The sequence below is a fragment of the Halocatena halophila genome, from assembly GCA_027563145.1.
Taxonomy (GTDB): domain Archaea; phylum Halobacteriota; class Halobacteria; order Halobacteriales; family Haloarculaceae; genus Halocatena; species Halocatena halophila.
On sequence record CP071306.1, the window covers coordinates 2,598,314 to 2,655,984 of the forward strand.

The 57,671-nt window shown below is 55.8% G+C and carries 52 protein-coding genes, 1 pseudogene and 1 CRISPR repeat array (1 of these 54 cut by a window edge); of the genes and pseudogenes, 34 read left to right on the plus strand and 19 right to left on the minus strand.

All coding sequences use genetic code 11. The features are described from left to right. The first annotated feature begins 317 nt into the window (after positions 1 to 317). The 5 genes from cas6 to JXQ78_RS13830 all read left to right on the plus strand — a co-directional run bounded on the left by cas6 (position 318) and on the right by JXQ78_RS13830 (position 8,122). Positions 318 to 1,133, plus strand: a complete 816-nt coding sequence (gene cas6 / locus JXQ78_RS13810) for a CRISPR-associated endoribonuclease Cas6 (protein ID WP_330631350.1) — start codon at positions 318 to 320, stop codon at positions 1,131 to 1,133. Next, positions 1,133 to 3,319 carry a type I-B CRISPR-associated protein Cas8b/Csh1 gene (cas8b, locus tag JXQ78_RS13815; RefSeq protein WP_330631351.1) on the plus strand — a complete coding sequence of 729 codons (2,187 nt, stop codon included), beginning with the start codon at positions 1,133 to 1,135 and terminating at the stop codon, positions 3,317 to 3,319. Before cas6 ends, cas8b begins: the two co-directional genes overlap by 1 nt. 5 nt (positions 3,320 to 3,324) lie before the next feature. Continuing rightward, positions 3,325 to 4,407 carry a type I-B CRISPR-associated protein Cas7/Csh2 gene (gene cas7b, locus JXQ78_RS13820; RefSeq protein WP_330631352.1) on the plus strand — a complete coding sequence of 361 codons (1,083 nt, stop codon included), beginning with the start codon at positions 3,325 to 3,327 and terminating at the stop codon, positions 4,405 to 4,407. 3 nt (positions 4,408 to 4,410) lie between these two features. After that, positions 4,411 to 5,241 carry a type I-B CRISPR-associated protein Cas5b gene (gene cas5b / locus JXQ78_RS13825; RefSeq protein ID WP_330631353.1) on the plus strand — a complete coding sequence of 277 codons (831 nt, stop codon included), beginning with the start codon at positions 4,411 to 4,413 and terminating at the stop codon, positions 5,239 to 5,241. 88 nt (positions 5,242 to 5,329) lie between these two features. Beyond that, positions 5,330 to 8,122, plus strand: a complete 2,793-nt coding sequence (locus JXQ78_RS13830) for a CRISPR-associated endonuclease Cas3'' (protein WP_330632835.1) — start codon at positions 5,330 to 5,332, stop codon at positions 8,120 to 8,122. A 189-nt stretch (positions 8,123 to 8,311) separates the two neighbouring features. Beyond that, positions 8,312 to 9,922: direct repeats of the CRISPR family, unit length 30 nt; unit sequence GTTACAGCAGTACCCTAGTTGGGTTGAAGC. Between the two features lie 227 nt (positions 9,923 to 10,149). On the opposite strand, the gene JXQ78_RS13835 is transcribed toward JXQ78_RS13830, so the two are convergent. The 6 genes and pseudogenes from JXQ78_RS13835 to JXQ78_RS13860 all read right to left on the minus strand — a co-directional run bounded on the left by JXQ78_RS13835 (position 10,150) and on the right by JXQ78_RS13860 (position 14,894). Further along, a complete protein-coding gene (locus JXQ78_RS13835) occupies positions 10,150 to 10,674 on the minus strand; it encodes a hypothetical protein (RefSeq protein ID WP_330631354.1) in 525 nt (174 codons plus the stop codon). Between the two features lie 579 nt (positions 10,675 to 11,253). Beyond that, entirely contained in the window at positions 11,254 to 12,102 is an 849-nt protein-coding gene (locus JXQ78_RS13840; protein WP_330631355.1) for a hypothetical protein, read from the minus strand. Between the two features lie 262 nt (positions 12,103 to 12,364). Further along, positions 12,365 to 12,948: pseudogene (locus JXQ78_RS13845) on the minus strand (DUF7437 domain-containing protein). Between the two features lie 159 nt (positions 12,949 to 13,107). Then, the gene (locus JXQ78_RS13850; RefSeq protein ID WP_330631356.1) at positions 13,108 to 13,290 is read right to left on the minus strand and encodes a hypothetical protein; all 183 of its coding nucleotides are present in this window, start codon (positions 13,288 to 13,290) and stop codon (positions 13,108 to 13,110) included. A gap of 540 nt (positions 13,291 to 13,830) precedes the next feature. Continuing rightward, entirely contained in the window at positions 13,831 to 14,289 is a 459-nt protein-coding gene (locus JXQ78_RS13855; RefSeq protein WP_330631357.1) for a hypothetical protein, read from the minus strand. Between the two features lie 74 nt (positions 14,290 to 14,363). After that, positions 14,364 to 14,894 (minus strand): NUDIX hydrolase, encoded by a 531-nt coding sequence (locus tag JXQ78_RS13860; protein WP_330631358.1) that lies wholly within the window; start codon positions 14,892 to 14,894, stop codon positions 14,364 to 14,366. A gap of 163 nt (positions 14,895 to 15,057) precedes the next feature. Between JXQ78_RS13860 and JXQ78_RS13865 the strand changes: the two genes are divergently transcribed. The 6 genes from JXQ78_RS13865 (at position 15,058) to idsA3 (ending at position 20,843) form a co-directional block, all read left to right on the plus strand. Beyond that, complete coding sequence (locus JXQ78_RS13865) at positions 15,058 to 15,927, plus strand: winged helix-turn-helix domain-containing protein (RefSeq protein WP_330631359.1); 870 nt, start codon at positions 15,058 to 15,060, stop codon at positions 15,925 to 15,927. 89 nt (positions 15,928 to 16,016) lie between these two features. Beyond that, on the plus strand, positions 16,017 to 17,273 hold the full coding sequence (locus tag JXQ78_RS13870) for an MFS transporter (protein WP_330631360.1): 1,257 nt from the start codon (positions 16,017 to 16,019) through the stop codon (positions 17,271 to 17,273). A gap of 197 nt (positions 17,274 to 17,470) precedes the next feature. Beyond that, complete coding sequence (locus JXQ78_RS13875) at positions 17,471 to 17,875, plus strand: hypothetical protein (RefSeq protein WP_330631361.1); 405 nt, start codon at positions 17,471 to 17,473, stop codon at positions 17,873 to 17,875. Between the two features lie 93 nt (positions 17,876 to 17,968). After that, a complete protein-coding gene (locus tag JXQ78_RS13880; RefSeq protein ID WP_330631362.1) occupies positions 17,969 to 18,184 on the plus strand; it encodes a hypothetical protein in 216 nt (71 codons plus the stop codon). Between the two features lie 259 nt (positions 18,185 to 18,443). Further along, the gene (locus JXQ78_RS13885; RefSeq protein WP_330631363.1) at positions 18,444 to 19,799 is read left to right on the plus strand and encodes a ribonuclease J; all 1,356 of its coding nucleotides are present in this window, start codon (positions 18,444 to 18,446) and stop codon (positions 19,797 to 19,799) included. A 9-nt stretch (positions 19,800 to 19,808) separates the two neighbouring features. After that, positions 19,809 to 20,843 (plus strand): geranylfarnesyl diphosphate synthase, encoded by a 1,035-nt coding sequence (gene idsA3 / locus JXQ78_RS13890; RefSeq protein WP_330631364.1) that lies wholly within the window; start codon positions 19,809 to 19,811, stop codon positions 20,841 to 20,843. Here idsA3 and JXQ78_RS13895 read toward each other — a convergent pair. After that, positions 20,837 to 21,229: a hypothetical protein gene (locus JXQ78_RS13895; RefSeq protein WP_330631365.1), complete on the minus strand. Its 393-nt coding sequence runs from the start codon at positions 21,227 to 21,229 to the stop codon at positions 20,837 to 20,839. The genes idsA3 and JXQ78_RS13895 overlap by 7 nt on opposite strands. Before the next feature lie 102 nt (positions 21,230 to 21,331). Between JXQ78_RS13895 and JXQ78_RS13900 the strand changes: the two genes are divergently transcribed. The 7 genes from JXQ78_RS13900 to JXQ78_RS13930 all read left to right on the plus strand — a co-directional run bounded on the left by JXQ78_RS13900 (position 21,332) and on the right by JXQ78_RS13930 (position 28,907). After that, positions 21,332 to 23,044 (plus strand): glutamate--tRNA ligase, encoded by a 1,713-nt coding sequence (locus JXQ78_RS13900; RefSeq protein WP_330631366.1) that lies wholly within the window; start codon positions 21,332 to 21,334, stop codon positions 23,042 to 23,044. Positions 23,045 to 23,126: 82 nt separating this feature from the next. Beyond that, positions 23,127 to 23,456, plus strand: a complete 330-nt coding sequence (locus tag JXQ78_RS13905; RefSeq protein WP_330631367.1) for a 4Fe-4S dicluster domain-containing protein — start codon at positions 23,127 to 23,129, stop codon at positions 23,454 to 23,456. 133 nt (positions 23,457 to 23,589) lie between these two features. Continuing rightward, positions 23,590 to 24,441 carry an electron transfer flavoprotein subunit beta/FixA family protein gene (locus JXQ78_RS13910; protein ID WP_330631368.1) on the plus strand — a complete coding sequence of 284 codons (852 nt, stop codon included), beginning with the start codon at positions 23,590 to 23,592 and terminating at the stop codon, positions 24,439 to 24,441. Between the two features lie 3 nt (positions 24,442 to 24,444). Then, positions 24,445 to 26,088 (plus strand): electron transfer flavoprotein subunit alpha/FixB family protein, encoded by a 1,644-nt coding sequence (locus JXQ78_RS13915; RefSeq protein ID WP_330631369.1) that lies wholly within the window; start codon positions 24,445 to 24,447, stop codon positions 26,086 to 26,088. Next, positions 26,081 to 27,748 carry an FAD-dependent monooxygenase gene (locus JXQ78_RS13920; RefSeq protein WP_330631370.1) on the plus strand — a complete coding sequence of 556 codons (1,668 nt, stop codon included), beginning with the start codon at positions 26,081 to 26,083 and terminating at the stop codon, positions 27,746 to 27,748. Before JXQ78_RS13915 ends, JXQ78_RS13920 begins: the two co-directional genes overlap by 8 nt. A gap of 9 nt (positions 27,749 to 27,757) precedes the next feature. Beyond that, positions 27,758 to 28,150 (plus strand): hypothetical protein, encoded by a 393-nt coding sequence (locus JXQ78_RS13925; protein ID WP_330631371.1) that lies wholly within the window; start codon positions 27,758 to 27,760, stop codon positions 28,148 to 28,150. 25 nt (positions 28,151 to 28,175) lie between these two features. Further along, positions 28,176 to 28,907, plus strand: coding sequence for a GNAT family N-acetyltransferase (locus JXQ78_RS13930; RefSeq protein WP_330631372.1), 732 nt, complete (start codon positions 28,176 to 28,178; stop codon positions 28,905 to 28,907). Here JXQ78_RS13930 and JXQ78_RS13935 read toward each other — a convergent pair. Further along, the gene (locus JXQ78_RS13935) at positions 28,904 to 29,065 is read right to left on the minus strand and encodes a hypothetical protein (RefSeq protein WP_330631373.1); all 162 of its coding nucleotides are present in this window, start codon (positions 29,063 to 29,065) and stop codon (positions 28,904 to 28,906) included. The genes JXQ78_RS13930 and JXQ78_RS13935 overlap by 4 nt on opposite strands. A gap of 14 nt (positions 29,066 to 29,079) precedes the next feature. On the opposite strand from JXQ78_RS13935, the gene JXQ78_RS13940 reads away from it, so the two are divergent. Both JXQ78_RS13940 and JXQ78_RS13945 read left to right on the plus strand, forming a co-directional pair. Next, entirely contained in the window at positions 29,080 to 29,241 is a 162-nt protein-coding gene (locus JXQ78_RS13940; RefSeq protein WP_330631374.1) for a hypothetical protein, read from the plus strand. 370 nt (positions 29,242 to 29,611) lie between these two features. After that, on the plus strand, positions 29,612 to 30,070 hold the full coding sequence (locus JXQ78_RS13945) for a hypothetical protein (protein WP_330631375.1): 459 nt from the start codon (positions 29,612 to 29,614) through the stop codon (positions 30,068 to 30,070). Positions 30,071 to 30,535: 465 nt separating this feature from the next. On the opposite strand, the gene JXQ78_RS13950 is transcribed toward JXQ78_RS13945, so the two are convergent. The 3 genes from JXQ78_RS13950 to tmcA form a co-directional block, all read right to left on the minus strand. Beyond that, a complete protein-coding gene (locus tag JXQ78_RS13950) occupies positions 30,536 to 31,435 on the minus strand; it encodes a DUF3267 domain-containing protein (RefSeq protein WP_330631376.1) in 900 nt (299 codons plus the stop codon). 175 nt (positions 31,436 to 31,610) lie between these two features. Beyond that, positions 31,611 to 32,090: a DUF456 domain-containing protein gene (locus tag JXQ78_RS13955; protein WP_330631377.1), complete on the minus strand. Its 480-nt coding sequence runs from the start codon at positions 32,088 to 32,090 to the stop codon at positions 31,611 to 31,613. Beyond that, positions 32,083 to 34,296, minus strand: a complete 2,214-nt coding sequence (gene tmcA, locus JXQ78_RS13960) for a tRNA(Met) cytidine acetyltransferase TmcA (RefSeq protein ID WP_330631378.1) — start codon at positions 34,294 to 34,296, stop codon at positions 32,083 to 32,085. The genes JXQ78_RS13955 and tmcA overlap by 8 nt, the downstream gene beginning before the upstream one ends. Before the next feature lie 283 nt (positions 34,297 to 34,579). Between tmcA and rpl7ae the strand changes: the two genes are divergently transcribed. The 4 genes from rpl7ae to ndk are packed head-to-tail and all read left to right on the plus strand — an operon-like array spanning position 34,580 to position 35,822. Beyond that, the gene (gene rpl7ae, locus JXQ78_RS13965; RefSeq protein WP_330631379.1) at positions 34,580 to 34,942 is read left to right on the plus strand and encodes a 50S ribosomal protein L7Ae; all 363 of its coding nucleotides are present in this window, start codon (positions 34,580 to 34,582) and stop codon (positions 34,940 to 34,942) included. Beyond that, positions 34,943 to 35,164 (plus strand): 30S ribosomal protein S28e, encoded by a 222-nt coding sequence (locus tag JXQ78_RS13970; RefSeq protein ID WP_330631380.1) that lies wholly within the window; start codon positions 34,943 to 34,945, stop codon positions 35,162 to 35,164. Between the two features lie 2 nt (positions 35,165 to 35,166). Further along, positions 35,167 to 35,358, plus strand: coding sequence for a 50S ribosomal protein L24e (locus JXQ78_RS13975; protein ID WP_330631381.1), 192 nt, complete (start codon positions 35,167 to 35,169; stop codon positions 35,356 to 35,358). Positions 35,359 to 35,360: 2 nt separating this feature from the next. Continuing rightward, complete coding sequence (gene ndk / locus JXQ78_RS13980) at positions 35,361 to 35,822, plus strand: nucleoside-diphosphate kinase (RefSeq protein WP_330631382.1); 462 nt, start codon at positions 35,361 to 35,363, stop codon at positions 35,820 to 35,822. Between the two features lie 21 nt (positions 35,823 to 35,843). On the opposite strand, the gene dps is transcribed toward ndk, so the two are convergent. The 3 genes from dps to JXQ78_RS13995 all read right to left on the minus strand — a co-directional run bounded on the left by dps (position 35,844) and on the right by JXQ78_RS13995 (position 38,675). Further along, positions 35,844 to 36,470 (minus strand): DNA protection during starvation protein, encoded by a 627-nt coding sequence (gene dps / locus JXQ78_RS13985; RefSeq protein WP_330631383.1) that lies wholly within the window; start codon positions 36,468 to 36,470, stop codon positions 35,844 to 35,846. A 150-nt stretch (positions 36,471 to 36,620) separates the two neighbouring features. After that, positions 36,621 to 37,892 (minus strand): GTPase HflX, encoded by a 1,272-nt coding sequence (gene hflX / locus JXQ78_RS13990; RefSeq protein ID WP_330631384.1) that lies wholly within the window; start codon positions 37,890 to 37,892, stop codon positions 36,621 to 36,623. A gap of 411 nt (positions 37,893 to 38,303) precedes the next feature. Further along, positions 38,304 to 38,675, minus strand: a complete 372-nt coding sequence (locus tag JXQ78_RS13995; RefSeq protein WP_330631385.1) for a winged helix-turn-helix transcriptional regulator — start codon at positions 38,673 to 38,675, stop codon at positions 38,304 to 38,306. A gap of 127 nt (positions 38,676 to 38,802) precedes the next feature. Between JXQ78_RS13995 and JXQ78_RS14000 the strand changes: the two genes are divergently transcribed. Then, entirely contained in the window at positions 38,803 to 39,780 is a 978-nt protein-coding gene (locus JXQ78_RS14000) for an aldo/keto reductase (RefSeq protein WP_330631386.1), read from the plus strand. Here JXQ78_RS14000 and JXQ78_RS14005 read toward each other — a convergent pair whose 3' ends face one another. Genes JXQ78_RS14005 through JXQ78_RS14020 form a run of 4 tightly spaced genes read right to left on the minus strand, consistent with a single transcriptional unit; the run spans position 39,781 to position 47,417 of the window. Further along, positions 39,781 to 41,778, minus strand: coding sequence for a SpoVR family protein (locus JXQ78_RS14005; RefSeq protein WP_330631387.1), 1,998 nt, complete (start codon positions 41,776 to 41,778; stop codon positions 39,781 to 39,783). Next, a complete protein-coding gene (locus JXQ78_RS14010; RefSeq protein WP_330631388.1) occupies positions 41,771 to 43,081 on the minus strand; it encodes a YeaH/YhbH family protein in 1,311 nt (436 codons plus the stop codon). The genes JXQ78_RS14005 and JXQ78_RS14010 overlap by 8 nt, the downstream gene beginning before the upstream one ends. Further along, the gene (locus JXQ78_RS14015; RefSeq protein WP_330631389.1) at positions 43,072 to 45,348 is read right to left on the minus strand and encodes a PrkA family serine protein kinase; all 2,277 of its coding nucleotides are present in this window, start codon (positions 45,346 to 45,348) and stop codon (positions 43,072 to 43,074) included. The genes JXQ78_RS14010 and JXQ78_RS14015 overlap by 10 nt, the downstream gene beginning before the upstream one ends. Continuing rightward, positions 45,345 to 47,417: a PrkA family serine protein kinase gene (locus JXQ78_RS14020; RefSeq protein ID WP_330631390.1), complete on the minus strand. Its 2,073-nt coding sequence runs from the start codon at positions 47,415 to 47,417 to the stop codon at positions 45,345 to 45,347. Before JXQ78_RS14020 ends, JXQ78_RS14015 begins: the two co-directional genes overlap by 4 nt. A gap of 382 nt (positions 47,418 to 47,799) precedes the next feature. Here JXQ78_RS14020 and JXQ78_RS14025 point away from each other — a divergent pair, with 382 nt between their 5' ends. The 5 genes from JXQ78_RS14025 to JXQ78_RS14045 all read left to right on the plus strand — a co-directional run bounded on the left by JXQ78_RS14025 (position 47,800) and on the right by JXQ78_RS14045 (position 51,090). Continuing rightward, on the plus strand, positions 47,800 to 48,186 hold the full coding sequence (locus tag JXQ78_RS14025; protein WP_330631391.1) for a DUF5820 family protein: 387 nt from the start codon (positions 47,800 to 47,802) through the stop codon (positions 48,184 to 48,186). Positions 48,187 to 48,303: 117 nt separating this feature from the next. After that, the gene (locus JXQ78_RS14030; protein ID WP_330631392.1) at positions 48,304 to 48,567 is read left to right on the plus strand and encodes a type II toxin-antitoxin system HicB family antitoxin; all 264 of its coding nucleotides are present in this window, start codon (positions 48,304 to 48,306) and stop codon (positions 48,565 to 48,567) included. A 6-nt stretch (positions 48,568 to 48,573) separates the two neighbouring features. Continuing rightward, positions 48,574 to 48,825, plus strand: a complete 252-nt coding sequence (locus JXQ78_RS14035; RefSeq protein WP_330631393.1) for a type II toxin-antitoxin system HicA family toxin — start codon at positions 48,574 to 48,576, stop codon at positions 48,823 to 48,825. Between the two features lie 366 nt (positions 48,826 to 49,191). Then, on the plus strand, positions 49,192 to 49,983 hold the full coding sequence (locus JXQ78_RS14040) for a hypothetical protein (protein WP_330631394.1): 792 nt from the start codon (positions 49,192 to 49,194) through the stop codon (positions 49,981 to 49,983). A 582-nt stretch (positions 49,984 to 50,565) separates the two neighbouring features. Continuing rightward, positions 50,566 to 51,090: a hypothetical protein gene (locus JXQ78_RS14045; protein WP_330631395.1), complete on the plus strand. Its 525-nt coding sequence runs from the start codon at positions 50,566 to 50,568 to the stop codon at positions 51,088 to 51,090. Positions 51,091 to 51,616: 526 nt separating this feature from the next. Here the strand turns inward: JXQ78_RS14045 and JXQ78_RS14050 are convergent. Then, complete coding sequence (locus tag JXQ78_RS14050) at positions 51,617 to 52,243, minus strand: hypothetical protein (RefSeq protein WP_330631396.1); 627 nt, start codon at positions 52,241 to 52,243, stop codon at positions 51,617 to 51,619. 557 nt (positions 52,244 to 52,800) lie between these two features. On the opposite strand from JXQ78_RS14050, the gene JXQ78_RS14055 reads away from it, so the two are divergent. From JXQ78_RS14055 to JXQ78_RS14070, 4 genes are all read left to right on the plus strand, one after another. After that, positions 52,801 to 54,009, plus strand: coding sequence for a PQQ-binding-like beta-propeller repeat protein (locus JXQ78_RS14055; protein WP_330631397.1), 1,209 nt, complete (start codon positions 52,801 to 52,803; stop codon positions 54,007 to 54,009). 340 nt (positions 54,010 to 54,349) lie between these two features. Continuing rightward, a complete protein-coding gene (locus JXQ78_RS14060; protein WP_330631398.1) occupies positions 54,350 to 55,195 on the plus strand; it encodes a helix-turn-helix transcriptional regulator in 846 nt (281 codons plus the stop codon). Positions 55,196 to 55,823: 628 nt separating this feature from the next. Beyond that, positions 55,824 to 56,702 carry a hypothetical protein gene (locus JXQ78_RS14065; protein WP_330631399.1) on the plus strand — a complete coding sequence of 293 codons (879 nt, stop codon included), beginning with the start codon at positions 55,824 to 55,826 and terminating at the stop codon, positions 56,700 to 56,702. A gap of 140 nt (positions 56,703 to 56,842) precedes the next feature. After that, positions 56,843 to 57,671, plus strand: the 5' portion of a protein-coding gene (locus tag JXQ78_RS14070) for a hypothetical protein (RefSeq protein ID WP_330631400.1). 809 nt of this gene lie beyond the right edge of the window; the window shows 829 of its 1,638 coding nt (coding positions 1-829); the start codon lies at positions 56,843 to 56,845; its stop codon lies beyond the right edge, outside the window.

Consider the following 57,671-nt stretch of genomic DNA (forward strand, 5'->3'; position numbering starts at 1 on the left):
TTTTAGTAATAATACTACGATATTGAGATATTAACCAACACTATATCCCATAATAAAGAATAATATAATATAAAACTATATTTATTATATGATATTTTTTATGAACCTAGGTTATAAGTTAGTATCGATATGGCGTTCTCAATGGCTATTTTGAGTGCAATTTTAGTTCTTATATAGTAGTAATGATTCGAATTCTTATTTGTATCCAAGATAGTTATATCTAAAGAGTTTATTTACTTGTCTTGAGTTCAGTATATATTGAAAGAAGTTAAAGCCCGATACGATGACCATTATTTTATGACGTGGAGTGATACAATGTGCGTCTTTTAATCAGCCTTCGCGCCCGCGCAGACGCCCGATACAATACAGCCTACCACCGTGGTCTTGCTGGTCGTGTCTGGCGAGCACTTGAGGATCCGGCATTCAGTGAGCTTCACGATTCAGGAGAGCCGTCCGGAATAGCGTTCAGCAACCCGTTCCCATTTGGTCCTATCACTGAGGGTGATGAGCTGAACGTGCTTGTAGCCTCTCCAGACGACGATATCCTCCGGGCTATCGGGGCGAATCTCATCGAAGATCGGGAGTTCAACATCAAAGAGATGCAGTTTACGGTGGAGGAGATCACCGGCGTTCATACCGATGTCGGCGAACCTGGAACGCAGGGGGTGCTCGAATCAGCAACCGGACTCGTTGTTCGGATACCACCATGGCGATTCGATGACTACGACATCGATGCGCCACCAAACAGTGCGGAGTTCTGGAAACCAGAACATACCCTCGAACCACTGAAACACCAGTTGGAGAACAATCTCGATCGAAAACACGGTCTGTTCTGTCCCGAGCACTTGCCAGGCCCAAGCGATGTTGATGGTGAACTGTTCGATGAGTACGAACTCATCAAAACGTATCCGCTCCCCGTCACTGTCACCGAGGGTGTTGAAGAGACGTACATCCTCAGCAAATTCCGCTTCGGATACACGGTCCGGGACGATGACCACCGCAGACATCTGAATCTGGCTCTGGATGCCGGGCTTGCCGAGCGAAACAGCCTGGGTTTCGGATTTGTAAACGTTCGCAAAGACGAACTCATCCCGCCTGGAGAAACTGCCCCAACTGCGAGAGGACAGTCCTAATGAGCGCGTTCGACGAGTCGACATTTGACCAACACCGTTCGTTTGATTCGGTAACATCGCTTCGGCGCATTCAAACACTGTATGGAATGATTGCCGAGGCAACACCCGATACAAGTCAGTCCGAAGAGGAAACACAGACCACAATCATCCCAGAGGACTACCAGCTCTACGTCACACCCAACGAATTGGACGACTTTGTCCAATCAGAGGATGAAGATAAACGACTCGCGACTGTTCACGTCGACGTAACTGGAGACACCCCGACACTGGAAACCGTCGATATACGCCCCCTCCGGAGAGAAATAGTTCCATACCTTGGGTTTTCCCGCTATCCATGGGGCCGTGCGATCGATCATAGCATCACTCGCAGGGGAGCAGGAGGTGGGTCTAATCGGAACACAGTGATGAACTACTGTGTCGATTGTCTCCGACGGTGGACGAATGCTGGTGGGAACGAGCCAGCAGTCGGACAAACTGCCGAGGAGCATCCAGACGGATGGATCATTCAGGCACTGCAGGAGCTCAGTACAACCGACACAATCGAAAATGAGATCGAATCCGAGATAACGTCACAGATGGCCAGCGGAGTTAGCCCTCGTGTAGTCGCCACTGTGGCTGTCAAACTTGACCCCGAAGCACTTGCTACGCCACCGACTGGCGAGGCTGAGGATGGTTACTACTACCCGGGACAAATCGACGTGTTCAACGCTGCAATGGTGGCACGGAAAAACGAAAAACTCGCAGAGAAAAATACGGACGTCCCATCACGCGGAGAAGGAACGTGTCTCGTAACGGGCGAGGAAGCGGAGGTCTTCGGTACAGCAGAAGATCCGCTTGCGCTGTTCACCATCCAGCACACCGAGAGATTTAACGAACTCAAACCAGAACACGCGTGGCGCTCACATCCGGTCTCTTCAAGTGCGGCGCTACTGATCCAATCGGGCGCATCGCTCATTGAGCAGTGTCGCAGAACACAGCGGGGGCGAAGCGTCTATACAATCCCGTACTACACGCGTATGGACCCTGTTCGAGCGAAGGATCTTGAGTACGCAATTCAAGAAACGCCGTCCGAATCGCAAGCCACCCTGTCACATTTACAGGAACTCCTCGAAGATAGCGAAGAAGGAACCGGAGAGCTCCGGTTTTACGTTATCTCGCTCCGGAACGATAACGGAGACATCAATGTCTTACACGAGCTTCCCGATGCAACCATTCAGCCCGCTAGAAACGTAGCAAACGCCCATTGCCAGGTCCTCAACAGCAGCTCCTTCGACGCGGCTGCCGGATTTGATGAACCGGATAACTGGGGTCCATACAGTCAGGGAACAGAGCTCGCAGACGCCGTCAAGTCGATCGTCTCTGGGCGGTACACCTTCGGGACGGTCGCGTTGACAAATGACGATAATCCTGCAATCGACGATAGCAGTGAATGGCTGACGTTTGCACTCCTTTCTGGAGAACCCATTCCCGCTGACCGACTACTGGATGAGTATATCAAACGCCTCGCCCAGGAGCGTCGGAAGGACGAGGAGGGACGACTGTCCGAAAACCACCTCAAAGCACAGTTCACACAGCTTCGAGCACTCGCAAGAACAGGCCGACTGACTGGCCGAGACGCATACCCAAAACTCATGGAATCAACAGAAGCAACGGCGAACAGTCCAGAAGAACCACCAGTAGAACACTTTCTAACTGCGGATGGAGAGCTACGACCCCTGGATGTGTTTCGAGAGTATCGACTCAATACATTCCTTGCCAACCGATCTGAGTTAGACGAACCCCAGCGACAAGCCGCGTTTCTCGTCGGTGTGCTGGTCGGACAGCTTGGTCAATACCAGAATTCCGAGCGAGGAATGGAGGGAACTATTCTCGCTCAGCATCCAGCTGAACGGATAACCGCCAAACGGATCAAACGGCTCGTTCCTGAACTCATCCACAAGCTCAGTGTCTACGCTTCAGATGACGCTCATCGGGGAACGGTACTGTTTCCCGAACTCGAAGATCTGCTCCCGAAAACAGTGGAAGAGGCAGATGGTATTGGCTGGACGCTTCCAACCGAAGATCTCCGGTTCCATTTCGCGCTCGGACAGCTCTACGGAAAACGAGCCACCAGCAGAGCATTCGACCTTCGGGAACAAATCGCCAGCAAAGCAGGAATCGACCTGGAATCAAACACAGACAATTGAAACTCATGACGACACCACACAACACCGTCCAGAACCGTTCTGAAATCGTCTTCCTGATTGACGCACAAGACTGCAATCCCAACGGAAACCCGCTCGGAGAGAACCGTCCACGGATTGATCCAGTTACGGAGCAGGCGGCCATCACTGACGTACGCCTCAAACGATACTTGCGGGATCAGCTCATTGATGACGGCCACGGCGTCTTTGTCCGCAAAACAGAGGAAGGTGTAAGCGGCAGTCGAGCAGCACTCGCGCTCGATGTGCTTGGAGATATCACGAGTGAGGAAGAACTTAACGACATCGACGACATCAGTGGTGCCTTTCTCGATAAGGCAACCGATGTTCGATATTTCGGGGCCACGCTGAGTTTTAACAAGGATCCGGAGAATGATCTCCATAAAAAGATAAAAGATCGATTCAACAGCGGTAACTACACGGGCCCTGTCCAGTTCAGTCCTGCCCGGTCACTCAACGCCGTGCAGATAAACGAGGAGACGAACTCACTCACCAGCGTCATCTCTACGAAACAGGACAAAGATGTTGGGGGATTCGATCTTGACGACCACCGTATCAAATACGGGCTCTTTCCGTTCCACGGGCTCGTAAACGAAAACGGAGCCACAGACACCGGGCTGACACAGGTAGACGTTGAGCGACTCGACACGCTCTGCTGGCGTTCGATCAAAAACCAGACGATCTCACGGAGCAAAGTCGGCCAGGAACCGCGCCTCTATCTACGAGTGGAATACAATCAGTCGGGCTATCACATCGGTGATCTCCAGAACGGATTCACCCTGGACCGAGAGGCCGCCGGAAAGGACGACCAACCGCTAGACGACGACGCAATCCGGAATGTCACCGATGTCTGTCTCGATGTGACATCGTGTGTGGATCGACTCACAGCCGCAGCCGATCGAATTGAGGCAGTCCATACAATCGGCAGCGAGTATCTCGATATCAGTTACGACGGCGATCGGGTTGGTACCGCTGCAGACCTTTCGACACTCCTCGAAGAGCGCAGCGTGTCTGTCCACCACATCGAGGTATTTGACGAATTCGAACGCACGCTTCCACCAGCGAGCGACTAACCGATGGCTGTAGCGATTAAAGGGGACGCACATCCCGCTGGGGACCCTCCAGTGATCACGGACGAGGGCATTCCGTCAAAATGTCTCTCGTTATCGGTGCGTGCCGACTGGGGACACTTTCGGCGCATTGATCGGACAGTCACAAAACAAACGTACCGAATCCCACCACGGACGACCATTGCGGGACTGTTGGCTGCTATCGTCGGCGTCGGCCGTGACGGATACTACGATGTGTTTGCCTCGGATTCGTCTGCGATTGCTATCGAAGCGTGCTCGGAGCTGCGGACCATGGCACTGCCATCACTCGGTCTCGGAACCAATCCAGACGAGACGTTCGACGATGCCGGCGGTACTGGACAGCGAACGGTGAAGGTCAGATTTCCGGACAGCACTGACAACCGCCAGCTCCACGGGTATCATTATCTCGTTAGTCCAGTCTACCGCATCGATGTGGCTGTCGAAGATCCGGCGTTCTACGGCACCTTACGACATCGGCTTCGCAACGGTTGTTCCCACTATACACCGACAATGGGGCTCTCCGAGCTGTTGGCCGCAGTCGACTGGCATGGCGAATACGAACCAGCTCGTATAGCGGGAAGTGAGACTGTCGCAATTGACTCCGTGCTCCCCGACGGTGTCGATGCGATCATTCCGACACCTGAAACTTCCTATGCCGTCGAACGGGTTCCGGGATTCATGACGACTGATTCTGGGGGTCGACATACTACGGGATTCATTGACTACGCTTTCGTTCCGAACGGGGACCCGCTCCAGGCGAGGACTTCTGCTATCACCCCAGTCCAGATTGATGGCCGAACGGTCGTGTTTCGGTGATAGAATGGACGATGCAATCATCTCACGACGGAATGAGGATGGGATGGATGAGTTGCTGATAGCCCACGGCAGCGACGTTGGGAGTCGAATGCCCAAACTCAGCAGCTGTAAGTCCGATAGTTCTGTGACTGGAACGGATATTTTTCGATGCGAAGGGTTTCTCCACGACATCGGAAAGGTGGCTCTAGATTTTCAACGCCATATCCGAGACGTATACGTAGAAAATAAGCAGATGACATACCATGCCCGATTGGGTGGCTTTGCCGTTTTTCATGCCCTGGATCGAATGGGCGCTTCCAGTGAGGAGTGTCTGATCGGGATGCTCGCTGTCTTCAAACACCATGGACGCCTCCCGAATGCGGCGGAGCGTCTTCTCACAATCGCCAAATCAGAGCGTGGTGATGGGAAAGGCTCTCGATACTCTGTTCCACAGATTGAAGATATCGATGCGTCCGAACCCAACAGGACGGTTGCTGACACGTTGCTCAGAAAGGCATCGCATGAAACAGCGTCATGGGAGTCGTTCAAGACTGCAATAGATGACGGATCGTTGTTCGAATCAATAATCGATTGTGTTGGCAAGCGGGGCCATAGAAACGGCACCGAAGAGCCAATCCCAGAAAAGTTGGATTCGCAGCTCTATGATCGAGTTCTCCACCACTGGAGTGTGCTCACACTCGCGGACAAAACCTGCGCTGGCGGAATCGAAAATGATGCTCTTCGACCATCACACCTTGAGCTGGATGGACTTGAGGACCATATTGATGAACTTCGGTCGGATAGCGATGAGCCACCGGAGCTCGCATCCAACACAACCCCATCATCGCTGGAACTAGATGTGACGGAGAAAGCATCGTTAAATCAGCTCCGGGAGGCTGTGCGCCGGCTGGTCAGAGACAATGCCGAGCAGTTTGTTGATAGCTCAGCGGATGTGGCAACTCTCACACTCCCCACAGGACTCGGGAAAACGTTCACTGGTATTACTGCTGCATACACCATTCGGGATGCGCTTAGCCACACAGAACTGGCAGCTGAGACACGACCACGAGTAGTGTACGCACTTCCGTACACCTCGATCATCGAACAAACACGGGAGATCTTCGAGGATTCGGCCATTCTTGACGCTGATCCATTGAGCCTTGCGTTCACTGTCCATCATTATCTCTCCGAAACGGTCTCATATCCTAAAATTGAGAACAAATTCGACGGTGATCAGGCTGCGGATGATCAGCTGTTTTTCGATCCAGCACTCCTTGGCGAAAGCTGGCGCTCGGGAACAACGCTCACAACGTTCGTCCAGCTCTTCGAAAGTCTTGTTTCTCCGACAAATGCAGGAGGTATGAAGCTACCGTCCCTGACAAATAGTATCATCATTCTCGATGAGCCACAGACGCTGCCAAAACCCTGGTGGGAGGCAATTCGTCGTCTCACAACGCTTCTAGTTGAGCAGTATAATGCGCATGTGATTTCGATGACTGCAACCCAGCCATCGCTGTTCACTGATGCACCAGCCCTCGAAAGTATCTCACTTTTGGGGCCGTCTGCTTCTGCAGAGCCCCAGCTCGTCGAAACCTGTTTCAGAGCCGTAGAGCGTGTGGAGTACTCGATTGACGCGTCTGTCCACAGTTTCAAAACCACAGCCGACGAGCTGCTCAGTGTTGAGACCGCAGCAGCACGGCTGTATGGGAGTGCTACGTCACCGATGGACAATCCGATCAGGGGAGCTGCCGACGGAACCTCTGTCCTCTCGGTGTGTAATACCGTCGCCTGCACCCAGCAACTAACTGAATCCGTCCAAGCGTGTGCAAACGCTGACGGGAGGGAAATTCAGCGAATCGGATCAGCGTATCGAGCGGCGCTCCACGAGTGCACACCGACCGTAACCGATGATCTATCGCCAGATCAACGTCCGGATCCGGAGGATGTAGCTGCAAAAACACTCGAACAGCTCGGTTTTCAGCGGGTTGATGACGGAGACGACTCCGTTTCGCTCTCAAAACAGCGCTGGGCCCCCAACTCATCGACAGGGACTGTTTTCCTTGGCACATTCACCTCACGACTACGACCACGGGATCGGCGTGCCTTCGTGGCTATTGCCTCGGTACTCGCTCGTGCTGGTGTTCCATTCGTTTTTGTCTCAACGCAGGCGGTCGAGGCCGGCGTTGATATCAGCTTCGCTCGGGTGTATCGTGATATTGCCCCGTTGGATAGCATCGTACAGGCGGCTGGGCGGTGTAATCGATCATTCGAATGGGGGCATAGCGCCGGCAAGGTCACTGTCTGGGCCCTCGGTGCGATCGAGGGGTCCAGTGTAATTCCAGCAACTGCAGTGTATAAACCAAAATCATTGCTCACCATGGTGGCGTCGATTCTCACAAACTGTAGTGATGATTGTGGGACGGGAACAGTTCCAGAATATGTTCTGACGCGGACTGCGATTCCAGAATTTTACAGCCAGCTGGATGTTGGAATGCTGGCAAACCGGGAGTTGGTCCAGTGGATTGAGCAGTGTCAAGCCGGGGACCTACAACGGGCGACACTGATCGATGACGATTATGAGCAGTACGATGTGATTGTAGCCGAGACTGCTGTTGAAAAAGCGCTGCTGCAAACTCTGATCGATTCGTTCGTGAATGATGCGGTCCCCTCGCGATTCGATCTCCTCAAATCGATGGCTGATCTCCGTGTTTCGCTCCCTGTTCGAGATATTGAAACCATTCGAAGTCAAGTGACTACACTCAATCGAGCGGGATTCACTGCGGATGGTATCTCGGTGCTTACCTGTTCAGCAGCCGGAGAGCAGGAGGTCTACGATGTCGCAGCGGGCGGGTTTATTGTTACCAAAGATGATGGGCTTGCTGGCCGATTTACCTTCAATTAAACCGATTTGAGCGTTTCGGGAGCTATCTCCCAGTAAATCGACTCGTACACGATTCCGAGATACTTGGCCGACTCTGTTAGGAGAGCGGATTCCGTCGACCCCCCGGGGGGTAACACAGAATTGCGGGTCGACGGAAACACTTGTTACAAATCACCCTCTAGGAGCCATATGGTCGGTGAATCGGCCATGGTTACAGCAGTACCCTAGTTGGGTTGAAGCATCAACGGCGCGCGTGTGGAGCCATACCTTGACCTGGTTACAGCAGTACCCTAGTTGGGTTGAAGCAAAGTTCGTCGTCGACCACGTCCACATCCCACGCTCGTTACAGCAGTACCCTAGTTGGGTTGAAGCGAGGACCATATGATCTCCGCGAGAGAAATTCAAAAGTTACAGCAGTACCCTAGTTGGGTTGAAGCTACTGCAAGTGGATAAAGAGGGGAGCTTCCGGCTGGAGTTACAGCAGTACCCTAGTTGGGTTGAAGCGTCGACCAAGAGTCTGACGGAAACCACCGCCGGGCGTTACAGCAGTACCCTAGTTGGGTTGAAGCTCATGGAAGCTCCTCATTCATCGTCATCACCTGCTAGTTACAGCAGTACCCTAGTTGGGTTGAAGCGAATTCGAGCGGCACATCACCCTCAGCCCACGACATGTTACAGCAGTACCCTAGTTGGGTTGAAGCAACCACAACCATCGCATCACGACTTCCTGCATGGCGTGTTACAGCAGTACCCTAGTTGGGTTGAAGCAAACAACGAGTTGCTGAAAGCAACTCGTTTGGCTGGTTACAGCAGTACCCTAGTTGGGTTGAAGCACGCCGATCAGGCGACGGCTGACGACTTCGTGGCTGGTTACAGCAGTACCCTAGTTGGGTTGAAGCGACGGCCACCTCGATCGCCTCGTGCAGTACGAGCAGTGTTACAGCAGTACCCTAGTTGGGTTGAAGCACAGTGTGTCCTTCGATGGTCAATCCGGGGACAGAGAGTTACAGCAGTACCCTAGTTGGGTTGAAGCAGGTATCGCTCTCGCGGCGCTTCGTCATCAAAGATTGTTACAGCAGTACCCTAGTTGGGTTGAAGCGATGAGCAAGGCACGCTGAAAATCGTCGGCAGCGAGTTACAGCAGTACCCTAGTTGGGTTGAAGCACATCTGGGAATCGGGATGTGAATCTGACAACGGACGGTTACAGCAGTACCCTAGTTGGGTTGAAGCTGCCTCTGAGTTCCGCTTTAGAAACTGTGACCTTTGGTTACAGCAGTACCCTAGTTGGGTTGAAGCACAACGCTCGTCGATCAGGGCTTCTCACCGAGTGTTACAGCAGTACCCTAGTTGGGTTGAAGCAATTACGATCGGGATTTCGTGGCGTACCAGAAACCACGTTACAGCAGTACCCTAGTTGGGTTGAAGCCTACCGACAGTAGTTCGATTATTGATTGGCTGGATCGTTACAGCAGTACCCTAGTTGGGTTGAAGCGGCATCAGCTGATGACTCAGATTCCGATCCCGAGCGTTACAGCAGTACCCTAGTTGGGTTGAAGCCGAAACAACGAGAATAAAGCCGAATCGTCCGACTTGGTTACAGCAGTACCCTAGTTGGGTTGAAGCGCCGTCTCTCCCGCTCTCGCAATAATTCTTGTTCTTGTTACAGCAGTACCCTAGTGGAGTTGAAGCCTCCGGCTGTCGAGTCATGATCTCCGGCGCTGCTGGTTACAGCAGTACCCTAGTAGAGTTGAAGTACGGCGCCACGGAAAGAACTCCAGCGTGAAGTGTTTGTTACAGCAATACCTTAGTTGGATTGAAGAAACTGCTACTGCATTTTGGGGATCCAGGCCATCCGATTACAGAAAGACACAAGTTGAGTTGAAGTGTCAACTCTGTCGTGAGTATCGATAATATGCCCTCTATTTTTCGATATTGGATTTGCTCCGCTCACCACGCATAGAAAAAACGTTGATGAAAAAGGCCGCTCGCTCCGCTCGCGGTGGGTGATTCTAGCCACACGTTGTTTCGAAAAATACCGTCGTAGAGGTTACTCGCAGTTCGCTGGAGAGACTAACAGCTGGAGGATTACGGGAAGTTCTTCAGTTGATCGGGCCTCACAGAACGGAACCACGGCTTCTAGCAAACAGCTCGCGGCAGACACAGCCTCATCTTGTGTCTGTGCGCGAGCCGGATCCTCCGGACGATCTGGAGAAAACGCCAACAGCGTAACGTCCCCCGATCGCTGTTCATGCGCACGCAACCGAGCATCATTGTCGAACCAGGCGGTGTAGATCGTCTCCCCCTGCGAGCGAAATCGTGTGATCCGATCGAGCGACGGCAACTCATCCGAACCACCGCCAGAGCGCTCGCTCAGATCAGCAATCGCCAGCACCTCCTCAACTTGACGACAGTGCGTACATTCCGTTGATTGACAGGGCCGACACCAGCAGTTCTCGGCGATATCCACGACGTGATGCAACTCAGCAGAGGAAAGCTCCTCGCGATCCTCGATCCCCTCCAGCGTGCTGACCTGACCATCTACCGTCCGAAAGCTGAACTGTGGGAGACTCACGAGCCAACCCTCCACGACGGACAGCCCGTAGCATGCGCCCGTGGACGAGCCACTGGTTGGCCACAGCGAGTACAGCGTGTGCTAGTCATTGACGATACGACAGGATTACAGTACCGCAGCGTTATTCCCTTCATGGGTTAACCTTTCCAGGGAATCCCAGCGTCGGGTGCTGCAACACCCGGCGCGCTTTGGTAAACGCGATCATGCCTCGGGCTGGTATTCCCAATTGGTTGTGCCAACCCACTAGGTTATAAACTTTCGTATGTGTTGGATTTCCACGGAGATATGTGATTTCCCTTGATCGTCTTTCTCAGCGTGTACTCGTACACTTCTGAACTTCCTGGTCCAGACAAACAATAATCCATTCTAATTAACAAACTAGACAGATTCACTCACACTCGTCGTGAGTGGGTGCTCGGCCAACCGTGACGAACGCGCTTCGCGCACCCAAATTTCACAAAACTAACCTTGAAACGATAGGAACTCTCCTCACACCTGCTGCTACTACCAAACCGACCGTCATTCGTGCGAAGGTGTGTTCCCTGTATAGATTCCTATCGGAGAGCGCTTGCTCACACCTTAGCTGCCCTTCCTAGGAGTCACGCTCACAACGTTCGTGAGGACGCGATCGACGGCCTCAGTAGTGAACTGTTCAACCGACTGGAGGCGTCTAGCGAGCCAGTCGTCGAAAATCACCGCTTTGCCCTTGCCCGTGTGCACCACCTCCGTTCGCTCACCACCCAGCCGATCAAGGAACGCCATCACTCGGGCAACCGTCTGGTCGTGCGCCGAACCGTACTCCCGTTTGAGTTGGTCTTTGATCGTCGTCGAATCCAGCCGCATTCCTTTCGGCACTGTAGTGGACAATTCACCGATCTCCATGGCAATCGACCGAGCTCGTCGCTGGTTGGCCGTTAGTTTCGCCTTATGAATAATCTCCTCCGGCAAGCGGACGATCTGCTCCAGTGGCGTCCGTTGCTCGCGTCCATCAAGCGTCTCGACTTTCCGTGCAACGGCCTCGGTGTGTGCCTCTGATGCCTCCGTCTGGCGAGTGTTCTCGGTCACGTCCTGTCTGATATCGGCTTTATCGCGCTCGTTCGACTCGCGGTAGTCCGTCTGCTCCCGTTCGAGCGCTTCAACTGTGGCTTCCAGTTCCGCAATTCTCGTTTTATTCTGGTGCAACGCCGCTGTTTGGCTGTCGATCGTCGATTGCTGTGCTTCAATTTCTGCCTGTTGAGCGTCGACCTGTGATTGCAGAGCGTCAATCTGTGTGTTCTGGCGCTCGATCTGCGCATTCTTGCGGGCAATGGCGTCCTCAATTTCGGCTTTCCACGATCGAAACGCCTCGGGAAGAAGGCCGTCAAGATCGCTGCCATCAGTAGTATTATCTGTGCTCCGTCCGTCGCTATCGTTGGGTTTGATAGTCATTTTCGATCCAACCCATCCTCGGACGTGGTCCTACACGTCTGGGGAAACCGGGCAACCGGTTCTGTCCAGTCGGATGAGTATACATACCACATCAAAGTACCACTATTAATACCTAACGGTGTTTAGACACTTTGAAGAAACTGAATGACTGGTTTCTTAACAAACTACCAGAGGACGTATAGAGACGCTTTGGTGGATATCCATACTGTCCACACTGAGATCTCAGACCTTGATTAATTTCTTGGCTGTCAGATGAGATGGCTCACTCGTGCTCCTCAGCGTCACCCACATCCGCAACCGATGCACCCCAGTCCTCAATTGGCACAAATTCATGCGCAACGGGCCGAAGCGCTTGTAGAATGGCTTCCGCCCCCGGTGGTGAAAGATCCAGATCCGATGCTATGAGACGGTGGGTGGTTTCCCCCCGATCACGCGAAATCGTGTACGTTAGCGCAACCGCCAGACCATGGATTCCTCGCCGATCAATGTACTATCGATCGTCTCATCTGTCGTTCGACGAGCCACCGCCGCAATGAGTGCTGGCGAGATCGTGTATGTGCGGTCATCTGCACCAGACACGGTCAGCTGGATATCAACAGCACGGTACCGTTTTGGTGGACTGTCAGCGGTCACCGTCAGCACCCCTGCCTAAGTGAGTCGATTTACATAACTGTAAGCCGTCTCCTGCGCAAGATCCAGAGCGTCCATCAATTCAGCCACAGTGCTATCGCCCTCAAGATAGAGATACGTGTAAACACGCGCCAGCGATGGCTGTTCGAGTAAATCCGCTACTGAAAGAAAATCGCGGATGATCATGCCGTTCGACTGGGCTGCTGATTGGGCCATCTGTATCGATTACAGATTATAAATAATTCGTACTAAGGGTGTCTGAGTTTTGAGGAATGACTAGCTAAATAGCCGAGATGGTCCCGAACGATTCGCTCGGTTTTCGCATCTGCTGCATCCAGGAACGCAACGACAGCTGGCGGGAACAAGTCCACATACTCAGCCATCGTCCAGGGGTACAAACTCCGCACGACTCTCATCCATCTTCTCGAATCGAGCAGCTAACTCCTGGCGGCGGCGCAACTGGGCGAGTTCCGTCAACAGATTGTTGTAGGGTTCCCCCAGTTCCATTATGTCATGGAGTGTCTCTGCAGCCACGAGAATGCGTTTATCTGCTGACATCGTTGTACGGACGTACAGGCCTGTCTGCTAACAGTTTCTACGAATCTATCAAATATTTTGAACGAGGAGAAAATCTATGGGTGTCAGACGGATCAATTCAAAACACGAGATAGATCCAGTACATCCTACCAGATAACGATTAGATCATTGATCTGTTAAACGTTTCATCACAGTCTATGCACGTGTACAGCGCATTCGCCCACGGAACGCTATACACAGGCGATGCACCACACTGTGGACACGAGGACTGGCGGGTAGGGAATAATTTCGTGATCATACTACAACCTATTAGCAACAAATTCAATAGTAGTTACTGAACTGCCAACCCCCATCCACACTGTGGTGCAACCTGCCGATTGGCGGATGACAGACTGTGCAACTGTGCGGTTCGGTTTGAAATGAGATGCTCTAGATACTGGTTCGCCGTACTGTGAGTTACGCTTCAAAGAGAACTGAATGTCCGTCTGTTCCATCCAGGACCTCACTGACCGCTATCGAGGGCTCGTCCACGTTCACAACCACAGCAATGCATGAAACATATCACTTATCCACTGGGCAACGCTTGCAGTTGGAATAGATATACACTGGACTCTGAACTACAACGCCCACAGGTGAACCGAACCCTGACGATTTGCTATGTGCTGATACGTACCCTCGCCAGTAGCCGACAGCGATCGTTCCGAGACACAGTCCAACCACAATCGCTAATTTTCCTCGAATCTCTTGGATTGCCAATACAAATATGGAGAGATGAATCACGACGCCGTATGCCGCCTGCAGGTGGCGATTGTTTTCCAGAAAATGGTAGATGCCAAGCAAAATCATAGCCCCAAGAACGCCGACGAGGATATATACCGGTGAAACCACCGCACCCGTACCAACTATCGTTCCGAGCGAAATCGTGGCAAGCGTCAAGTAAAGCACCAAAAATTTTCCAAAATCACGTGCCCGGGGCAAGCGTCCCCAACCTCGTCCATTGTCATCCGTTCCGCTACTCATACCACTCACTTCTTGTTACAGATGGTTAACTACCATTGGACAAACTATTGAACGCCGAAACCTACAACTGCCAGTCACTCTGCAGAAACGTACTCGTCGAGGATGTGGAACACGTTTTCTGGGAGTTCGTCGAACCATCCTATCGCAACCACTTCGTCATCGCTGGAAGCCAGGGTCCCGGATTCGGTACTCCCCTCGAACCAGACGGTTAGCATGGGCAATGTCTGCTCCGGGTCCGTTTCGTGTCGAATTGCTTTGATCCGAACTGCGATTACACCAGTCAACGAACAAACGTGGCCGGTTTCTTCTTCGCACTCGCGGCGAGCTGTCTCTGCCATCGTCTCCCCGGATTTGTGACCGCCGCCGGGCACGCCCCACTCTCCTTTGCTGTTTTCGTGCTGAATGAGAAGATAGCGTCCGTCTTCATCCCGTGGAAGAACCCCCGCGTCGCCGCGCCACCCGTCGAGAGCCATTTGGCGTCCCTGTTCAAACCGTTCGGGGGTGTCTTCCGATTCGGCTCGAATCACCGGAAATTTCCCGAACTCTTTCCGGAGATTTTCGATCTCCGCGTCGATAAAATCATACATTTCATCGCGATTTTGCATACCTCGCTACAAATTTTCCCATCAGATCTACGTTTCGATGAGCGTTATACGATATGGTCTAGCGTAAGGAGCCGGATCACTACTGCAGCGCAGGGGTCACGTCTGAACTGACACGTCGGACACTTAGAACAGGGTTAACTTTCTTTGGGTAGCGGTTCCTACCATGACCGATTCAACCGAGCAAGACGAATCCAACGGGACTTCTCCTGAGGACGCCTTCGCCCTTCTCGGTGACGAAACACGAATCGCTATCATCCGAGCACTGGGTGCGACACCCGACGAGTCGCTTTCTTTCTCTGCGCTGCGAGAACGCACCAACGTAGCCGATAGCGGCCAATTCAACTATCACCTCGGAAAGCTCGTCGGCAGTTTCGTTCGTCGGACAGAGGAGGACGGATACGAACTCACCTATGCGGGGAGACGGATCATCGGAGCTATCTTCTCGGGAACGTTCACCCAGCGTGGAACTCCAACATCGTTTGAACTTGAGGCGACGTGCCCCATTTGTGGAGCCTCGCTGGTGGCCCAGTACGAACAGGAGCGTGTCACCATCACCTGTCCGACCTGCGACGACCAGATCTCGACATTTGGCTTCCCGCCGGGCGCATTCGAGAACCGCACCCGTGAGGAACTTCCCCAGGCGTTCGACGGATGGATTCGGACGCACCTTTCGGCAGTGAGAAAGTGCTTCTGTCTCAACTGCACCGGCCGTATGCACGGCTCGATGACCGATGAATCCGAGCATCTACTTGAGGATCAGACAGTCGGCATTGAGCACGTCTGTGAACGATGCGATGAGGGCTCCATCTCCTCGATCGGTGTGTATCTTCTCTCTCATCCGGATGTTATCGCCTTCCACGACGACCACGGTATCGACCTCGATGAAACACCGTTTTGGGAACTTCCGTGGCTCCGTGAAGAGAACGCCACGGTGCTCTCGTCCGATCCGTGGCGCGTCCGATTAGCGCTGGAACTTGACGGTGACCGTCTCGAACTCGAAATCGAGGAGGATCTGTCTGCCTCGGTTATATAGCTGGGAGAACAGAAGCGAGCTTCGGTCTATCAGTTTACAGAAATGGCGTTCTGCTAACAACTATCTGCCGGAATCGGGTATTTGCGTTGATGAGAGCGCTCATTCGAAACAAGACGTTCAGGCGGCTCTTCGTGGGACGGTTGGTGACGAATGCGGGTGATAGTCTCTATTACGTGGCGGCGATGTGGCTGGTCTATAATCTCGGCGGCTCAGCGTTTTATACCGGACTTGCGGGCTTTCTGACGCTCGCCCCCCAGGCGTTGCAGTTTCTCACGGGACCGTTCGTCGACCGTTGGGATATCCGGCGGCTATTGGTGGGGACACAGGTGCTTCAGGGCGTGCTCGTGCTCATCATTCCAGTGGCAGCGATGAGCGGCTGGCTCTCCGTGACGGTCGTGCTTGTGGTGATGCCTGTCGCTGCGATGATGAACCAGTTCGTCTACCCGGCACAGAACGCGGCATTGCCGCGGATCGTCCACGAGGAGGAGATCGTCGACGCGAACTCGGCGTTCTCGTTCGCGTATCAGGGAGTCGATGCCGCCTTCTCGTCACTCGGTGGCGTGCTCGTCGCCCTCCTCGGTGCAGTCTCGCTGTACCTCATCGACTCGGTGACATTCGCTCTGACGGCGCTCATCTTCGCTATGACCCGAATTCCTGATGCAGAGAGTACGACGGAGCAAGGGGACACAGATCGAGTTACGTCGGCGTTTTCAGACTACGTGAGGAAACTCCGCGAAGGTATTGAATACATCCGTGGGACGATCCTCGTTCTAACGCTCGGCGCGTCGATGGTCGTCAATTTCATTATTGGGGCAATGATGGCCGTCCTTCCAGTGTTCGCGACATTGCGTGGCGGTTCCGAGACGTATGGGATATTACTGGCCGCGATCACTGCGGGACTCTTGATCGGTGCGCTCGGGGCCTCGCCATTGAAGCGGGTTTCGCTGAGCCGGTTGATGATTATCGGGTTCAGCCTCGGCGGTTTCGCGTGGCTTGCAGCGGTCTACGTTCAGTGGCTTCCCGCAACGGTTGCCCTGTTCTGTCTCGCGTGGATTCCCGTTGGCGTCACGAACGTCGTTTTCATGGCGATGATCCAGACGTATGTTCCCGAGGAGCTGCTGGGACGTGTGACCTCGGTCAGCACCAGCGCCTCGGCAGCGGCGATGCCAGTCGGTTCGTTGCTTGGTGGGATCACAGGCGATGTAGTCGGGGGTTCCGTCGTCGTGGCCGTGATAGGTGTTGGCTTCCTGTTCATGACGCTGTACTGGCTCACTCATCCTCTCTTGCGCTACGTGCCCCCGGTCGAGGAGATCGATCCGGCTGAGTACGGGCTGGGACAGGTGTAGAAGCGATCGGAAAATTCTCACTGAAACGGTAGCCACGCGCCAGTTCGTGGAGTCCATTTCGTCGTACGGATATCGTTGTGTCCGCCAAGATACGACGTTTGAATGGTAGAACGCGGTGAGAACGTCATCTCGCTCTATCCAAAAATGATGTTGAAAAATAACAAAATACTCATTCACAGAGTGTAGCGAATATACCAATGGTCCCGCCGCTCACAACTACTGCCACCTGGCTTCCTGACCGTGAGCCCTCGCGAGTCGACAGGTTCCTCTGGATCCCCATCGGTTTCATGTTCGTAATACAGTTCATCGAACCCAGCAGTGGCTGGCTGGTTCCGTGGCTGGCAGTGGGGGCTGTCCTGTCAGCGCTCGCCACCGGTCCCATCGCAAAAACACCGTTCGGACAGCGGATCAGCAGCTGGTTTGAGGCGATCGGTGCTGGGGGTCGCTTCGTGCTGATCGCCGGCTTTGCGGTTGGAATCGTCGTCGCGTTCATAACAACCCCCTCGCTGGTCGATCCCGGGCACAGCGTTGGCACTGGCATGCTCCTCTGGCATCTCGTATTGGTTCCGGTCTGGATCGTCCATTTGAATCGAACTGAATAGCAGTGACGAAAACGGGGTTTCACTGCTCATCTCGAAACCACCAATGACGCCGCAGTCCAAAACCGTTTCAATCCGCTCGCACCTACGAGTGCCATGAACCAGCACACGTACGCCAAACTCTCGATCCTGGCGTTCGGATTGATCCTGGTGAGCTTCGTGATCGTGGGCTTTTCACGGATCGTCCTGCGCTATGAAACGGCCCGACTGCTCGGTGGGCCGACGCTGCTCGCGGGGTTCGGACTGGTCTGCTTTCTGTTCGTCCGTGGGCTGTTCGCATACACGAACATACTCCCGCTTGAGAGCCGATAACGGCCGAATTCGGCCCAGAGACGGCCGATACTACTAACGGTTTCGGTCACGACGAAGCCACGCACTTTTTAACACCGCAGGCAGTACACTGGGATAACCGAGAGAACGGTCGCCCTGGACTGCGAGCGGGCGACCGGCGAGCAACACACGCGACACCTGTCTGTTCTCGCCGGTAGGCTGCGCCGTCACCCGATTTCAGCCGCATTCGCGTCTGGTGGGTAACGATCGCAACCGGGGACGACGGACTCGGCGTACGACTATGGAAATCGAAATTGCAACGATAGGCGGATACGAAGAGGTTGGTCGCCAGATGACGGCCGTCCGGACCGGAAGCGACGTAGTCATCTTCGATATGGGACTCAACCTCTCACAGGTACTGATTCACGACAACGTCGAAACAGAGCGGATGCACAGCCTGGATCTGATCGACATGGGTGCGATCCCGGACGATCGCGTCATGTCCGATCTCGAGGGCGACGTGCAAGCGATCGTGCCGACCCACGGTCACCTCGATCACATCGGAGCGATCTCGAAGCTCGCACACCGTTACGACGCCCCGATCGTCGCCTCGCCGTTCACGATCGAGCTGGTCAAACAGCAGATCAAATCCGAGGAAAAGTTCGGCGTCAAAAACGACCTGATAAAAATGAGCGCGGGCGAAACGCGCCAGATCGGCGACAGCGGCAACGTCGAAATGGAGTTCGTCAACGTAACACACTCGATTATCGACGCGGTCAATCCGGTGATCCACACGCCCGAAGGCGCAATCGTCTACGGGCTCGATAAACGGATGGACCACACGCCGGTGATCGGCGATCCGATCGACATGGAGCGCTTCCGTGAGATCGGTCGCGAGGGCCCTGGCGTGCTGGCTTACATCGAGGACTGTACGAACGCTGGGCGCAAAGGCCGGACGCCGAGCGAATCCGTCGCTCGTCGCCATCTGAAGGACGTGCTCTACAGCATGGAAGACTACGACGGCGGGATCGTGGCAACGACGTTCTCAAGCCACATCGCGCGTGTGCGGAGTCTGGTCGAGTTTGCAGAAGAGATCGGCCGACAGCCGGTGTTGCTCGGGCGCTCGATGGAAAAATACTCCGGCACCGCAGAACGACTCGACTTCGTGGATTTCCCCGACGAACTCGGCATGTACGGCCACCGGAAATCCGTCGATCGGACGTTCAAGCGAATCATGAACGAGGGCAAAGAAAACTTCCTGCCGATCGTCACTGGCCACCAGGGCGAACCCCGCGCGATGTTGACTCGTATGGGTCGTGGCGAGACGCCATACGAGCTTGACGACGGCGACAAGGTGGTGTTTTCTGCACGAATCATCCCCGAGCCGACCAACGAGGGCCAGCGCTATCAGTCCGAGCGCTTGCTGAAGATGCAGGGCGCACGCATCTACGACGACATCCACGTGTCGGGCCACCTGAATGAGGAGGGCCACTACGAGATGCTCGATGCGCTCCAGCCACAACACGTCATCCCAGCCCACCAGAGCATGGAAGGGTTCGCGCCGTACGCGGATCTCTGCCAGTCAATGGGCTACAAATTGGGCCGCGACCTGCACGTGACGTACAACGGAAATATGATCCAGCTCGTGGACGAGTAATCACCAACCATGAGTGCACCAGCCACTGACAACGTAACCGCAGCGATAGCCGAGCGACGGGAACTCGTCGACGACGCACTGCTCGAGACGCTTCCCATCGAGGAACCCGAACGCCTCTATACCGCCTCACGTCACCTGCTCGATGCGGGTGGCAAGCGCCTTCGTCCGAGCGTGCTGTTGTTAACGGCTGAGGCACTCACGGAAACGCCACCGCTGAGTCAGTCGTATCGCGCGTTTGGCCCGGATGATATGGATATCATGGCGGCTGCCGTCAGCGTCGAGGTCATTCAGTCGTTCACACTCATCCATGACGACATCATGGACGACGACGATCTTCGCCGTGGCGTGCCGGCGGTCCACCGGGCGTTCGATCTCGACACCGCGATCCTCGCCGGTGATACGCTCTACTCCAAGGCATTCGAGTGCATGCTCCAGACCGGTGCCCCGTCGGAAAACAGCGTCCGCGCGCTCGAAGAACTCGCAACGACATGCACGGAGATCTGTGAGGGCCAGACGATGGACGTGGCGTTCGAATCGCAGGACACCGTCAGCACGTCGGAGTATCTGGAGATGGTGAAGCTGAAGACGGCCGTCCTCTACGCAGCGTCGGCGGCGATCCCCGGGCTTTTGCTGGGTGCCGACGACGACACGGTCGACTCGCTGCACCAGTACGGTATTGATGTTGGGATGGCCTTTCAGATCCAGGACGATCTCCTCGATCTGACGATGTCGAGCGAACAACTCGGCAAACAGCGCGGGAGCGACCTCGTCGAGAACAAACAGACGCTGATCACGCTGCACGCACGCCAGCAAGGGGTTGACGTGGAAGGGCTGGTCGACACTGATAGCGTCGAGGCGGTCACCGAGGCGGAGATCGACGCCGCCGTGGCCGAACTTGAGCGCGTTGGCTCGATCGAGTACGCCCGCAACACGGCGCGGGAGCTCATCGCCAGCGGCAAAGACAATCTTACCGTCCTTGAGCCGTCGCCGGCTCGCGACGTGCTCTCTGGAATCGCGGATTATCTGATTGAGCGCAACTACTGAGTCTCCTCGGTAGTGACCGCCCGACACCGTTCGATCCACTTGCGTTCGTACGTTTGGTGATCGACGAGACAGCCACTGAGATCACCGATTGTCTCGATTCTCGCTGCGCGACACCACTCAATACACTGCCGGTACACCGGAAACGCCGGATCGTCGTATATCGTTTCGTCGTGGACGAGCCGAAGGGTCTGCTCTCCCGCAAGGAACGCGACAAAGGCACGGGTGTGTCCGTCGATGAGATACCACGTGTCCTCGATACTGATCACGGTGAGCGGATCGTACGCCGGCGCCCCAACGTCGAACCATTCGAGCACGCCGACCAGCTTCTCGCGTGAGAGATACAACTGGGTTGGACGGACGGCAGAAAGCGCCAGTTCAAATGACATGTGCTACCGATACTGTTCGATCACAACGAACCCTCCGGTATGCCTGATGGATCGACACCGCAATCCACGGCGGTTTTGATCCCCCACCGTTTTCCTCACTGTATGGACGACGCTCAACAGGCGGCGATCGAACGCGCCGCAGAGGTTAACGCGCTGTTTAACGCGCTCAAACACGACAGCGATGCCCAGGTCGGAGCGATTATGGGGCCGCTGATGGGGGCGAATCCCGAGTTTCGTGAGTTTGGTGATGAGATTCCGGGACTGATCGCGCCCGTGGTCGAGCGAGTTAACGAACTCGACACGCCAGAGCGACGCGATCGACTCGAAGCACTCGCTCCAGAACGACTTGAGGAACTGGCCGCCGAGGACGATACTGACGACGATCCGCTCGGCACGCTTCCCAACGTTGAGGAGTACGAGCAAATTCGCATGCGACTCGCGCCAAACCCCAACGGCCCCTGGCACCTGGGGAACGCCCGCATGCCGGCCGTTATCGGCACGTACAAAGAGCGCTATGACGGCTGGATGCTCTGTCGGTTCGACGACACCGACCCAGAGACCAAGCGCCCAGATCTCGAGGCCTACGACTCGATTCTCGACTCGATCGACTATCTTGGCTTCGAGCCCGACGAGGTTATCCGTGCGTCCGACCGGCTCGAAACGTACTACGAGCACGCACGCGAGCTGATCGATCGGGGCGGTGCCTACACCTGCTCCTGTTCGGCAGAAAATTTCTCCGATCTGAAAAATAATGGCGAGCCCTGCCCCCATCGCGATAAAGATGCGACCCTCGTCGCCGAGGAGTTCGAGGCGATGGTGAACGGCGAATTCAGTGCCGGCGAGATGGTGTTGCGCGTTCGGACCGATATCACGCACAAAAACCCCGCACTGCGCGACTGGGTTGCCTTCCGGATGATCGACCGCCCACATCCACGCGAACAGGCGGCCGAGTTCCGTTGCTGGCCAATGCTCGATTTCCAGAGCGGCGTCGACGACCATCTCACCGGAATCACACACATCATTCGTGGCATCGACCTCCAGGATTCGGCAAAGCGCCAGCAGTTCCTCTACGACTACTTCGACTGGGCGTATCCCGAGGTGCTCCACTGGGGCCACGTCCAGATCGACGATTACGACGTCTCGATGTCCACCTCCACGATCAAGGCACTCATCGATGCGGGCGAGCTCGAGGGCTGGGACGACCCGCGCGCACCGACGATCGAGAGCTGCAAAAAGCGCGGCATCCAGGGCGAAGCAATCGTCAATGCGCTCGTCGAACTCGGCACGTCCACAAGCGATGTCGATCTCGCGATGTCCTCGGTGTATGCCCAAAATCGTGAACTGATCGACGACAAAACCGACCGGGCCTTTTTCGTGCGTGATGGCATCGAGCGCCAGATTGTCGGCGGTCCAGACGCCGGCAATCCTCCCGTCCATCCCGACCACGAGGACCGCGGAACCCGCACCATCCCCGTCGAGGGAGGCGTACTAATAGAACCCGAAGATCTCCCTGCCAACGGCGATCGCGTCTGGCTCAAGGGCTATGGCTGTGTTCGACACACTCGCGACGCACTCGAGTTCACCGGCGATTCGATCGATGTCGTTAGAAACGAGCGCGTTCCGGTCATTCACTGGGTGCCCGCTACAGACAACATCCCGGTCGAGCTCAAAACGATGGACGGAACGGTCTCCGGACACGCCGAACCCGGCGTGCAATCGTACGACCCTGGCGAGGAACTCCAGTTCGAGCGCGTTGGCTTCGTTAGAATCGACGAACGTAACTCGCCAGTTGTCGCGTATTTCAGCCATCCCTGAATCACTGGTGCAGACGGGGTAGAACGGGTTTTTTCGCGGAGGAGTACACTTAAGTGTCTCCCTGGTAGTTTCCTAGTTATCTATGCCAATCGACCCACAGTTCGAAGAGAACAGGGAGCATGTTGGTGAGGAAAATGGTGTCGATGTCTGGGGACCAACCGAACCACCCGAGAAACTCGGTATCCACGGAACGCACGTGGCGGTCGATTACGACATCTGTCTCGCCGATGGGGCCTGTCTTGAGGACTGCCCGGTGGACGTGTTTACCTGGGTCGACTCGCCAGACCATCCAGAAAGCGAAATCAAAGCCGAACCAACCCACGAAGCACAGTGTATCGACTGTATGCTCTGTGTCGATGTCTGCCCGGTTGATGCGATTGATGTCGATCCCGGCAGAGCAGGACGGATCTGAGCGGTTGCATCACCATTCTACCTTCTCGCAGCACCTGGCAATCAGCATATACTAAATATATAAAATTTGATTACATAGTAAAAAGCTATTAACCTCCCGTGGTAGTCATAGCCAGACAGGGTAACTGATGTCAATGCACTCGATCGTTCTGACGAAAGGGGTACCGGATTTTCGCGAAGGACAGGTATCGTTCGACGAAGATGGTCACTTAGAGCGTGGGAAAACGCCGACCGTGATGAATCCGAACGACGAGCACGCGTTGCAGGCGGCGCTACAAACAAAGGTTCGACACGGTGGGCGGGTGAGCGTGATGAGCATGGGTCCGCCGGGATACGGAGACGTACTCCAGGAGGCGATGGAGTCGGTGTACGCCGACGATCTGTATCTCCTTTCCGATCGGGAGTTGGCGGCAGCCGATACGTGGGCGACGGCAATCGCGCTGTCGACCGGTATCGAGAAGCTTGGACTCCCGGATCTGGTGTTTGCCGGGTTCAAAACGGCAGACGGTGAGACGGGACACACGGGTCCACAGACGTGCTGGGCGCTGGACATTCCGATGATCACGCACGTGACGGGGCTTTCAGTGGACAAAGACGAGCGTCGAGTTCGGGCCAGGCGACTGGTCGAGGGTGACGTTGCCGAGATAGAAACCGTTGAAGCGCCACTCCCTGCGTGTATCGTGGTCGATTCGGAGTTTGAAAGCGACTACCGGACGGCCGGCGAGCACCTCGCCCTGAAGGACTTGCGCGAGACGACCGTAGAACGGGCTGCGGAGTACGACCAGCATCTCACTACCTGGGATCATACCGATCTCAATCTGGATCCGGACTACATCGGGCTGGACGGTTCGCCGACAATCGTCTCCTCGGTGGATCCAATTCCAAAGCCTCCCGCCGAACGCGAGGCTACCATGGTCGATCCGGGTGATGCGGAGGCGATGGGCGAACTGTTCGACGAGATGGCCGCGCTGTCCGGGGGTGCATAGAGCATGCCACCAATCGATCCATCCGAACACACGATCGCCGAACTCGGGCCGGCGCTGAAAGACATCGAGGATGTCACAGCGCTCGAAGCAATACTGAAAGCAGAACAGGACGGAGAAGATCGAAAGGGCGCAGTGACGCTGATCGAAAGCCGCATCGAGAAGTTTTCGGCGGACGAATCTGACGAGTCCGGACCGATCGATCCAGGCGACTGCTCGGTTGCCGAACTCGGGAATGCACTGCAGGATCTCGATACGGAAAGCGAACTCGAGACACTCCTCGAAGCCGAACGATCGGGAGAAGACCGAGACAGCGCAATCAGACTGATCGAAAATCGAATCGACTCCGTGGCAGGGAGCGATGGAGACGAACACGAGACGACGACGGAACAATCACCGGAAGAAAAACATCCCGATCTCGACCATCCGACTGCAGACAAACGCCACGTGCGCGCGCTTGAGGAGGGGACGTATCGGGACATGTGGGTCTACTGTGAAACCCAGGCCGGCCAGCTGATCGACGTTTCCAAAGAGATGCTGGGCAAGGCCCGCGAGCTGATGGACGCCTACAACGAGGCGCACGACGCCGACGAGCGGGTGATAGCCGTCGTGATCGGCGATTCAGTCGAGGGACTGGCCGAGGCAGCGATTGGCTATGGCGCAGACGTTGCGCTCTACTACGAGGACGACCGGCTAGAGCGCTTTCGACACAAGCCATACACGGAGCTGTTCGCGGAAATGGCCCGAAGCGACGCATCATTTCGCTCGTACGATGAGCCACGATACACGCTGTTTCCCGCGACCAACAACGGCCGAGATCTCTCCGCGCAGGTGCAGGCAGAACTCGACAGTGGCCTGGCAAGTGACTGTTCTGGGCTGTACATCGAGGAGACGGTGATCTCGAACCCGGTAAAAACCGGACAGCCCGGTGAGAACAAAACGTTCGAACGAGTGTTGCACATGAAGCGCCCGGACTTTTCGGGCTTTGAGTACTCGACAATCCTCTGTCTCGACAATCCCACGCGGGAGTTCCATCCACAGGGAGCGTCCGTGATTCCTGGAAGCTTCGAAGCACCCGAGTTCGACAACGGGCGCACGGGAACCGTGATTGAGCACGAAACGGAACTGGATGAGGACTGGCTCCGTGTGGACGTGACCGATCATGAGCGCCTCGATTCTGGCGTCGATCTTACGACCAACGACGTTGTCGTCGCGCTCGGACGGGGGATCGGTGACAATCCAACTCGCGGCATGGAACTCGGCGTCGAACTCGCCGATGCGTTCGATGACGCCGATGTGGGCGTCTCTCGGGGAATCGTGACGGGTTCGTACGATTTCGAGGGCCACGTCGAGGAGTACACTCAGGAAGAGCGCCAGATCGGTGAAACGGGACAGGTCGTCGCACCCGAACTCTACATTGCTGCGGGCATCAGCGGTGCGATTCAGCACAAGGTCGGCATGGACGAATCCGAGACGATCGTTGCGATCAACACGGATCCTGAGGCACGGATTCGCGACTTCAGCGATTACTTCATTGAGGGAGACCTCTTTGAGGTGCTCCCGCAGTTAATTTCTGCACTCAATACCGGCGAACTGGATCTAAAAGCGCGTGCGGACGGTGGCGACACGGAGGATGATTCCAATGAGTGACCAATACGAACAGTACGAAGCCATCGTCGTGGGTGCAGGCCCCGGCGGTGCGGCCGCAGCGGCAAAGCTCGCAGACGAAGGGATCGAGACGCTGGTACTCGAACGCGGCGTCAAGGCGGGGGCAAAAAACGTCTCTGGAGGCCTGTTGTACGCAGAGGATTCTGCCCCCTACGCGATCGACAACCTCTATCCCCAGATCCGACTCGAAGCGACCGAACGGCCAATCACGGAGTACTACATTCAGAACGTTGCCGGCAGTACCGTCAAAGAGTACGATCTGACGCGGCTGCACGAACACGACACGCGGTGGTCTGATGCGGTGTTGCGCCGAAAAATGGACTCCTGGCTGGCCGAGCGCGTACACGAACGGACCAGAGAGACCGGTGGCGGACTGCTAAGTGGAATCAAGGTGAACGGTCTGCTCCGTGAGGACGGCGAGATCGTGGGCGTCACCTGCGATGAGATCGACCCGATCCGAGCGGAGTTCATCGTTGCGGCCGATGGTGTCAACAGCGAGCTTGCTCGCGATGCCGGACTGATGAACTGGGAAGACCCCGAACAGTGGTTCCAGGGCGTTAAGGCGACCGTTGAAGCCCCAAACGTTAATGATCGATTCGATATCGGCCCCCAGGAGGGGGTTGCCCACCTGTTCAGCGGCGATCTGTTTGACGGCGTTCGAGGGGGTGGGTTCTGTTACACCAACGTGGACACGCTCTCGATCGGTGCCGTATTTCATCTGGACAGTCTGGTCGAGTCGGCCGCAGAGCCCCACGAGCTGTTGAATGCCCTCCTCGAACATCCGGTCTGTAGTCAGTGGATCGACGACCCATACCGAGAGGTCGAGTACGCGGCAAAGCTCGTCCCAGACTCGAAGAAGGTCGCCCATCCGGATCCACAGTCCGACCGGCTGGTGCTTGTCGGCGATGCGGCTGGCCAGATGCAGGCACAGGGCCCGATCATCAAAGGAATGAACCACGCCGTAACGGCCGGGGCGCTCGCCGGTGAGGCGTTTGCGGGGGCAAAACGCCGCGGTGAGCCAGAATCGGCGGGCGAACGCTACGTCGAGCGGCTGTACGAATCGGGGACGATGGCAAAGCTCCGCCCCAAGCGCTACGAACGGGTGCGACCGATCGCCGAACGCGAACGGGCGACAGAGGTGGTCGACCGACTGCTAGAATCTCCGATCGGGAGATTTGGCGTGCGTGCGCTCGATGCGACCGGGTTGCTCAAGCGGCTGTATAGCTCCCCGTTCATGTCGATGTCCATTCCGGACACACAGACCCCCTACGTCACACTCCCGACGGTGATTGCAGAAACGCTGGGCGAACCAGTCAGTGACGATACGACCGTCGATCCTCCGTCGCTCGAACAACGGATCGGCGAGTTAACCTACGACACTGACATTGGCAATCCACACATCGAATTGCTCGACAACTCTGTCGAGGCGAGCGGAGCAGCTGTCACGGCCTGTCCGGTGAGCGCAAGCGAGTTCGGTGGGGGCTGTTATCGCGAGGAGACGATCGCGTCGAACGGCTCGACGAAAGACGTCGTGAGTCTCGACACCCAGCCCTGTATCGAGTGTGGCACGTGTGCGGTCGTCGCCGACACTGCCTGGGAACATCCCAGTGGTGGCCGGGGCGTCGAATTCAGACAGGGGTAAGACAAACCGATGGTTGATGATCGCCACGCGCGGCTACAAACACTCGCGAGACGCGCACGGAGTGAACGGGCCGCTTTCGATCCGCCCGCTCGACCACCGGATGAGCACCGCGCTCGATCGTACCTCAGGGATGGTCTCGGTCCCGCGCTCGCGATCTACATCGAGAGCCGGACGGACGAAACACAGCCGCCATTGTCACCAGACGAACATTCAACGCTCGAAACCACAATCAACGACTGGCTTGGGCTGTACGCACGATGTTATGAAACACGCATAGAGGCGGTAATACCGGCCCGTACCGCCGCAACAGCCCTGATAGAAACCGGGTCGCTACTCGATACCGCCCAGCTGTTGACACACGTCCCTCAGCGGACAGATGATCGTGGCAGTACAAATGGTTAAGTAATGAGGTGTGTTAAAATTACGCATGCAGTTCTCCGATGAACTCGAGTTTGCCCACCGCGGCCGCAAAGACGTGTACGAGCACGTCGAGCGACACGGAACGGTCGATTATGAGACCGCGCGACGGGCGCTCAACATGGAACCGACCGCCTTTGGCCATCACGTTGCGATCCTAAAGCGCGATGGCGTGATCGAACAGGACGACGAGACGCTTTCGGTGGCGTTCGAATCCGAATCCGAGGAGCGCTATGCGGACAACGATGTGGAGGTCACGATCAGACAGGCACACAACAGCGATCTGACGGGGCTCGTGGGTGCGATCCGGAGTGCGATCGAGGATAAGACGTACATCGTGGCCGAGTCGATCGCCGATATCGTCGATCACGAGAACGTACTGCTCAGACACAACGATCTCGAGTCACGCGTGTTCTTCGTGGCAACGGTCAACGGTGACGTGGTTGGCTGGGTGCACCTCCACGCACCCGAGGTCGAAAAGCTCGGCCACACTGCAGAGCTGACCGTTGGCGTGCTCGATGAGTATCGCGATCACGGCATCGGGAGCCGGCTGTTAGAGCGCGGACTTGAGTGGGCTCGCGAACACGACTACGAAAAGGTGTACAACAGCGTTCCCTCAACGAACGAGGCTGCGATCGAGTTTCTCGAGACCCATGGCTGGGAGACCGAAGCAGTGCGCAAGAACCACTACCAGATCGAGGGCGAGTATATCGACGAAGTGATGATGGCCGTCGAGCTTTAGGGCCACGACGCGTCGTCGGTATCAAGCACCTCGGCAACGACGCCGTCGCGCTGTGCGATGACACGACCGTGGGCGGGACAGACGAGTCTGGGTTGGTTTCCCGGAACGAAGAGGCGAACTGCAGCCGTATTTTCACACTCGGTCTCCGAACAGTCCATACGTGGTCTCCGTGTTGAATACTCACAGTCGTTTCGCCCGGAGTAGCACTGACGATGACACCACGTTCGATTTCGCCGATCACACAGATTCGCTCGTTGGTCAGTCGTTCGGTCTTGTCTTCGACGCATCGCTTGATACGATCTCGGGTCCCGGCGAGCGGACTGGCCACCACTAGCTGGAGTGTCAGACAAAGACACAATTACGATTGTATCGTTGCCGGTCTCAGTGACCCATTCAAAGAATATTTATAGATCTATTCACGCGACCACTGACGACGCCATCGGTCAGAGTAGAAGTCGCCACAGAAGTACTATATTTACGATATTATCTGGCTGTTTTGTTTATTATTTTGAGGATTTCGAAAATATATTATCAAATTAATCTATAGGTAATATTGTGATATGAGATAGCTCCTAATGAACGGCGGTCGGAGCCGGCCGCCCTGAACCTCCCCCCGCTCATCATCACACGGTGAAGCGATACTCCAGGAGTACCGCCGGACGTCTTTGGATGAGTGGTGAATTATCAGACACAATCATCACCAAATGGAAGCCGATCAGGACCAATCGATCGACACGAACGAATCGACAGCAATTACCAAACACTCCCGGCGCGACATGTTGCAGGCCGCGTGTTCGGTAGGCCTCGGAATGGTTACCTTCGCTGGTACGGCAGCCGCAACCAGTGACCCATCTCCAGACGAGAGAGCACCCTCGCGAGAGTCCTCTTTCTCTTCGAATAAACGCCGTTCGGACGACGTTGAAACGCTCGCGGTCTATCCCTCCTGCGTCTGGAAAAGTGGTAATCCAGGCGCAACGATCAGGGGTGGGAGTTGTGCCAGACACGCTTACAGCAACTCCTGGGACTACGCTGGCTACATCCTTGACACGTATCCGGGGTTAGACGACTGTCGCTGGCAAATTAGCGTCGCTGGCGAAATCGAAGCTCATGCAGTCGCCGAACCAGGAGAGTCGATAACGATCGGCTGCGATACCTGGGACTGAATCTGTTTGGGCAGATTTTTTCACGTACAATCACGCATTCCTCGGCTCTCACGCCGTACTGCGACGAAGAATGCTTCAGAACACAACAATCTCTTCGCTCGAAAATTTATATTTTCCACTTTAACTCTATAATTTTAATATAACTAAAATCCGAAAGATTCTTTGTTCCATGTTCTATCCATTAGAATGCTGTTGGTCCTCATGACAGACCAATCGTGTGCCGGGCCAGCAGCGATAGAAACGTCAGGTAACTCATGACGATGTATGGTCTACAGCGATCGACAGGAAGAATCGATCACCAACAACCGTTCACGGACGTGACGAGCACGGTAACTCGATTCATGGCCGGTCCGTGTACATGCAGCGACGATTGTTCGTGTGGTGGCGATTGCGGTGGCGACTGTAACTGTTGAGTTGTCACGTTGTCAATCGAACCATTTTTTTGGAAGCTCCAATGAGAGATCTTTATCGATCCCTTCTGAACACTCCGTACAGGAATCCTCCCATTGAGCTGAGAGCAAGAATGGCACTGAAACTGATCGTTGCCGAAAATCCACTGTCAGCCGTCCAGGCGTATTCAACCAGTTGCCATCCCGTTCCGGGGACTTCAAGAGCTATCGCATCACCACCGATCGCCTGCCACAACACGGGCACGACAACCCCCAGGAGCGTCCATAAAACGACCGCACAGAGCGCCGACCCAACCAGGAAATAACGAACGAAGGTGAAAAATGATCTCCGTGGGACTGGATGAGCGTCCGTGTCGTAGATTCGTATTCCATCCTTTTGATCTTCAATTCGTACATCCTCACGGTGGCGTATCACCACGACCAGCATCCATAGGTCACCAACTGACCCCCCGGCATTGAAGGCGAGCGGGACGACGAGCCAATACCAGTCGAGTCTAACCATAAACACTGTTCCAAGAACCGAGATGAGAATCAACGGAGCAATCACAACGGCGATGAACTGATTCCGGGACAATCGGGCGTTCTCAGCCGTCACGTACGCGTACGGAAAAAAGCCGTAAGCGAGTCCTGCTCCGAAAACCGGTCGGACGCCAAATGACCGGATTACAGCCCCATGAATGAGTTCGTGGAGCAGAACAACGACGAGCGTGAGTATCACAATGAAGAACAATGGAACGATACCCCGAAGCAACGAACCATCATTCAGTTGTAGGGATAGCTCCGGCGAGAATCCTGTTAGGGATGTGTATATTGCGCTAAAGACGATCGCACCGATGATGAAGCCCCCGGTGCTGAGGGCTGTCAATTCCAGCGCCAGTGAGCGAGTCAGTTCGAATTCTTCGATGAGTATATCAGCGTCATCCGATGGTGGGGGCTCCATTTTGTGCTCGTACACTCACAGAACTCCCACCACGGTATGTGTTTCTCAACTGTACACTGTGACACCGTATCAGACGGGCCACAATTGTGGGTGAGCTGGTACTGAGTGTGATCGTTAGTTCGTCCGCCGACTGGAAACTGTCCAGTGTGTGATCCGAACGGTGGTCGGCTGACGACTCACTCCTCTGCCCTCAGAGTACCGATGCCAGAAATATGAACAGAATGCTGAGCGTAAGCACGAACTGCATTGCGGCCGAGCCAATGACACCAACCGTGGCGACGAGTGCTGTCCGCGCGCCGGCGCGTGCATCGCGATGGCGGTAGATTTCCCCACCGAAGACGGTAAGCGCTATTCCAAGCAGCATGCCGAGCGGTCCAGTGACGAAAAACAAGACGAAACCAACGATGCCGGCAAGCGTGGTTGTCAACCAGGATGCACCACCGAATTTGGCCGCGATTGCGCCCGCAAACGTGTCAGTGAGCACCGCCGTGAACCCAATCACTGTGATGACGACAATGGAGAGGAGTCCTGGTTCGGAAAATCCGCTCGTCCACCAGTAGAGTCCGACACCCAACAGCGAAAGTGGGGCACCAGGTACCATTGGAACGACGCTGCCGACCACGCCTGCAAGACCCAACACCACCGCGAGCAAGAGGACGAGCTCACTCATCGTACCACCGCCGTTCTGTGGCCGCCGCCTCGGTTCCGTACCGATCGACGAGCACCCGAAGCGCCCGACCAAGCGCGCGTCGACAGCCACTCGCGGAGTGATACCCCAGTTTGGTGGCAACCACTTCCCAGGAGATAGCTTGCAGGACGCGCGAAACGAGTAGTCGCTCCTGGTCCGGCGTGAGACTCGTACACTCCGGATCGCTGAGTGCTCGTTCGACCAGCCGCCTGAACGGGCGTGGCTGCATATCGAACTGCCCGGGTCCGTACGCACAGCTGGTTATCAGCTGCCACTCTCGATCGGAGAGCGACCGCTCAATCGGTCGTTCGGTGGCCGCATAAACGCCCCGAAGGAGATCGGGCGAGACCGCCGAGAGCGTATCACAGCACATTCCACCAATCCGTTCTTCGAACCACCGGGTGTGCTTCTCGAAGAGGGCCGACGCACCCGGACGGAGCATGACGGCGCTGTGCTCGCCGCTGGTATCGTTCCGGGTAGTTGATAGATGGACCATCTTGTAGCCATTCGCCGTCCAGAACCGTAGCAGTTCGGGTGTCGCTCCAAAGGAGACACCGAACCAGCCTGCCTCGTCGAATTCGGCGTGGAGTTTGGTGAGCAGTTTCGAGCCGATCCCCCGCGACTGAATGGCCGGATGCGTGGCGATGCGCATCACCCGATAGCCCACCGGCGTTGCACCGTCCGGATCGCGAAGCTGGCTGGTGAGCAGATCGGGGATCATGTTGCCTCGGAGCCGCTCACCACGGTAGGTCGCCCGACGGCGCTGTTCTCCAATGGCACCCTCGCGGGCGAGTAGCGCGACCGCGACGACGTGTCCATCGGCAGTCAGTACGCGTACGTCGAGATTCGGCGCGTCGAGCAGGCGTGCGAGATCGTCGGGTTCGGTTCGGTAGTGGGCGAGCACCAACAATCCGAACAGCGAGCGAAGCCGATGGTCGTCATCGATCAGCTCCGCTGTTGTCAGTCGTTCGTACACACACTCATCTGGCGTCACATCTTCGATGAGTGGCTCAACGGGCGGGGTGGCGTCCAACAACAGCGCATGGAAGGCAAATTTCTCGATCGGATCGTCGTCTGCGTATCGAATCGGCGTTTGCATCGTCCGGTGTGTCACGTCAAGGTTGCTCTCGGTCAATCGGTCCTGAAACCGAACCGCGAATCCGCGGCCGGTCCCCTCATAGCCGTGGACAGTGGTGGCGAACGCGACTGGCGTTTCGGTACAGAACTGCTCAAGCGTGCCAACCGGAAGTGCTGCGGCCTCATCCACGATACAGGCGTCGGCTGACTCGATTTGATCGATGCCGTCCGTTGGAGAGACGTATTTCACTGTCCCACCCGTGGTCGTCTCGACCGATATCTCCGTGGCGGTCTGGCGAACGCCACAGTCTGCGACGAGTTCGCTTGCCCGCTTGAACAGCGCCCTGACGTTGCTGGTGGCGGGTGCCGTGATGAGCACCCTTGCGCCCTCAACGGCGAGCGACCCGGCAGCGAGCCCGGCCACGCTAGATTTTCCCCGACCACGATCGCTCTCGAGCACTGTCGCCGTTCCGGGCGTCTGCAGTCGTTCGAGAGCAAAGAGTGTCCTCGCCTGGTCTGTCGTGAGACACGACTCGTACGCAGCAGCTGGAAAATCGTGTGATTGCGGTGGCTGTGGCTGGGGACGCGCTGTGGAAGGCGGCGGATCGGTCAGTCCATCTCGAAGCACTGTTTCCGTCGATACGTCGAGGATCGCGATGCCGTCGTGGAGTTCGAGCAACGACCCGAGCCGTGTCCGAAATGCACCCGTCACGTCGTCAATCGTCGCCGGAGGAACTGCAAGCGTCGCATCGAATTCGTCACGACGTTCTGGCCACCGAGACAATGTCGGCGTCAGCCAGACAACCAGCCCGCCGCCATCGACCGCTCCAATCGTCCCCCCGAGCGTGTTCGGCTGACTCGACTCGTGGCAATCGACCAGCAGACAGTCCTGGGTGGTGCCGAGCAGCGAGTCGGTGTCGCTGTGTGGGACGGAACGAACGTCAGGCAGATCGATGGATCCAACCGTCACGACCGTCTCCGGCTCTGCCACAGAGCAGACCGTTTTGGCGACCGTGATTCCACGAGCGCGGGGACCGGTCACCACGAGCAACCGTCGCTCGTTGGCCCGGCATGCCTCCTCGTGTACGGCTCGGATGGCCCCTTCGAACATACCGGTGAATACTCTCCAGTGCCATTGGACCTGGCGATCCACACTCATGGCGTGTGGTGAACACGCATGGTCGCTCGTGTTCGGAAGCCCTTTTATGGACGGCTGCAGTAAATCGGTGTACAACCCGTGTGGGGTTGATGATACTCCCAGCCAGGGACAACTCGCCGAGAGCACTCGGCAAGTGGATCCCGTGAGCTACTCTCGAGAGTGAATGAATCAGAGGGTCCTTGCGGGATCCACGAGGCGGGGGAGTGCGAGCCGACACACGGGGTAGATCAGAACAATGTCAGTATACGTAGACTTCGACGTTCCGGCAGACCTCGCTGAAGACGCCCTTGAGGCCCTGCAGGTCGCCCGGGACACAGGCACGGTCAAGAAAGGCACCAATGAAACGACAAAATCAATCGAGCGAACCAGTGCGGAGCTCGTGTACGTCGCCGAAGACGTACAGCCCGAGGAAGTCGTCATGCACATTCCGGAGCTGTGTGACGAAAAGGAGATTCCGTACGTGTTCGTCGAGACTCAGGACGACATCGGACACGCCGCCGGACTCGAGGTCGGGAGTGCGGCCGCAGCACTGGTCGATGCTGGCGACGCCGAAGGCAGCGTCGACGATATCACGAGCAAACTCGGAGACCTCAGGTAAATGAGCGCGGAAGAACAGGAGGGAGCGACGGCTGCAGAAATCGTCGAAATCGTCGGTAAAACGGGGATGCACGGCGAGGCCATGCAGGTCAAATGTCGCATCCGCTCTGGCAGCAATCAGGGGCGTATCATCACGCGAAACGTCCTCGGGCCAGTCCGCGTCGGTGACGTGCTTCAGCTTCGCGAGACCGCCCGAGAAGCCGATGCAATCGGAGGACAGTAACGATGCCAACGACACGAATCTGCGATTTCAGCGGTGAGGAGATCGAGCCCGGGACGGGCATCATGTACGTCCAGACCGACGGGACCGTGTTGCATTTCAAAGATTCGAAATGTGAGAAGAACTTCTTCCTCGGTCGTGAGTCCCGATCGACCGAGTGGACGCGCTCGGACGAGATCGACGGGGAGGAGACCTGAGGATGGCTCGCGAACGCACGTTCGTTATGGTCAAGCCCGATGGCGTCCAGCGCGGGCTGATCGGCGAAATCGTCAGCCGGCTTGAGGACCGTGGCTTTACCATGGTTGCCGGTAAGTTCATGCAGATCGACGACGAGCTCGCCCGAGAGCATTACGCCGAGCACGTTGATAAGCCGTTTTTCGACGATCTGACCTCCTTTATTACCGCCGGCCCGGTGTTCGCCATGGTCTGGGAGGGCGACGACGTTACCCGGCAGGTGCGACAGATGATGGGGGCAACCGATCCGGCCGAGGCTGCGCCGGGGACGATCCGCGGTGATTTCGCCGTCGATCTCGGTCGCAACGTCATCCACGGCTCGGATAACGAGGATCCGGGTGCGAACGAGCGCGAAATCGAGCTGTTTTTCGATTCTTCGGAGCTCATTGAGTACGAGCGCATCGACGACAGCTGGCTGTACGAGTAACTCGAACCGCTTTGCTGTCTCTCACGCACTCTCGTTGAATCGCCTGTTCGTAGAGAGCGGTGCGTCTCCCGGTTCGCCCCGGATGAAGTGGCCGGCCGGATTGACGTTGCCGTCGCGTTCCATGCTCAACAGCTCGATGAACCAGGCCTCGTGTTCGATTTCTTCCTGAAGGATCCGCTGGGCCATGTCGTACGTTCGCCGGTCGATTCCTTCGGTCATATCACAGACCTCAGACCACGTTCGGATCGCACACCGTTCTGCTTCGAGCAGCTCGGTCAGCACGTTCTCCGGAGAGGGATCGTCTGGGAGCTCTGCGTCGGGACACGACGCACGATCTGCGAACTCGCGGATATCGTTCGGGAGCTGTCCGCCGAGTTCGTACACGCGTGGCACGACGAGCTCGAAATGGGCGCGGTCCTCGAGGCGGGCGTCCTCGGTGATCTCTTTGTAGTCTTCGTTGCCAGCCAGGTGCATGCGGAGATTCGTGTAGTAGTAGTACGTGGTGAACTCCGCGCCAATAGCGTCGATCAGCTTCTCACGCAGCTCAATCGGATCGATTCCTCGTTCTCGTAGTGTCTCCATTCCGACGCGTTTTGACGTATCGCCCCGATCGACTGATCCGGTGGCGTGTGGTTTCTCGTTGCTCACGGTTTGGTCACCTGTCTCCACAGTCGGTGGCCAGCCTCTTGTGATTAATCGACTGCTGTATGTAATTAATTCGGACGGCACAAGTCCACAGGAATGTCTCGGTTGCGACGGCAGTTCTCAGGTGGTTGTAAGGGAACCGGGATGTGTGACCTACCGGTTGATTCGACCTGTCACCTGGTGGGTGATCTCCGGCCGTGCGCTGAACTCGATACTGACCTGTTCGTCGTACGATACGGAGTGGACGTTCGCGTGGTCGTACAGCCAGGAGACGAGACTCATCGCCTCATCATCGTTCGGCACCGTCACTGTGGTCTGCTTGAGCGCTGGGAGCAGGTCGTCTACGCGTTCGGTGACAGCATCGAGTCCCACACCGTTCTGTGCCGAGATGCCGACCGGCGTCGTTCCCGTCATTGCAGTCACGATATCTCGCTTCGCATCGAGATCGTCGGCAACGTCAATCTTGTTCAACAGAGGGAGTACCGGGCCATCACGGTGTGTTTCTAACACGTCGATGCTGGCCGCCGTCTTTTCACGGACTAACTCCACTGGATCGCTTGCGTCCACGACCAGCAGCGCCACGTCAGCGCTGTAGGTCTCCTGCAGCGTGGCTTCGAACGACTCAACAAGCCAGTGTGGGAGCTCTCGGACGAATCCAACGGTGTCGGTCAGGAGGATGCGCCGACCACCGAGCGTCGCTCGGCGTGTCGTTGTGTTCAGGGTTTCAAAGAGGCGATCGCGGACCGTCGCCGACTCGGAGAGATCATGGTGGGCGTCAGATTCGACTTCCATCTCGTCTGCAAGCTGACGGAGCAGCGTTGATTTTCCGGCGTTCGTATAGCCCGCCAGCGCGACCGTGTCGTAGCCACTGTCGTGTCGCCGCTCGCGTTGGCGGTCGTCCGCTTTCGCGAGACTCGAAAGCTCGTCTTTTACCTCCGTTAGCTCCTGTTTGTAGGCTGCCTTCAGCTGCTCGCCAGGCGCTTCCCCGGAGCTCTTGAACCCCTGTCGCCCCCGGCTCTCACCACGCTTTGCCCTGGCCACTGCCCGAGGGAGTTCGTATTCCAGTTCTGCCCGTCTGATTTCCAGCTGGGCTCGTCGTGTTTCCGCCCGATCAGCGAAAATATCGAGAACCAGCCGCTTTCGGTCTTTCACCTCAACGCCGATTGCTGCCGTCAGCTCGAACGCCTGTTCTGGGCCAAGATCACCGTCGTAAATCACCACCGCTGCATCCGTCGTTGCGACGCGTGTCGCGAGCGTCTGCACTTTTCCCGCACCCAGATCGTACGTGGGATCCGGCGCTCGTGTCTGTACCACCTCCGCAACGATTGTATAGCCCGCTGCGGTTCCGAGCTGTCGAATCTCGGTGGTTGAAACTGGTTTCTCGTCTGTTCGCTTTGCGACGATCGCTAACTGATTTCCTGACATGTGTGTTGTGACTGGCGTTCACTCCTCGATGCGTGAACGTCGGCACCGCCCTGGAGGCGGCCGTTGGCGGGCCACAGTCTGAACGCAGCGTCGGCCCGGTCAGAAAAAGCGGGTCTCCATACCCTATCTCCATCACCGAATGCAGTTAGCTGTTTTGCAAGTTTGATAGATTCTCGCACGCGGTCGGCTGATCACACACGACACTGCGAGTTCTCTGTCGTCAATTTCGTCCATACCAACGTCCACAGGCAGGGCCGCGAGAGTCTGGACACAAACGAAGGGTTATTTTGGTGTTTTTCGACGATGTGGAACTCACCACCGAATAGCGAATTGCTGCCAACTGCATGTACAAGTATTCTGCTGTCGACGACGTCTCATTGGGGACCGCCAGCCACACGGTGGTCAAACCGATCAGCCTGAACTGTAATGAACACTCCATCGACAAAGATACTCAAATACCGGCGTGAGATCGGCGGTTTTCTGGGTAGGAGTGTATTCTACGCGGGGAGGAATCTCGTCGTATGAAGTTCGTTCAATAAACCCGTCGTCGGTCAACGTCTGAAGGCGATCGGTCAGTGTCGTTGCTGGAATGTCCAGCTGTTCTTGAATCTCAGAAAAGCGCCGGGGACGTGTGTCGCTTGCGAACGAGTGGAGTATCGGAACCATGTGTGCAGAACCCAGCAGCTCGAACAGCTTTGCCTTCATTTCGACATCAACTTCGGGTGGTGGACTAGCGAACGAAACGTCCAGCAACGAGACAGTGTCCTGATCGGCAGGAGGCATGTGCACCCCTCGTATTCGGTCCACTTACTCCTATAGGTTCGAAAATTGTAGTAGCACCATCGTCTCGGCATCACTTTCATTATTTGTCGTTGATAATTTATCGATCTCAATCTCGTACACTGGTGTGATGCAGTACACACGACTCGGTTCGACAGGGCTAGAAGTGTCACAGTTATGTCTTGGTTGTATGAACTTCGGTACGGGTAAAGAGTGGATGCTCGGCGATCGAGATACTGGTATTGATATCATCCACAGGGCACTCGATATGGGAATCAACTTTCTGGATACGGCCAACGTGTATTCGTGTGGTGAGAGTGAATCGATCGTTGGCGAGGCGATTGATGGATACGACCGAGACCAGCTCGTGATCGCCACGAAAGTGTTCGGTCCGATGGGTGACGGACCGAACAGGCAGGGGCTCTCTCGCAAACATATCATTGATCAAGCAGAGGCGAGTCTCGACCGGCTCGGGACCGACTATATCGATCTGTACCAGATTCACCGATGGGATGAACACACCCCGATCGAAGAGACACTTTCTGCACTTGACTCGCTCGTAACTGCTGGAAAAGTGCGCTACATCGGAGCAAGTACGATGGCGGGCTGGCAGTTTTCGAAGGCCCTGCACACAGCAACGGTCGAAGGCTACGAGCGATTTGTCAGTATGCAACCCGAATACAGTCTGATTTCCCGACACGAAGAAGAGAATCTGTTACCAATCTGTGCCGATACTGGAATTGGCGTCCTTCCGTGGTCACCGCTCGCTGATGGCGTACTCACCGGAAAATACGACCGGAATGGATCGATGCCGGCAAACACACGCGGTGAGACCTTCGAAAGAGTACGCGAGCGGCTCACGGAAAATGCGTGGCAAGTTCTTGACGTCGTGAATGATATCGCAAGAGAACATAATGCCACCCCAGCACAGATCAGCCTTGCGTGGTTGTTGCACAAACCGGTTGTCGATGCCCCGATTATGGGCCCGCGAACGATGGCTCATCTCGAAGCCAATGTTGGGGCATTGGAACTGGAGCTGACCGACGAGGAGATTGAACGGCTTGAAGCCCCGCTCACCCCTCGATGGCGGGCCGAGGATTCACAGTAATCAGGCCAGCCACTCCTCGGGTTTCGTGTCGTAATCCACATCCGTGGCTGCCAGATGGGAGACTTCCTCCCAGGGCAGTTCGGTCTCTGAGAGCTCCTCGCCGTCATAGCGCAGCAGTTTTCCAACCTCTTCGGGTGTTGGCTCACTGTCGCGCCGTCGTGCGACCTCAATGTCGTTTTCGGAGAGCTCCTTCGTGATCGTCTTGAGATTCACCGGATGGCCCCAGAGCTCGAAGACGCGTTCGAGCACCTGCGTTGCCTGCTGAACGTCGAGCATGACGCCGTTGTACTGATGGGCCAACAGCAGCTCGTTGCGGTTGTTGTAGTTGCCGTCTTCGACGACGATCGTTGGCTTGCCGAAGTTCGAAAACCGCAGCATGAGCTTCTTTTTCACGTCCTCAACATCGGTACTCGTGACGCGATAATCCTCGGTCGTCTCCATATACTCGTAGGTGAAATAGCTGTGTTCCTCGACGAACTCCTGGGTGAGAAACTCATCGAGGAACGTGACATCGTTGTGGCTCTCACGAATCTCGTACATGCGATCCCAGCCGGCCGTGTGATTGACGGCCTCGATCGCTTCATCAACGGAGCCATACCGGCTGTCGTCGAACAGATAGCGCGCAATCCGCTCGACCGTCCCCTGACTGATTCGTTTGAGAAAGCCCCGATGCTGTGGTTTGACCAGCGAGTAATGGCGCTCTGCCATTCCCTCGTAGGTCAGCAGCTTCCATGGGAATCGATCGACATCAATCTCACCGTCACGGGCTCGCTCGAGTGCGTCACCATCGATTCGCGGGTCGTCGCCATCGAGGGTGTCGAGGCGGTCGCTTCGGATGCGATCAACCATGGGTGCAGGCTCTAGCGTCTCGTGCACCCGATCGAGATCGACCCGGTCGTGGAAATTTCGCCACGTGACGCCCTCCACTCGGAGCAACGCCTCGACGACCGCCCGCCGATTGGTAACGTTTTCGACGTACTCCCAGAGCTCTTTGCCCAGTTTGTACGGGTTGAATCCCGGCGAACCGAGCACCTTTGCCTGATGGTCGGCATAATGGATGAACTCGTTTTCCTCGGCGAATCCTTCTTCGCCCATCATGATCGACTCCCAGTAGGCTGCCCACCCCTCGTTGAGCACCTTCGTCATCTTCTGGGGGGCAAAATAGTACGCCTCCCGGCGCAAGAGCTCGATGATCTCGCGCTGCCAGTCCTCGAATTCGACTGCCTTCTCGGTTGCTTCGTCGTATTGGCGGCCGTGTGTTCGCAAAAACGAGATGAGATCGCGCTCTGGCTCCGTCGGGAACGTCGCCACGCCATCCTCATCGCGCTGGGACTCGAGCCAGTCTTCATTGAACACCTGTCCGAGCACCTCCTCGCTCAGATCGAGCTCTTCGAGCTTCTCTTCGATGTCCGAGGCCATCGAGGGCTCCTCAAGCCAGTCTTCGACGGTCGAAAACGGCCGGTGCTGATCGATGCAGTCTTCTAAACAGAGTACGTTGTCGATCCACTTTTCGACAGCCTCGCGATCGATTGATGGATCTTCCATGTACGATTCGATCCGGTTGGCGTGACTCGCCAGCATCCGTGCGGCGTTGGGATCGTCGGCGAACAGTCCGTACCACTGGTTGTTGGCGAAAAAGTCTGCGTGGGCCTCAACGTGCGTGATGACGGCCTTTTGATCCGCGAGATCGTTCGACTCCTGGAGAAATGCGTGTGCTGGATCGTCGTTGTTCACCAGCTCGTAGGCCTTTCCGCCGAGGAACTGGCGTTGCTTTCGCTGCTGATCGTAGGTCATTCCCCACCGCCAGTGTGGATAGCGGCGCTGAAAGCCGTTGTACGCAACGAGTGCGTTCATCTCGTCGTAGTCGACGATCCAGTAGTTCACCGGATACGGATCCAGCCCGAGCGTTGTCGCCAGCTCGTGGGCCTCCGTGACGATCGGTTCGAGCGACTCGGCAATCCGCTGCTTGTCGGCTCTGTCTGTCGTTGGTTTACTCATTGTCTTCGGTGCTGAGGATGGTGTAGATCGCATCAACAATGTCGCCAGGCCCGGTCACGTATGCGACGGCGGTAGATCCGTCCTCGCCGAAATGGCGCTCGACTTCTTCTGCGTGCGTGGCGTTGATTGCGTTCCCGCTCGGCTGCGTCTCGACGTACGCGTGTAGATTCGCATCGATCTCCTCCATCATCGGAATCACGCGCTCCGAAGTGTCGTTCGAGGAGTTCTCGGAATCTCCCGCCGCGAAGACGTAGCGATTCCAGTCGCTCCAGGGATACTCCTCTAAGAGCTCGGCTGCCAGCTGGTATGCGCTCGAAATCCGCGTCCCACCGCCCGAGCGAATGCCGAAGAATTCATCCCGTGAGACCTGCCAGGCGTCCGCGTCGTGAGCGATGTAGATGAATTCGGCGTTGTCGTACTTACCGGTCAGATACCAATCGAGCGGCGTGAACGTCCGTTCAACCAGCTCGCGCTTTTTCTCGCGCATTGATCCCGACACGTCGCGGATGTTCACCACGACAACGTTGCGCTCTTTTTCTTCGATCGTTTCGGGATAGCGATAACGTTCATCCTCGCGGCGGAAGGGAATGTCTTTGATCCCCTCCTCGCGGATCCGAGCGGCAGTCGGCGTCCGATCCACGTCCGCTTCCATCTCTGCAATCGTCTGGTAGGTCGTTCGCTCCTCGGCGGGCAGATGCTCGTATGCGTCTTCGATCCAGGAGCGACTCACGGGAATGTTTTCAGAGCGCGCCCACTCGAAGACGGACTGGGGGCCCATCCCATCGACTTTCAGCGCGGCTTCGACGTACTCCTCGTCGAACTCCATCGCGAGCTTGCGCTTGAGTCCAGCCTTGAACAGCCGATCGAAATCGAGCGTGCTTGCCGGGCCAGTCCGGGTGATGTCGGTGTAATCGCCTTCTTTTTGCTCGACGACGCGCTTTCCTTTCGGTTCGAGTTCGAGGCCGAGCTCGTCGTCAAGCTCCTGGGCGAACTCCTCGGGATCCATCTCGTAATACTCGTGTTCACCCCCTTCTTCGCCCGGCTCGCCGGGTTCGTCGCCGTCACCAGGCTGGGGCTGGCCAACCGGATCGCCAACGTCCGGTGTGCCATCACCGCCCTGTCCGACCCCGCCCTGATCGCGCTGATCGTACTCGAAGCTCGGGAGATCGACGATTTTGATCGGAATGCGAATCTCGTGTGGCAGACTCTGGCCGAGATCACCGTACTGGATGAACTCGGAGAGATCCTGCCGGCGTTGTTCGCCAACCTCTCGGAATCGCTCAAGATCGTCTCTCAGTCCCATTTGTAGCTCACCTGCCCCATGACGTGCCGAGAGGTCAGCTCGGCCGATGCCGCCGTGTAATCGAACATCTCGATCATGTTCTGAATCGTCTCGTCTTTGACGGCGGCCGTTTCGGTGCCGATCGGAGGATCATCCCACTGGCGGGGGTCGAAATCCTCGAACGTCCGTCGCACCTCATCCCAGTCGTGACTCCCGAGGACAGTACGGATCACGGGGATCTCCTTTGGATTGACGGCGGTCGCTTGGAACTCCGCGTCGCGGTTTGCCCAGGCGTGTCTGTTCAACGCGGTGATGATCTTCTCCGTTCGGAACGACCGAACCGCTTCTGATGGGTCCGACCCGGAGTAGTGTTTTTCGTCGAACCGACCCAGGTGCTCGATCTCGAAGATCTTCATTTTCAACGGGTCAGGCTCTTCGTGTTCGCCCCGGTCGTTGACGATCGGCTCGTCTTCTGCCCACCCGTAGACGTGCTCAATGTACTCCTCGACTGTGGCCACGTCGACGCGTTTATCTCGCATGATCGCTGCGAGCACGTCGTCTTCCTGCGCGCTGAAGATCCGATTTTTCACCTGCACAACCCGGTTTTCGAACTCAGTGCGCTCGCTTTCGGAAAACAACGGCGCATCCGAGAGTCCATCGGCCAGCGCGTTCAACACGTCACGGGGCATGATCACGTTCTCGACGGCCAGCTCAGGGTGATGGCGATCCTGGGATTCGTAGAGGAGGTCTGCGATCTCGTCTCGAGTGTAGGTCACTGGGATGCCGTGTTCGCCGTCGCTGGCCTGTTCGCTGAACTCGAACTCGTCTTTCGACATCCGGTCGTCGCCGTCGTGGATGTATCCGGCATCAAACAGCTGGGCTTTATCCCCAAGATCCAGCCCCGGCGGGAGATCGTCAGTATCGAGCCGTGTGACGACGGCGTACAGCGCAGCAGCCTCGATCGCGTGGGGTGCGAGCTCCCTGTCGATCACCTGGTGGCTGCTGTCTCGCACTGTCATCGTCAGGGGTTCGCGGATCTTTTCTTCGAGCTCTTCGTACGCGTCTGCCACCCACACTGACGTCTCGTTGGTCAACTCCCGCCTGAGCAACTCGGCTTCGAGCGAGAGATTCGTCAGATAGCGGAATTCGTGTTTATCGAGCCGCCGTTTGAGTGCCTTCAGGGGGTCCTGGCCCTGTCGGTCGGCATGCTGGTTCAGCTGTGCCTGCAGGTCGGGATTCGAGATGATGATCAACTGCGTGTCGATGTCCATCCCGATCCCCTTATCGAGTTTTACGTGGCGCTCGTCCGGAACATTCAGCAGTTTTTGCAACAGATCGGCGTGCTGGGCGGCGTCTTCGACGAGCGTCAACAGCCCGTTGCCCTGTGAGAGAACGCCGTCGTAGCTGAACGCCTGTGGATTTTTCCGGCCGCGCGAGTCCAGTTTCTGGATCATCCCGCGCATCCAGGAGCCAACCAGCCGTTCTTTGGGCGTCCCCTCGTCTTCGGAGTGCAACACCCCAATTCCATCGCCAACGTCGACGACGATGTTTTTCACGCGGCAGTGCTCTTCGCTCGTCACTGCAGAGAACAAGTTCTCATGGCCGTCGCGTCGATACTGCTCTTCGAGGTAGTCATACGCCTCCCGACAGAACGGATCGAGACGGCTGTCGACCTGGACCGGTATGTGATCGTCGAGGCGATCGTTGACGGCGTCCAAAATGTCTTCCCGAACGGTCTGGGGAAACACCGACAGTGGATGGGCTTGCACGGGGCTTGCGTACCATTCCGAATCGTCGCTGACCTCGCGGTCGCCGTATGTCAGTCCGCCGCCATCGCTGACACCAGAGACGTTCCACTCGATCGTGTATCGTCTGCCGGCCTCGGTTTTGGAGTATTCGCGAAGCCCGTTGATCAGACAACGCTTGAGCTCGGATTTTCCGGTTGCGGTCGGTCCTTCGAGCCAGACGATTTTCTCTTCTTTTCCCCGTTTGGCAGCTATCGATCGGAGATCGTCCACGAACTCGTTGAGCACTTCCGTGTTGCCAAGGATCGCGTGCTCGCCGTCGTTGTGGGGATCATCGAAAAAGCAGTAGCGCTCTTTTTCTTCGCCCTCTTCGACGACCGTTCGCGTTCCTGTCGCTTCGATTGCTTCGAGGAGGTACTTGCTGGCGTGGGCGGCGAGCTGGGGCTGCTCTACAATCCGGTCGACGTACTCCTCTAGCGACATCGGCGCTTCGTACGTCTCGGTCAGCTCTCTGTCCGCCTGGGTGATGAAATCCCGCGTCATTCTTCGAGCTCGGTTTTGGCCACCTCCGCGCCGGCGAACTCAAGGACTTCCTTGGCACCCTCTTTCGAGTAGCCCTGTTCGACCAGCGCGTCGATCCAGGCGTTTCGTTCGTCGTCTTCGGTCTCACCGCTTGAGACCAGCGCCGAGAAGTTGATGTTGTGCTTTTTGTCCTCCCAGAGTTTTCGCTCCAAGGCTCGGCGCAGTCGGTCGTTATCCTGAGGATTGAACGACGTTCCCTCGCGGGCGCGTCGCGAGACCCAGTTCGAGACCTCCTGGCGGAAGTCATCTTTGCGGTCCTCCGGGATGTTCAGCTTCTCCTCAACCGACCGGAGGAAGGTCTCGTCGGGTTCGGATTCGCGGCCAGTGATCTCGTCTTCGATCGTGTCGTCGTCGATGTAGGCCATCACGTGGTCCATGTACTTTTCGCCCTGTCTGCGGATTTCGTCCACATCGTAGGCCAGCGCGTGGCGAACGTCCTCGATTGCGCGCTCTTTGTACTCCTCACGGACCAGCTCGAGATAGCGATAGTACTGCTCGAAGTGTTCTTCGGGGATCGAGCCGTGATTTTCGAGATTAGCCTCCAGGTGATTGAACGTCGTCAGCGGCGAGAGGAACTCTCGACCCCGGTGCATACTGTCCATGATCGCCTCTGCGATCTCGTCGCTCACAAACCGGGGTGAGACACCCTCCATCCCTTCGCCAACCTCGGCGGTTTCCTGGGCCTCCTCGCGGAGCTTTTTCAGATCGATGTCGTCAACGTCGTCGCTTTCTCCGTTGTAGGCCTTTGCCTTCTGGACGACGCCGATCTGGCCGCCATCGGGATCAACGACGCGCGTCAGGACGCCGAACAGCCCGGCCATCTCCAGCGTGTGTGGCTCAACGTGGATGTCGGGCAGGTCGGCGTTGTTGAGCATCTTCTGGTAGACCTTCGATTCTTCTTCGTACTGGAGAACGTACGGGAAATCAATCCGTTTGGTCCGGTCGTTGAACGCCTCCATCTTCTCGTCGCCCTTTTTCTCCTTGTATTCGGGCATGTTGGTGCGGCCAACGATCACCTGATCAATGTCGATGCGCGGGTTGTTTTTCGGTTTGATCGTCTGCTCCTGGCTCGCGTGCAAGAAGTCGTATAAGAACTCGCGCTGGAGCTTTAGCAGCTCTTCACCGCTGAAGATGCCGCGATTTGCGTTACAGAACGCGCCGGAGTAATCGAACGCGCGCGGGTCCGACTCGCCGTAGACGGCGATCTTCGAGTAGTTCACGTCGCCGGTGAGCTCGGTTTCGTCCTGGTTTTTCTTATCCTTGGGTTCGAACGTCTCGATCGACCGGCGTTTGTTCTCATCGGCGACCAGCCGGACGATCTCCACGTGGTTTTCGAGCACCTGCTTGAGATTGTCGTCGTACTCCTCGAGCAGCTTGTCCATGTAGAACTCGCTCGCCGGATCGAGCGACTGCTCGTTGCGAATGGTGTACGGTGCTGTCAGTCGTTCGTTCAGCGTTTCGATGATTCGATCGCGCTGGGTCTGGGGCAACAGGACGAGTGGGTCCTGGTTCATCGGCGAGCGGACCACGTCGTCGCTTGGATCCTGATCGTGGATCACATCACAGAGGTTGATCCAGCGGAAGGTGTACATCCGTCCGTCGTCCCGGAGCGTGTAATCTTCGAAATACCGACGGACCTGTCGGTCGAAATCGGATTTACCCGAGCCGACCGGGCCGAGCAGCAGCTTGATCCGTTTTTCTGGTCCGAGTCCCCGAGCGCCGGATTTCACCTTGTTGACGAACTCGTGGATCGCTTCGTGGATGCTGCGTCCATAGAAGGTGTTCTCCCCGTCGAACAACGGGTCCTTGCTGGCGAGTCGGTACTCGACGACACCGGCGTCTTCGTCGTACTCGGTGCCGTAGTAGTCGAACATGTCCGCGACGCGCTGGTGGGCGCTGCGGGCGATTTTGGGCTCCTCGTGGACAGCCTCCAAGTACCACTCGAACGAGCGAGTGTGACGCAGGTCAGCGGGAATCGAATCCTGGTACGCCTGGCTGAGGTCTTCGAGGGTTGCCATGTTACCTGTCATGGTATCACGGAGTCGGTCTGGTGTGTCCGACCGCGTAGGGTGTCGGAGCCTCCCGCGGACAGCACCCCATGCTGTGAAGATTCGTGGTGATCAATGGCCGGCCGTGCGTGCCGTCAAATCACCCGTTGGGGGCTGCAACGTCGATCAACACAGCAGGGGGGCCGCCGGACGAGAGCAATCCCCGATACTATTTATCACGTTAGTCCTTAACATACATAAGTCTTCCCACCATCCCACGATCAAACGTGTGTAACTGTCGATAAAACCGGCCGCCATCGTCGTGCACCGATTTGTTACACTGTGCTTCCGATTGGATGCTTTATATGGGGGGTGCTGATCTGGTGATCGGGTGGCTGAAGGTGTGGGCCTGCCAACGGGAGGTATGGATGGAGAGTTTCCCAGCGGGTGGGAGCGCTGGGACGAGGGTCCAGATCGGTTGATACTGGCGTATCGTCCGGACGTGTTCGATGGGAATGAAATTCCGTCGGCGTGCATGCCGACGCTCTATGTGACGCAGGGAAAGCGCACTCGCCGGCCGGGACGGAATCGGCGCGAGACCGATTCGTGGTTCGTGACGTTCTATCTCGAACCCGAGGTGACGGTCACGGAACAGCGGTTCGACGATCGGGACACGGCAATCGAGGGGGCCGGGGAGCTTGCCGCGCAGTTCGTTGCTGGGGAGATCGATTATCGTGGTGCGTATCAGGTGGCTCGGCCCGAGTATTTCAGGGCGCTCGATTCGCTCGTTGGTGAGGGTGCTGCGGAGTGAGTGGGTTGGTTGTGATTTGTGGCTAGTTGTGGATCACGAACCACTTGTTGGAATAAATTAATTTTAACAGTGTGTCTGGTCGAAGGTATTTTGCTATTGGGCCACTGATGTATTGCTATGGTAGTATCGTCTCGTGATAACACGGAAGCGGGTGTTGTATTCACCCATGAAGGTGATCTCATTACCGCAATCGACATTGAGACGGGGCTAGCAGCCAGTGGTTCATCGAAAGCGGAGGCACTGTCATCGCTTGCTGATGTGCTTGAGTTGCACGAGGGCGGTGGAGAGCCAATTGAAGACGAGGATGCATTTCTCATAGAGCTCGGGATTGACGCAGACGAATTTGATGAAGACACATCGCCGCCGTCCTGGATGGTCTGAGTCAGAATGGCGTATGCGAATTTTTCCGGGACAGAGATCATCAAAGCGCTTCGGAAAAAGGGATTCCATCCAATCAGACGGAAAGGGAGTCATGTTACACTGCGCTACGAACATCCTGAGACGGGTACGGTGAGGAACGTCCAGGTACCAGTGAGTAGTGCAGATGAGATCTCTCAAGACACGTACCGATCGATTGCCACCCAATGTGGAGCTCAGGACTTCGAGAAATGGTGTGAATGGATCAAAGAGAACTGCTGATTTGACTGTTGATGTCGATCGTGGCGAGTGAGATTGACCACCTCGAAACGTAGTGGATTACTCGATTGCTTTGGTTTGCTATTGATGAGCACGCTTATGTGAAGCGTAAGTGCTGATAGACAGTATTTGTGCAGTCAATACAACCCGAATTTAGACTATTGTTGTATTGAAATGTGTGCTGTTGAGCTGCTGTGAATGTGTTCTTTGATGGTATTGTACAATTCAGCAACAGCTATATCGGATATTCGTCACATATTAATAGTGCCATTTTGATGTGGTACGTATACTCACCCGACTGGAGCAAACCGGTTGCCCGGTTTCCCCAGACGTGTACCATCACGTCCGAGGGTGAGGGGTTGAATACGTATGAATCAACAACCCAACACGAACGACGACAGCAGCATAGTTAATGATACTGGAACCAGCGAAGTTCTCAGCAATCTCCTAGAGGACGGGATCGAGAAAGATGATCCCGACCAGTTGGTTGGCGTGATCAAGACGTTGGTTGGTGAACTCCAGGTTCAGTACGAAGCAAATGACGACCTGAGAACCGCCATCGAACGGCGTGATGAACGGCTTATACACCTGGAAACGACGGTTGAACGGCTCGAACGCGAGCAAAAAGAGTACCGCGAGATGAATGAGCGCGATAAAGCCGAGATCAGACAGGACGTGACGGAAAACAAGCGGGCAACGGAACAAAACGAGGCGCACACAGACGCTGTTGCAAGAAAGGTTGCAAATTGTGACGGACGCGAGGAACGGACGCCGTTGGAGCAGGTCGTCCGATTACCCGATGAGATTCTACACAAGGCGAAACTGACGGCCAATCAACGACGAGCGCGGACGATCGCGATGGAGCTCGGCGGACTGGCAACGACAGTGCCGAAAGGAAAGCGGCTGGATTCGACCACGATCAAGGATCAGTTGCAGCGAGAGTATGGATCGGCGCACGACCAGACGGTTGCCCGAGTGATGGCGTTCCTTGATCGGCTCGGTGGTGATCGAACGGAGGTGGTCCACACGGGCAAAGGAAAGGCGGTGATCTTCGACGACTGGCTCGCACAACGGCTCAAGAGGGCTGAACAGTTCACATCGGAGGCGGTGGAGGGCGTGCTCACGAACGTTGTGAGTATCACCACCAGAACGGCCGGCTAGCGTGTGAGCACGGACTCCCCGATAGGGATCTATCCAGGACACAGACGACAACACGAATGAAGGTTGGTGGTGGTGTAGCAGCAGGTGTGAGGAGATTTCCTATCGTTTCAATTTTAGTTTTGTGAAATTTGGGTGCGCGAAGCGCGTTCGTCACGGTTGGCCGAGCACCCACTCACGACGAGTGTGAGCGAATCTATCAAGTTTGTTAATTAGAATGAATTACTGTCTGGCAACACTAGTTGCCCTTACTTTGTTCGAGGACAGGTTTATCAAGACGGTCCGGACGCATCACATAATAAGGAAGAATTCCAACACATACGAAAGTTTATAACCTAGTGGGTTGGCACAACCAACTGGGAACGCCAGCCGGAGTGATTTGCGCGTGTACTGAAACGCGCCGGGTGTTGCACCACCCGACGCTGGGGTTCCCTAACCGAGAGGTGAACCCAATATGGGAATAACGCCGCGGTACTGTAATCCTGTCGTATCGTCAATGACTAGCACGCGCTGTGCACGCTGTGGCCAGCCAGTGGCTCGCCAACGGGCGCACGCAACGGGTTGTCCGTCGTGGAGGGTCGGCTCGTGAGTCTTCCACAGTTCAGTTTTCGAACGGCGGATGGACAGATCAGCACCCTTGCGGAAATCGAGGATCGCGAGCAACTCTCCTCTGCTGAACTGCATCACGTCGTGGATATCGCCGAGAATTGCTGGTGTCGACCGTGCCAATCGACGGAGTGTCGGCACAGCCGCCAGGTTGAGGAGGTGCTGGCGATCGCTGATCTGAGCGAGCGCTCGGGCAGTGGTCCGGATGCGCTTCCTTCGCTCGATCGGATCACTCGGTTTCGCTCGCAGGGCGAGACGATCTACACCGCCTGGTTCGATAATGATGCTCGGTTGCGTGCGCATGAACAGCGATCGGGAGACGTTACTTTGTTGGCGTTTTCTCCCGATCGTCCGGAGGATCCAGCGCGTGCACAGACGCAAGACGAGGCTGTGTCTGCCGCGAGTTGTTTACTCGATGGAGTCGTGAAGTTCTGCGACGCACGATCAACCAAGGAACTCCCTGCGCTGCTTAAGCTGTTGGTCTCTCCAGCACACGACGACTAACCCCAACTACGGAATTTTTCGAAACCACATGTGCTAGAATCACCCACCGCGAGCGGAGCGAGCGGCTTTTTTCATCAACGTTTTTTCGTTCTCGCGAGCGCAGCGAGTGAGAGCAAGCGAGTCGCAGCGCGAACGTTGTGAGCGACCGTCTCGCTAGGGATGAGTGGTGAGCGTAGCGAACCCGAGTCTAAAAAAGGTTGGAGGCTGACTCTGCTGCGAGCTGTTTGCTGGATGCAGTCGTGAAGTTCTGTGACGCACGATCAACCGAGGAGCTCCCTGCACTTCTCCAACTGTTGGTCTCTCCAGCACACGACGAGTAACCAATTTACTCCTCTTCGCAGCTTTTGCAAACCGCTCTCGGCCAGTTTTTTCACCGCAAACCAGCGACGTGCACGAGATGATTGCGAATGGACTCGGCGGATTGGTACACGTACGTGCAATCAGGCAGCTATCGAGGTGACCGCTCCCTCTCCGACGGAGTGTGCGAAGACGCTCCAGCCGATCAAGAGAGGGTTGGGGCGCTGATCTAGAGTTGAAGACGAAAGTCCTGAACTTCGAACCGTCGATCGCCATCAAAGAAATCCACCAACGCAAATGGCTCGGCGACGGTTGATGTGACACGGACTCGAAATATGACTCCGACGTGATACTTGACCCCTTTTCGAAGCGTGATCCTTCCGGACTGTGTGACAGTGCCAGAGACATCCGTCTGGATGGTTTCGAGGGGTGCCCCTGATGATTCGCCGTCGACTTCTCGTGCGAATACAGACACAGCCGCCTCCCCAGAGCCGGCCGCATTATTCACTACTCCCTCTCTAACATACTGGCAGTGGCCGGAATACTCGGCCGTCGCAGGTGGTGTAAACGTCCCAAATAATGCTCCGTCTGCTCTCGCAGCGGTGCCAACGACGCTTCCCACTGCCTTGATGTTCACCGCATCGGTATCGGTCTGTATATCAACGACTGTATTGGTCCCAAACGGTTCTGTCTCCGCTTGCTCACTGGTATCCAATTGGATTTCGTACTCGGATGGGACGCTTGCTGCTGTACCGACAGCCCCGAAACAGAGAGTACTCACTCCTCCAACTGTGCCGACAGCTCGCTGTAAGAACCCCCGTCGGGTGGACCGCATCGTGGATAGTATGTCATCCATATTTTGGCGATAACCGATATTATTTTAGCCCTTTCGATATACTACTATTCTTTTTGTAGAAATATCTGATACAGATGGAATTTAATTGCCGAGTGAATTTCGATACTTCATGCATGAGATGTTCCCTTACTTCTGTTCCTGAGTAAGTCCCATTCAACTGGAAGAATGCCGAATACCGTCTTCAATGGCCTCAAACACGTGGTACCGAAAGCACGGTAGTTGCTCACGCAAGAGGAATACGAATAGGAGGTCGACGTGTTCAAGGCTGCCATTACGACGGTCCTGAAGGAGGCGCTCACCCTATTCGGGAGACAGACGATGCGATCACGAAGGTCGTCAGGATTAATCCGAATGCCAAGATTCAGAGATTGGCATACCCCCGCTCGGAGCGGATCTGTTTTGCTCTCTTATTCACTTCCGTCGTCGATATGGTCGTCGGCTGTCTTGCGTACACCCCTGCTTTTAGTGTCAGTCAATTTTTATCATATTTGTTAATAATATGGAGACAATTTGACTGCCAGAAGAAATTTATCTCTTACCGTATTAATTAATATTGAATGAGAGATAAGAATTCATTGGTAACACGCCGACGATTTCTTGGTAGCGCGCTCGGTGGAAGTATCGGTGGGTATTTGCTCGGCACACACTCGAGTAGGTCTTCTGTAGCACAAGCCACATCCACCTCCCCGAAGACAGATTGGCCACAGTACCAATTCAACGGTGGCAACTCTGGATACAATCCGCAGGGAACTGCACCGGTCCGGTGGTTCACACGTGACTGGCACAAGAACGTTGATGGACTCAGCGGAGCGCCTGCTGTGTCCGACCAAACTGTGTATGCACCCGTCAGACTAGCCACCCCTGGGGATGAAATTCCAGCACGCCATGTCCTCCTCGCACTCGATGCCACGGACGGCTCCGTCCTGTGGCGGGCCGAAATGGAGGGTGAGAGCTCCGTTGGGGTCGTTGATGGAACGGTGTACCTGGCTGATCGACGTACTCGGGCGCTTGATAGCACTGATGGCACAGAACAGTGGTCGGTTCAGCGGGGCTCGTATCATCCCGTGGTGACCGATCGTTTCGTCTACGTAACTGAGGGCGTTGAGGAATGCCTTGCCATCAACCGGCAGGACGGATCGGTTCAATGGAGCGCAGCCTTTCGAGCAACACAGATTCCCGCTGTCGATGGAGAGACCGTTTATGCCGGTGCCGAAGACGGGACCGTCCGCGCACTGACTGCTACGGCTGGCGAACGTCGCTGGACCAACTCGCTCGACGATAGTAATCCAGATCTAGCAGCTGCTGACGGTATGGCGTACGCTGCGGCTGTTGAGGGGTTCTACGCACTTGATGGCACATCCGGCGATGTCCAGTGGACGATTCCAAGTCAACGCACGCCAGATTCGAGCTATCGCTATAATGTCTCGTTGCCAGTACTCGCCGATGGGACCGTGTACGTTGTTGTTGACGGTGTCCTGCGGGCTGTCACTGCTGATTCCGGGACTGAACAGTGGAGATATGATTCACCACACGAGGTGCCGTCTGTTCCACCAGTACGGGTCGGGAATGCCATCTATTTCGTTGCTGCACCAAATCGGGTGGTGGCACTGCATGCCCTGACTGGGAACCGTCTCGGCGCGTACACCGCCCCAGTTGACAGGCTTGAGAGCGCTGTCGTTCCGGCGACTGGAGATCTTTATGTTGGTGGTGACGCCGAACAGAGCCAACAGAGTGGACTATTCAAGATCTGTGGCCAGCCACTCTGATCGGTACTGTTGTGCTCGGCTTTGGTGAGATGAGTGAGAACTGCTGTGTAATTATGTACGAGATCTGCTCTACGGAAATCTTGGATACACTCACCGTACTGTCTACCCTGGATACCGCCGATACACTGGCTGTTACCGATGGCCGCTCATAGAAGTGATCGATGACTGTGTGGCCAAGCTCGCCAGGGCGTTCGGTATTGAAACGCTATCTCTCCACTGATGCGGATGTAGTTAAAATTTCATACAACCCTTTTCACTGAATGGCGTCAATATTATGAACTATCAAGTATGGCTAGATTACATTTAAATGTCACTGTTGGTTTACATTAATTGATCCATAATGGATGACAATAATCAGGCGATGCAAGATCGTTTGGAAGCCATACAAATAAATGATGTATGGAACTGTATTGAGCGTCTAAGCAACTCGGTCCAACGGATTCGGGTGCTTGCTGCACTCATTGACACCCATGCTGACCTCCGTGAACTAATGGATGGATTAACTATCCCTCGAACAACACTTCAGCGTAACCTTTCTCTGTTGGAAGAGCACAATTGGATCAAACGAGACTCTTCAGGATATACTACGACCACTAGAGGTCGTCTCCTTGTGGATGCATTCATAGAGATGCTTGAAAAATTCCAGCGAATTGATGCTCTATCTCCGTTCTTGGCCGAAGTGGATCACTCCAGAGCTATCGACATTAGTCAGCTGAACGACATTCGTGTGACGGTTCCTGAACCTAATCAGCCTCACGCGCCGATGAGCCGCTTATTCGATTCATTCAACAGGGCAAAGCACATCCGGGGATGCTTACCATTCGTCTCCTGGTTGTTAATTGAATATTCTCCCACTGTCGATGAGATAAGTGCAGTTTCACATGAATATGTCGTCTCACGGACTGCCCTTGAAACTCTTGACACCCAATACACTACTGGATGCGCAGATATCGGTGAAACAAATGGTGTTGATATTAATGTATATGTCTTCGAAGATGACCTCCCCTACGGATTGTTTATTTCCGAAGACGGGCTCATATTGGCTGCCTACAATGAGATTGGCCGGATACAAGCACTGGTTGAGTCAGAGCATGAGACGGCTATCGAATGGGGAAGGCAAACGTACGAAACCTACAGACAACAATCCCAACAACTACGTGAATCAGATATACCAACTCCAACGTAGACTAACAGACTAAGTCCTCATCTACACATTTGTGTGAGCTTGTTGCTGTGTGGCGTTTTTATTTGCGTTGCTACCGTCCCATTCTATCTCGAACAGATGTCTATCGCAATACTGACGCTATGCTGCGGCTACATCAAATGACCAACAGTACGATTCGACAACCTCTTGCTCTACTTGAGCAGGACCATCACACTCCGGACACTCCTCAATAAAGATACGCAGACTCATTAACACGCGCTCAGCGGGTGTAAGGGCTGGCCAGTCAGGAGAGTGCTGGCTGAGATAACCCATTTTGGAATGTTCATTCAGCACCCTCGAGATACTCGCCAAGGTAGTCCGTACGATGAATCTGGATTTATTCGCGGCATGCTTGCCGAAAGTTAGATGGATATCAGTACCGTCTCGACAGGATTCAATCACGTTAGCGTCAAAGAAGCCCCCTACGTGGTCGATTACCTGTGTCTATCGTCTCGCCTTATTCGATGGAGAAGGTTCATTCCGTGAACATTGTTCAAGGAATGGTGATTGGCAATATAATAGTCAAAAATTGCTTGGTGGTTATTATTCATATTACGATTTTTAACCATCGAGCAAGGTAAAGTTAGATGTCACCGTTGGGAGATGTGCGATGGCAGAAGAAGACAACGACGACGGTACATCTAGTATCAACCGACGAACGATCCTCAAAGCTCTCGGTACGACCGCTGCCGTCGGTGTCACCGGTGTCGGCCTCGGTACATCCGCGGCGACCGAAGATAAGCCGACCGTAGCTCGGAAGGAGGTTTCCGTCTCGGAAGCGGAAGTTCAGAAAGTTCTCGACCGCAAGGAGACCAGAGTCACACTTGAGAACGCCCCAGTCAGCTCATTCGACTGGAATAGTACCACTGGATACGAGATCCGTGTGGAAGCCAATGGGGATACCCACGAGTTCCGAGAAGTGACGACAGATTCGGACCACGGCGACGCACTGTTCAGTTATGTAATGGGTGGTGACAGTCCTAACTCCGCGACGGTCAAAGCGGGGTCCGAGACGATTTTCCGAGCAAGGGCGATTGAGGGTGATATCCAGACCGAGGAGATCAAGCTCGGGAACATGGTGACTGACGACGCACTCCGGACGCTGGATAGCAATGGGACACTGAGCAAAATCAAAAGCAAGGTATCTACGTTAAAGACTGAGAAAGCCAGCGGTTACGTCGATCGGACGTCAGGAACGACCCACCTATATCTCCCAGCAAAAATGGATGGCGAGGAAGTGTGGCTGTACGCCGAGATGGACGCATCCGGCGGTTCAGACGCCGTTTACGTGATGCAACAGGGTGCTATTGAATGCTTCATCGGCTGCGTGCTGGCGCAGGGAGCAAGCATCGGTAGGATCTGTTATAACACCATCTGTCTACCCTGCCGGGCTGCTCTGACCGTTCCAACCTGTGCACCCTGTGCTGGATGTGCAGGGGCGATCGGCGCGAACTGTGCTGTCGGGTGCGGAGCGGAGTTCTTGCTGTAAGACAGCATCAATCACCGCTATCTCCTTCTCGATCAATCATGCTGTCGAATATAGAGGTCATGAAAGTAAATCTATAGATCGAATGGAAATGAATGCGTATCTGGGTAGTACTAAGTGTACTTCAAAGTGAGGTGTATGTGATGGACGGTGGCATTGGTCTTCGGCATGGAGTTCGAATCGCACGCACCGAATGGATGCGGACCCGACGCCAACTTGCTCGTTCGTCGGTAGTACGTGCCGTTATCGCCCTCTTTATTATTGGTACCCTCGTGATTGCTACCAGCATTGCATATGGCTTTGGAGCAGCTTTTCGCAGCGCAGCGATCACACTGCCGGTCGGCGCTATCCGGTCGCTCACGACGGCGGTATTTCTCACGCTCCTCATTGGATTCGTCCAACAAACCTCTAGACTCCTCGAACGGCTCAACATCAACCACCTGCTGACGACGGTTCCCGCACGCGCAGTCATCATCGGAGTGGTACTGACCGTGTCCGGTCGGGCCGCCATCCGAGTGTTCCTCACCGCAAGCAGTATTGCTATTGGATTTTCTCTCGGTATGCGCGCTCCGCTAGGTATCGCTACCGTCATCATCGCGGTCGTTGGCTTCCTGTCCCTTAGCGTCCTTTCCGCAGTCGCCCTCAGTTTCGCCGTGGACTTTCTCACCACCCGCTCTCCGCGATTTCGTCGATACAAAACTGCCTTCGTTGTGGTGGCGTTCTCCCTCCTCTCAATCGGAATGGCTGTAGTGATTGCGGGACAGGTGTCGATCGATCTCGTGTGGAAATGGCTCGCCGCCGCGCCAACGGCATGGTTCGTCGACCTCGCACTGGTCGGTGTACCGAGGACTTCACCGAAATTCTTTCAGAGCGTAGGTGCTCTTGGATTGGTGGGTATCGGTATCCCAGTGCTGGTGGCCGCGACGACCGCACTCGCCGAGCGGGTGTGGGAGACGGAACCGATCAGTGCAA

What these genes read in the sequence shown, in the direction of transcription:
- cas8b (WP_330631351.1), top strand. Translation starts at nt 1,133, where the DNA reads ATGAGCGCGTTCGACGAGTCGACATTTGACCAACACCGTTCGTTTGAT.
- cas7b (WP_330631352.1), top strand. Translation starts at nt 3,325, where the DNA reads ATGACGACACCACACAACACCGTCCAGAACCGTTCTGAAATCGTCTTC.
- cas5b (WP_330631353.1), top strand. Translation starts at nt 4,411, where the DNA reads ATGGCTGTAGCGATTAAAGGGGACGCACATCCCGCTGGGGACCCTCCA.
- JXQ78_RS13830 (WP_330632835.1), top strand. Translation starts at nt 5,330, where the DNA reads ATGCCCAAACTCAGCAGCTGTAAGTCCGATAGTTCTGTGACTGGAACG.
- JXQ78_RS13840 (WP_330631355.1), bottom strand. Translation starts at nt 12,102, where the DNA reads ATGACTATCAAACCCAACGATAGCGACGGACGGAGCACAGATAATACT.
- JXQ78_RS13850 (WP_330631356.1), bottom strand. Translation starts at nt 13,290, where the DNA reads ATGTCAGCAGATAAACGCATTCTCGTGGCTGCAGAGACACTCCATGAC.
- JXQ78_RS13855 (WP_330631357.1), bottom strand. Translation starts at nt 14,289, where the DNA reads ATGAGTAGCGGAACGGATGACAATGGACGAGGTTGGGGACGCTTGCCC.
- JXQ78_RS13860 (WP_330631358.1), bottom strand. Translation starts at nt 14,894, where the DNA reads ATGCAAAATCGCGATGAAATGTATGATTTTATCGACGCGGAGATCGAA.
- JXQ78_RS13865 (WP_330631359.1), top strand. Translation starts at nt 15,058, where the DNA reads ATGACCGATTCAACCGAGCAAGACGAATCCAACGGGACTTCTCCTGAG.
- JXQ78_RS13870 (WP_330631360.1), top strand. Translation starts at nt 16,017, where the DNA reads ATGAGAGCGCTCATTCGAAACAAGACGTTCAGGCGGCTCTTCGTGGGA.
- JXQ78_RS13875 (WP_330631361.1), top strand. Translation starts at nt 17,471, where the DNA reads ATGGTCCCGCCGCTCACAACTACTGCCACCTGGCTTCCTGACCGTGAG.
- JXQ78_RS13880 (WP_330631362.1), top strand. Translation starts at nt 17,969, where the DNA reads ATGAACCAGCACACGTACGCCAAACTCTCGATCCTGGCGTTCGGATTG.
- JXQ78_RS13885 (WP_330631363.1), top strand. Translation starts at nt 18,444, where the DNA reads ATGGAAATCGAAATTGCAACGATAGGCGGATACGAAGAGGTTGGTCGC.
- idsA3 (WP_330631364.1), top strand. Translation starts at nt 19,809, where the DNA reads ATGAGTGCACCAGCCACTGACAACGTAACCGCAGCGATAGCCGAGCGA.
- JXQ78_RS13895 (WP_330631365.1), bottom strand. Translation starts at nt 21,229, where the DNA reads ATGTCATTTGAACTGGCGCTTTCTGCCGTCCGTCCAACCCAGTTGTAT.
- JXQ78_RS13900 (WP_330631366.1), top strand. Translation starts at nt 21,332, where the DNA reads ATGGACGACGCTCAACAGGCGGCGATCGAACGCGCCGCAGAGGTTAAC.
- JXQ78_RS13905 (WP_330631367.1), top strand. Translation starts at nt 23,127, where the DNA reads ATGCCAATCGACCCACAGTTCGAAGAGAACAGGGAGCATGTTGGTGAG.
- JXQ78_RS13910 (WP_330631368.1), top strand. Translation starts at nt 23,590, where the DNA reads ATGCACTCGATCGTTCTGACGAAAGGGGTACCGGATTTTCGCGAAGGA.
- JXQ78_RS13915 (WP_330631369.1), top strand. Translation starts at nt 24,445, where the DNA reads ATGCCACCAATCGATCCATCCGAACACACGATCGCCGAACTCGGGCCG.
- JXQ78_RS13920 (WP_330631370.1), top strand. Translation starts at nt 26,081, where the DNA reads ATGAGTGACCAATACGAACAGTACGAAGCCATCGTCGTGGGTGCAGGC.
- JXQ78_RS13925 (WP_330631371.1), top strand. Translation starts at nt 27,758, where the DNA reads ATGGTTGATGATCGCCACGCGCGGCTACAAACACTCGCGAGACGCGCA.
- JXQ78_RS13930 (WP_330631372.1), top strand. Translation starts at nt 28,176, where the DNA reads ATGCAGTTCTCCGATGAACTCGAGTTTGCCCACCGCGGCCGCAAAGAC.
- JXQ78_RS13935 (WP_330631373.1), bottom strand. Translation starts at nt 29,065, where the DNA reads ATGGACTGTTCGGAGACCGAGTGTGAAAATACGGCTGCAGTTCGCCTC.
- JXQ78_RS13945 (WP_330631375.1), top strand. Translation starts at nt 29,612, where the DNA reads ATGGAAGCCGATCAGGACCAATCGATCGACACGAACGAATCGACAGCA.
- JXQ78_RS13955 (WP_330631377.1), bottom strand. Translation starts at nt 32,090, where the DNA reads ATGAGTGAGCTCGTCCTCTTGCTCGCGGTGGTGTTGGGTCTTGCAGGC.
- tmcA (WP_330631378.1), bottom strand. Translation starts at nt 34,296, where the DNA reads ATGTTCGAAGGGGCCATCCGAGCCGTACACGAGGAGGCATGCCGGGCC.
- rpl7ae (WP_330631379.1), top strand. Translation starts at nt 34,580, where the DNA reads ATGTCAGTATACGTAGACTTCGACGTTCCGGCAGACCTCGCTGAAGAC.
- JXQ78_RS13970 (WP_330631380.1), top strand. Translation starts at nt 34,943, where the DNA reads ATGAGCGCGGAAGAACAGGAGGGAGCGACGGCTGCAGAAATCGTCGAA.
- JXQ78_RS13975 (WP_330631381.1), top strand. Translation starts at nt 35,167, where the DNA reads ATGCCAACGACACGAATCTGCGATTTCAGCGGTGAGGAGATCGAGCCC.
- ndk (WP_330631382.1), top strand. Translation starts at nt 35,361, where the DNA reads ATGGCTCGCGAACGCACGTTCGTTATGGTCAAGCCCGATGGCGTCCAG.
- hflX (WP_330631384.1), bottom strand. Translation starts at nt 37,892, where the DNA reads ATGTCAGGAAATCAGTTAGCGATCGTCGCAAAGCGAACAGACGAGAAA.
- JXQ78_RS13995 (WP_330631385.1), bottom strand. Translation starts at nt 38,675, where the DNA reads ATGCCTCCTGCCGATCAGGACACTGTCTCGTTGCTGGACGTTTCGTTC.
- JXQ78_RS14000 (WP_330631386.1), top strand. Translation starts at nt 38,803, where the DNA reads ATGCAGTACACACGACTCGGTTCGACAGGGCTAGAAGTGTCACAGTTA.
- JXQ78_RS14005 (WP_330631387.1), bottom strand. Translation starts at nt 41,778, where the DNA reads ATGAGTAAACCAACGACAGACAGAGCCGACAAGCAGCGGATTGCCGAG.
- JXQ78_RS14010 (WP_330631388.1), bottom strand. Translation starts at nt 43,081, where the DNA reads ATGGGACTGAGAGACGATCTTGAGCGATTCCGAGAGGTTGGCGAACAA.
- JXQ78_RS14015 (WP_330631389.1), bottom strand. Translation starts at nt 45,348, where the DNA reads ATGACGCGGGATTTCATCACCCAGGCGGACAGAGAGCTGACCGAGACG.
- JXQ78_RS14020 (WP_330631390.1), bottom strand. Translation starts at nt 47,417, where the DNA reads ATGACAGGTAACATGGCAACCCTCGAAGACCTCAGCCAGGCGTACCAG.
- JXQ78_RS14025 (WP_330631391.1), top strand. Translation starts at nt 47,800, where the DNA reads ATGGATGGAGAGTTTCCCAGCGGGTGGGAGCGCTGGGACGAGGGTCCA.
- JXQ78_RS14030 (WP_330631392.1), top strand. Translation starts at nt 48,304, where the DNA reads ATGGTAGTATCGTCTCGTGATAACACGGAAGCGGGTGTTGTATTCACC.
- JXQ78_RS14035 (WP_330631393.1), top strand. Translation starts at nt 48,574, where the DNA reads ATGGCGTATGCGAATTTTTCCGGGACAGAGATCATCAAAGCGCTTCGG.
- JXQ78_RS14040 (WP_330631394.1), top strand. Translation starts at nt 49,192, where the DNA reads ATGAATCAACAACCCAACACGAACGACGACAGCAGCATAGTTAATGAT.
- JXQ78_RS14050 (WP_330631396.1), bottom strand. Translation starts at nt 52,243, where the DNA reads ATGGATGACATACTATCCACGATGCGGTCCACCCGACGGGGGTTCTTA.
- JXQ78_RS14055 (WP_330631397.1), top strand. Translation starts at nt 52,801, where the DNA reads ATGAGAGATAAGAATTCATTGGTAACACGCCGACGATTTCTTGGTAGC.
- JXQ78_RS14060 (WP_330631398.1), top strand. Translation starts at nt 54,350, where the DNA reads ATGGATGACAATAATCAGGCGATGCAAGATCGTTTGGAAGCCATACAA.
- JXQ78_RS14065 (WP_330631399.1), top strand. Translation starts at nt 55,824, where the DNA reads ATGGCAGAAGAAGACAACGACGACGGTACATCTAGTATCAACCGACGA.